Source organism: Yersinia rohdei ATCC 43380, assembly GCF_000173775.1.
Taxonomy (GTDB): domain Bacteria; phylum Pseudomonadota; class Gammaproteobacteria; order Enterobacterales; family Enterobacteriaceae; genus Yersinia; species Yersinia rohdei.
Genome location: NZ_ACCD01000004.1, coordinates 1 through 57,671, shown reverse-complemented (window position 1 = coordinate 57,671; position 57,671 = coordinate 1). Strand labels below are relative to the sequence as shown.

The following is a 57,671-nucleotide window of genomic DNA, read 5'->3' as shown; positions in this document are numbered from 1 at the left end:
CGCCAGCCACTACCGGCACAGGTTTTATCCCCCAGCGGTTGGCAATATCAGCCCTGACGTGGCCGGTAATTTGGCTGCCTTCGAACAAGGCGGGCATATGCTGGCGATTAAGACCGCAGGCCGCCAACAGCTCATCACTCCAGTCGCGCTGGCCAACATCAAGCCACAGGGTTCCGGCAGCATCAGACATATCACTGGCAAAGTCGCCACTGATAAGAAAACGAAGATAATCTTTGGGTAACAGCACCTTATCAATGCGGTTGAAAATATCTGGCTCATGTTCTGCCAACCACTTTAGCTTTGGCGCGGTAAAGCCCGGCATCATCAGGTTGCCGGTAATCTGACGCGATGCTGGCACCGCCTTTTCCAGTGTCTGGCACTGGGAAAAACTGCGGCCATCATTCCATAAAATAGCAGGGCGCAGTACCTGATGCTGCTTATCCAGTAAGGTCGCACCGTGCATTTGCCCGGTCAGTCCTAAGGCTTTTACCTGCTGTAAATCATGTTCTGCGGCTAAGGCCTGCATGGCCTGATCCGTGGCCTGCCACCAATCTGCAGGATTTTGTTCTGACCATAAAGGATGGGGACGCGAGACAGATAACGCTGCACTTTGGCTGGCGAGCACTTGCCCGTTTTCTGCCAATAGAATGACTTTTACACCGGAAGTGCCCAGATCGATGCCAATGTACATGTGTTGTCCTTAATATAGACGACCTTGCGTACATGAAATTGCAGGGGGTTAGCGGTGTTCCTGCGCCGAATCACTTACTCAAGTAAGTTCATCAGGAGTGATTCACTTGCTACCTACCTGCAACTCCAATAACTTTGGTACTAATAATCAATTAATTAATCAAATGACCATCAGCCGAAAATATAGCGGTTAACCAGATTTTCCAACAGTTCCTGATGCCCACTCTGGTGCTGCGGGTGCAGATTATGTTGACCGGCATAGCGCGCTAAATCTTCCAGTGACAGCTTACCTTTCAGAATTTGTTGGCCCAATTCGGTATTCCAACCCGCATAACGTTTGGCGACTTGCTGGTCTAATTGGCCATCTTCAATCATTTTGGCAGCAATTTTAAGTGCTAACGCCATCGTGTCCATTGCCCCAATGTGGCCATAGAACAGGTCATATTTATCCGTGCTTTGACGGCGAACTTTGGCGTCAAAATTCAGGCCGCCGGTAGTAAAACCACCTGCTTTAAGAATTTCAAACATCACCAGCGCATTCTCTTCCACACTGTTTGGGAATTGATCTGTATCCCAACCCAATTGTGGGTCACCTCGGTTGGCATCCACGGAGCCAAAAATACCTAAGGCAATGGCACTGGCAATCTCATGATGGAAAGAGTGGCCAGCCAAAGTGGCATGGTTAGCTTCGATATTAACTTTAATCTCTTTTTCTAGACCAAACTGCTTAAGGAAGCCATAAACAGTAGCAACATCATAATCATATTGATGCTTGGTGGGCTCCTGTGGTTTAGGTTCGATAAGCAATGTGCCCTGGAAACCGGTCTTGTGTTTATGCTCGACAACCATCTGCATAAAGCGGCCAAGTTGTTCACGTTCTTGGCGTAAGTCTGTGTTTAGCAGGGTTTCGTAGCCTTCACGGCCGCCCCATAATACATAGTTTTCACCACCGAGTTTTTGGGTAGCATTCATGGCGGTGAAGACTTGAGTGGCCGCCCAGCTAAAGACTTCTGGGTCTGGATTGGTGGCAGCACCTGCGCCATAGCGCGGGTGAGTAAAGCAATTGGCGGTGCCCCACAGTAATTTCACGCCGCTACTTGCTTGTTTCTCGGCCAAAACGTCGGTCATGATGGCAAAATTATTCAGATATTCTTTAAGCGAAGCGCCCTCTGGTGAAACATCCACATCATGGAAGCAGTAGTAAGGCACATTCAGTTTGTGAAAGAATTCAAAAGCGATATCGGCTTTACATTTGGCCAGTGCCAATGCATCACCTGGCTGTTGCCACGGGCGCTCAAAAGCATTGCTGCCGAACATATCCGCACCACCCCAGCAGAAAGTGTGCCAGTAACAAGCGGCAAAACGCAGATGGTCGGCCATTCGCTTACCAAGGATAATTTCATCCGGATTGTAGTGATGAAATGCCAGCGGATTAGCGCTCTGGCTGCCTTCGTAACGCACTTGTTCTAATTCATCAAAATAAGATTGCATGCAATACTCCTTGGAAGCTGGCCCGCATCGCCGGGCTGGTGAGCTTTTATCTTCGGAGTTGTTGGCCATTCTCTCAATTACGTTATTTCACACTTAAATTCAGAGAATTATTAATTGTGGTGTAGATCTCATAAATAACGGCTTAATTATAAAAAAGCCTTAATATTCCTCGTGCTGGTAACATCTTTGACTGGAATTATGTATTTTGTAGGAAAGAAAACATGATCGTTATCATAAAATTAACATTAAACCAAAAAACATAATTGGCGGATGAAAATCTGTAATTGCCGCTGGGCAAATTAGCGACAACAATCCCTATTGCAGTTGATGTTTACCGTTTCTCTTACCCTGCTTGCACAATAAGAAAGGTACCGAAAGATGAAATTTAAGAACATTTTACTCTCCGCTTGCGCCGCACTGGTAATGATTAGCCAGCCCGGATTCAGTAAAGAAATTAAAATCGGTATGGCGATAGATGACCTTCGTCTTGAACGCTGGCAGAAAGACCGCGATATTTTTGTTAATAAAGCTGAATCACTCGGCGCGAAAGTATTTGTTCAATCAGCAAATGGCAATGAAGAAACTCAAATGTCGCAGATTGAAAATATGATTAACCGTGGTGTTGATGTTCTGGTTATTATTCCTTACAACGGTCAGGTATTAAGTAATGTTATTGCCGAAGCTAAACGCGAAGGAATAAAAGTTTTAGCTTATGACCGCATGATAAATAATGCTGATATTGATTTTTATATCTCCTTCGATAATGAAAAAGTGGGCGAATTACAAGCCAAAAGTTTGGTTGAACGGGTACCTCAAGGTAACTATTTCTTGATGGGGGGATCTCCGGTCGATAATAACGCCAAACTGTTCCGTCAAGGGCAAATGACAGTGCTTAATCCTTTGATAAAAGACGGGAAAATAAAAATTGTTGGCGACCAGTGGGTTGATGCCTGGCTACCAGAAAATGCATTGAAAATCATGGAAAATGCATTAACGGCTAACAATAATAAGATTGATGCTGTTGTGGCGTCTAATGATGCCACTGCTGGTGGCGCTATTCAGGCTTTAGCTGCACAAGGGTTGGCGGGCAAAGTGGCTATTTCTGGGCAAGATGCGGATTTAGCAGCAGTAAAACGTATTATTGCTGGCACTCAAACCATGACTGTATATAAGCCAATCAGTAAATTAGCCAATGATGCTGCCGAAATTGCTGTGAGTTTGGGTAAAGGCGAACAACCAAAAGAAAACAGTAAATTAAATAATGGCATAAAAGATGTCCCGTCTTATTTATTAACGCCGATTCAAGTGGATAAAAATAATATCGACAGTACAATAATTGCCGATGGATTCCATAAAAAAGCAGATATTTATTAATTTACTGTTGGGTTTTTTACTCAGCTTATTAAATTAGCTGTTATTTCATATAGACTAAAGTCATTGAGTTTGCAGGAAGGGAGCATAGCTAACCCCTGCAATCTCAAGCACACAGTATATATGGGGGAATTATGCCCTACCTGCTAGAAATGAAAGAGATAACTAAACAATTCGGCGTTGTTAAAGCCGTCGATAATATCAGCCTGACACTCGAAGCTGGGCAGGTATTATCTTTATGCGGGGAAAACGGCTCTGGAAAATCCACATTAATGAAAGTGTTATGTGGTATTTACCCGACAGGGAGTTATCAAGGGGAAATAATTTTTTCAGGTGAAACACTTCAGGCCAAAAATATTCGTGAAACAGAGCAAAAAGGCATTGCAATTATTCATCAGGAATTAGCTTTGGTGAAGCAAATGACAGTGCTGGAAAACATGTTTCTCGGCTCTGAATGGGGGCGCTTTGGCATTATGGATTTTGATGCCATGTATTTGCGCTGCCAACGGATGCTGGCACAGGTAAAACTGGCGGTAGACCCTAATACCCCAGTGGGTGAATTAGGGTTAGGGCAGCAACAGTTGGTGGAAATTGCCAAGGCATTGAATAAACAAGTGCGATTGCTGGTGCTGGATGAACCGACCGCCTCTCTGACCGAAAGTGAAACCGCCATTTTGTTGGATATTATTCGTGACCTGCGTAATCACGGTATTGCCTGCATCTATATTTCGCACAAATTAAATGAAGTAAAAGCTATATCAGACCAAATTTGCGTGATTCGCGATGGTCGCCATATTGGTACACGCCCGGCGGCGTCCATGAGTGAAGATGACATTATTGCCATGATGGTGGGCCGCGAACTGAAAGAGCTCTACCCGCATGAAGCCCATCATATTGGTGAAGAAATTTTGCGAGTGGAAAATCTTTGCGCCTGGCATCCGGTCAATCGCCATATTCGCCGAGTGGATAATGCCTCTTTCTCTTTGAAACGCGGGGAAATTTTGGGTGTCGCCGGGTTGGTTGGCTCAGGCCGGACAGAAACGGTGCAATGTTTATTTGGTGTTTATCCTGGCCGCTGGCAAGGGGATATTTTTATCGACGGCAAGGCCGTGACCATCAGCAATTGCCAGCAGGCGATGAAACTGGGCATTGCTATGGTGCCGGAAGATCGCAAAAAAGATGGCATCGTGCCGGTTATGGGAGTAGGCGCCAATATCACACTGGCTGCTCTGGACGACTTTACCGGCGCTTTCAGCATGCTGGATGATGCGAAAGAGCAATCCATTATTGCGCAATCTCTGGCTCGGTTAAAGGTTAAAACATCGTCTTCGGCGCTGGCCATTGCCCGCCTCAGTGGGGGGAATCAGCAGAAAGCTATTCTCGCCAAATGTTTGTTACTCAACCCACGAATTTTGATTCTTGATGAGCCAACGCGCGGCATCGATATTGGTGCCAAGTATGAAATTTATAAACTTATCAATCAATTAGTTCAGCAGGGGATAGCGGTCATTGTGATTTCCTCTGAACTGCCAGAGGTCTTGGGATTAAGTGATCGGGTGTTGGTGATGCATGAAGGGCGCATCAAAGCCGATCTCATTAACAATAATCTGACTCAAGAAAAGGTCATGGAAGCCGCACTCAGGAGTGAAACCCATGTCGCAAGCTAATCAAACAGATGTTAACACACCAGAAAATGGCGATAAAAAGCCGCTATTTCGGCTAAAATCGATTAACTTTCAAGTTTTTGTCATGTTAGCGGCTATCGCCGTTATTATGCTTTTTTTCACTTTTACCACCGAAGGGGCATATCTCAGCGCCAGGAATATCTCGAATTTACTGCGGCAAACGGCGATCACTGGCATTTTGGCCGTGGGGATGGTTTTTGTCATTATTTCGGCAGAAATCGACTTGTCTGTTGGCTCGATGATGGGGTTATTAGGCGGGGCTGCGGCTATTTTTGATGTTTGGCTTGGCTGGCCGTTACCTCTGACAATTGTGGTTACCTTGGGATTGGGGTTGGTGCTCGGCGCATGGAATGGGTGGTGGGTTGCTTATCGCAAAGTCCCTTCATTCATTGTCACTTTGGCCGGGATGCTGGCTTTCCGAGGCATTTTAATTGGTATCACCAATGGGACAACCGTCTCACCTACCAGTAACGCAATGTCACAGATTGGTCAAAGTTACCTGCCCAATGGACTTGGGTTTGGTATTGGTGCCATTGGTCTGATGCTGTTTGTGGCCTGGCAATGGCGTCGGCGCAGTCACCGTATCCGGCTGGGCCTGCCTGTAGCTGCACCACAAGGTGATGTTACCCGCCAATCTATTACTGCAATAATTGTTCTTGGTGCCATATATTTGTTGAATGATTATCGCGGCGTTCCTACTCCGGTATTGATTCTGACCGCATTGATGCTGGCAGGGATTTTTATGGCCACGCGCACCGCTTTTGGCCGCCGAATCTATGCCATTGGCGGCAATATCGATGCAGCTCGTCTATCTGGGATTAATGTCGAGCGCACCAAACTGGCAGTATTTGCTATCAATGGGTTGATGGTTGCCATCGCCGGCTTGATCCTAAGTTCACGGCTGGGTGCTGGCTCCCCTTCGGCAGGTAATATTGCCGAGCTGGATGCCATTGCAGCTTGTGTTATCGGCGGCACCAGTCTTGCAGGTGGGATTGGTAGTGTTGCGGGCGCAGTTATGGGGGCATTTATCATGGCTTCTCTCGATAATGGGATGAGCATGCTGGATGTGCCGACGTTCTGGCAGTACATTGTCAAAGGCGCAATTTTGCTGCTGGCTGTCTGGATGGATTCTGCCACCAAACGCCGAGTGTAGTAATCACCCACCACAAAGAGATCAATGCTATTGCTTTGATCTCTTTGTGCATTCAGTTTTGCTATTCCACCCCCTGCAGGAGCTATTCCATGTTTGAGAAACGCTACCGAATAACCTTGCTATTTAATGCTAACAAAGTGTACGACCGGCAAGTGGTGGAAGGGGTTGGCGAGTATTTACAAGCTTCACAATGCGACTGGGATATTTTTATTGAAGAAGATTTCCGCTGCCGTATCGATAACATCAGGGATTGGTTGGGGGATGGTGTTATTGCAGATTTTGATGATCGGCAGATAGAGCAATTACTGGCAAATGTTGATGTCCCGATTATTGGCGTGGGGGGGTCTTATCATCAAGCAGAAGATTATCCGCCAGTAGATTATATCGCCACCGACAATGCGGCTTTGGTCGAAGCCGCTTTTATGCATTTGAAAGAAAAGGGTTTAAATCGTTTTGCTTTCTACGGGCTACCTGCCAGTAGTGACAAGCGCTGGGCGCAGGAGCGGGAATATGCGTTTCGACAATTAGTTGCAGCGGAACAATATCAGGGCGTTGTTTATCAGGGAATGGCCACCGCCCCGGATAACTGGCAATACACCCAAAATCGGCTGGCAGATTGGGTACAAACTCTACCGCACCAGACAGGAATTATCGCCGTGACCGATGCTCGAGCGCGCCATTTATTGCAGGTCTGCGAGCATTTGGATATTGCAGTGCCCGAGAAATTGAGTGTGATTGGCATTGATAATGAAGAATTAACCCGCTATTTATCCCGAGTGGCGCTTTCGTCGGTCGTGCAGGGCACCAGGCAGATGGGTTATCGGGCTGCCAAGTTACTGCATCAGCGCCTTAATCAGCGCCAGAAACAACAAGAATCCCCGCCATTGCAGCGCATTTTGGTGCCACCGGTCAAAGTGATGGCCAGGCGCTCCACGGATTTCCGCTCATTACGTGATCCTGCGGTGATTCAGGCCATGCACTATATTCGCCATCATGCTTGTAAGGGAATTAAAGTCGAACAGGTATTGGATGCAGTGGGCATGTCGCGCTCAAATTTGGAAAAACGCTTTAAAGATGACATTGGGCAGACAATTCATGGGGTTATTCATGAAGAAAAACTCGATCGGGCGCGCAATTTATTGTCTGCAACGTCATTGCCTATCAATGAAATCTCGCAAATGTGTGGCTATCCCTCATTACAATATTTCTATTCAGTATTCAAAAAAGGCTATTCCATCACCCCGAAAGAACACCGTGATAAATATGGAGAAGTCAGCTATTAGCGGTTTTAGCGCTGCGGATGACTACTTTACAGGTCAGTCTTACTAGGTGATTTATTCGCCACGCCTATTGAACCTATGGTGTCATATAATAAACACGCTATAATCAGCCCCTCAAAACTCTCTTCCCCATGGAAGATCATCGTCCCCGGTGGGGCGGCTGGACTTCAAATCCAGATGGGGCCGCCAGCGGCCCTTGGCAGGTTCAACTCCTGTGATCTTCCGCCAAAGTTCTGCTCTCATCTGCTCTCTGTGAAAATAAATTAATTTAAAATTAGATGATTGCGTGGGTTTCAGTAAGGCTGATGAAGATGCACCTCCCTTATTTAGCAACGTGTGGAAAACGCCCTAAAACCGACTAAAAACTCAACTTGGTCTTTAAAGTCACTCGGCTACAGAGGCCCGGATTTCATCAGGCTATATTTTTTTACTTCTTCATACACATCTTGACACTTGTTGCTCTATTCTCGAGTTATTTACTCTATTCTATTGGTGAAGTTTATGAATAACTTGATGCAACAATTACAGTCAATGCTTGGGCAAGGCACAAAAAAGAGCAGTGAAGGCAGTTCTGGCCTGAGTAATATGTTAGTGCCTGGCGCATTGGGCGGCCTTGCCGGTTTACTGGTTGGCAGTAAATCATCACGTAAACTGTTGAGTAAATATGGTAGCAGCGCGCTATTAGCCGGTGGCGGCGCGGTATTAGGCACCCTGTTATGGAGTAAATATAAAGATAGGGTCCGCCAGAATCATCAGGATGAACCACAGTATGGTCAGCAAATGGCACCGGTAGACCAACGTGTGCAGCGATTGGTTATGGCACTGGTATTTGCGGCTAAAAGTGATGGGCATATTGATGCGAAAGAGCGCCGTATCATTGAAGAGAATATGCGGGAAGTGGGAATTGGTGAGCAGGGTGAGCGTTTGGTGCAGCAAGCTCTTGAACTGCCGCTGGATCCTCAATTGCTGGCACGTGAAATCCAAAATGAAGAAGAAGCCTTGGAACTGTACTTCCTCAGTTGTGCCGTAATTGATATCGACCATTTTATGGAGCGTAGCTATCTTGCCGCGTTGGGCGATGCGCTGAAAATTCCACAAGATGTGCGCGATGGAATAGAACAAGATATTCAGCAGCAAAAACAAAATATTGCCGGTTGATTTCTTATCTGATGGCCTGCTGATTTATTATTTGTGGGCCATTATTATTCACTCCCTCTGTTAATATATCCTACATTAATAAAATATTTGTTATAAATCATGCTGATGCGTTAGTTGCGGTGGCTGTGTTATTGGGCTTGCGGGCAGGTTACCCTTTGGGTGTTCAGGGCCAATAATTGCGTATCTCAAAATACTGTAGCCGAACTCTGCGGCAGATAATCTTTTCTGCTCTGAAAGTGCAGGTTGGTGTTCCGCATTCACTTACTCACCCGAAATTTGATATTTTATTATATATGAATAAAACCACTGGCTTGAGTCTTTGATTGTTGGGGTATTTATGCTGATCTAAATCAATAAAAACCCATCATCTTTCCAATACTACTGATAATAAAGACATGTGCTTAAAAACAGTATTGACATCTCATATAGAACACGTAAATTGGAATTCAACACCGGTGCAATTAGTAGCGAAAATGTATTTAGCCGGTGTCCATGTAGCAGATTTAAAATAATGCGATAAAGGTCACGAAGTACTTTTTTTATGTGAGATTCGCTGTGGGTTTTAATATGATTAACTCATGCGATGATGCGTTAAAGCCATGTGACAAATCTTCATAATCGCATTTTGTGGACGATACGCGATGTGTTAAGGCTTTGTTGTTAATAGTAATGTTCGCGATTTGTGTACGTCAGTATGTAATCGAGGATATCGCGACGAAAGTAAAGCCACGTAATAAAGAGTATATATCGCGAGGGTGATGTACTAATTTAGTTAGCCTTATCAAAGGCATGGCTAAATTAAATTAAGCTAGGAATGTTACCATTCAGTTAATATATTGGAGGGCAAAGTTAGTAACAAACGAAAATATTCCTGTAAAACATGTACATCTTTATAAACAGTACCAAGATAAGTGTCACGTTATTAAGTTGATTAATGTTTAATTTTAATTTGGTAGTACCTTAAAAGCCCTGACTAAATGTAGTCGGGGCTTTTATTATTTTGGGGCCAGCCGTTATAGTGTCTTAAGTTATACATGAATAAAAACAGAGAGATACATGGTAGCTAGATTAATGTTATCGGATGAGGCAGAAAAACTATAGCGAATAAGGAGTAAAGGCATAAGACATAACAACTCTGATATGTTCTTCAATACTAATGAATCTGCATTTTATGAAAAGACTAATTTTATACTAAACGACCCTTTCTCCTTTGATCCCCTCACCGCCTACCTCTAGAGAGAGTTACAGCATCCCCAAACTATCGCGCGAGTAATCCCGCATTTTGGATGTCGCAATGTAAAATTCGTGTGAAATATATGTGACTCCGTGCGCAAAAACAAACCAATTTTATGCTGGATTCATCGATAAAACCGCATCAAAAATCTGCCTTAGTTGTTTTCATAAAGTGATAAATAAACAATAACTATTTAATTTTAAACACTATTATTTTGAGTGAATTTTTGTTTTGTAGCGGTCTATTGTCATTTTTTCGGTGCTTGATTGTACTTGTCTATACGAGTATATGTTAATAAATACTCAAGCAAGTAATGTCGTCGATACGTGAAAAACTGATTGAAGGAAATTGCCGTGACTGCCCAAAACAGATTCCGTGATAATGAGATTCGAGCCTCGCGTGGCACAAAACTGACTGCCAAAAGTTGGCTGACCGAAGCCCCATTGCGTATGTTGATGAATAATCTTGACCCTGAAGTGGCTGAAAATCCAAAAGAATTAGTGGTTTACGGTGGTATTGGCCGTGCAGCTCGCAATTGGGAATGCTACGACAAAATTGTGGAAAGCCTGACTCATCTGAATGATGACGAAACCCTACTGATTCAGTCTGGCAAACCTGTTGGTGTTTTCAAAACTCACAGCAATGCACCCAGGGTATTGATTGCTAACTCTAATCTGGTACCTCATTGGGCTAATTGGGAACACTTCAATGAACTGGATGCTAAAGGGCTGGCTATGTATGGCCAGATGACCGCAGGCAGTTGGATCTATATTGGGAGCCAAGGCATTGTGCAGGGCACCTATGAGACGTTCGTTGAGGCAGGTCGGCAACATTTTGACGGTAGCCTGAAAGGGCGCTGGGTATTGACCGCAGGATTGGGTGGCATGGGGGGCGCGCAGCCGCTGGCAGCAACATTGGCGGGGGCATGTTCCCTGAATATTGAGTGTCAACAGAGCCGTATCGATTTTCGTCTTAAAACCCGTTATGTCGATGAACAAGCCACTGATCTGGATGATGCGTTAGCGCGGATTGCAAAATACACGGCTGCCGGTGAAGCTGTTTCTATCGCATTGTGCGGTAATGCCGCCGAGATTTTACCTGAGCTGGTACGTCGTGGGGTTCGCCCCGATATGGTGACCGACCAAACCAGTGCTCATGACCCATTGAATGGCTACTTACCAAAAGGTTGGAGTTGGGAAGAATATCGCCAACGCGCCCAAAGTGAGCCGGTGCTAGTCGTTAATGCTGCCAAACAATCAATGGCCGAACATGTTGAAGCGATGCTGGCTTTTCACAAGATGGGCATCCCGACGTTTGATTACGGCAATAATATTCGCCAGATGGCGCAGGATATGGGGGTGACTCAGGCGTTTGATTTCCCTGGTTTTGTTCCTGCTTATATTCGCCCGCTTTTCTGTCGTGGTATTGGCCCATTCCGTTGGGCAGCGCTCTCCGGCGATGCTAACGATATTTATAAAACGGATGCTAAGGTAAAAGAGCTTATTCCTGATGATGAGCATCTACATCACTGGTTGAACATGGCCCGTGAACGCATTAGTTTCCAAGGGTTACCGGCCCGTATTTGCTGGGTGGGGTTAGGCCAGCGCGCCAAATTAGGCCTGGCTTTTAACGAGATGGTACGCACGGGCGAATTGTCTGCTCCGATTGTCATTGGCCGCGACCATCTGGATTCTGGCTCTGTTGCCAGCCCCAACCGTGAAACTGAAGCCATGCAGGACGGCTCTGATGCAGTATCTGACTGGCCATTGCTTAACGCCCTGCTAAATACTGCCAGCGGCGCTACCTGGGTATCATTGCATCATGGCGGCGGTGTGGGGATGGGCTTCTCACAGCATTCCGGCATGGTAGTGGTCTGTGATGGCAGTGACGATGCGGCTGAACGTATCGCCCGAGTATTACATAACGATCCGGCCACCGGTGTCATGCGTCATGCTGATGCGGGTTATGACATCGCCATTAATTGTGCACAAGAGCAGGGACTGAATCTGCCAATGATTGCCGCGACTCAAGGGAAGAAATAATGAAAACAACCGTAAAAACAATGACTCTGCGCCCTGGTCTAATGACTTTGGCAGATTTGCGGCAGATTTATCACCATCCGGTTCACATCACTCTGGATGACAGCGCTCACTCCGCTATTAAGCAAAGTGTTGACTGCGTGCAAACCATATTGGCAGAGAAGCGCACTGCTTATGGCATCAATACTGGTTTTGGCCTGTTGGCATCGACCCGCATTGCTACCGAAGATTTGGAGAACCTGCAACGTTCTATTGTCCTTTCCCATGCAGCAGGTGTCGGTGAACCTAACGATGATGCCATAGTGCGCCTGATTATGGTGCTGAAAATCAATAGTTTATCGCGTGGTTTCTCAGGTATTCGTTTAGAAGTGATTCAGGCACTGATCACCTTAGTTAATGCAGAAGTTTATCCACATATTCCACTAAAAGGTTCTGTGGGCGCATCGGGCGATTTAGCTCCGCTGGCACACATGAGTTTGTTGTTATTAGGTGAAGGTAAAGCCCGCTATCAGGGCGAATGGCTGGATGCGTGCACAGCATTGGCTAAAGCAGGCCTACAGCCTCTCACGTTAGCGGCAAAAGAAGGGCTAGCTCTCCTTAATGGTACGCAGGTTTCTACTGCTTATGCGCTGCGTGGCTTATTTGAGGCTGAAGACTTGTATGCTGCGGCCTCTGTCTTTGGCAGCTTGACCGTGGAAGCAGCATTAGGCTCTCGCAGTCCATTTGATGCACGTATTCATGCCGTAAGAGGGCAACGTGGGCAAATAGATGCGGCTAATACTTACCGCCACTTACTCGGTGAGCGTAGCGAAGTCTCTGAATCTCATCGCAATTGTGACAAAGTACAAGACCCTTACTCCCTGCGTTGTCAGCCACAGGTGATGGGGGCTTGCCTGACCCAAATGCGGCAGGCGGCAGAAGTTCTGGCTATTGAGTCTAATGCTGTCTCTGACAACCCATTGGTCTTTGCTGAACAGGGCGATGTGTTATCTGGCGGTAATTTCCATGCCGAACCGGTCGCGATGGCGGCAGATAATCTGGCTCTAGCCTTGGCAGAAATTGGCTCATTATCAGAGCGGCGTATTTCGCTTTTGATGGATAAACATATGTCGCAGTTGCCGCCATTCCTGGTAGAGAACGGCGGCGTAAACTCAGGCTTTATGATTGCTCAGGTCACAGCGGCGGCGCTAACCAGCGAGAATAAAGGGCTGGCATTCCCATCCAGTGTTGACAGCATTCCAACCTCTGCCAATCAGGAAGATCATGTTTCTATGGCTCCCCGTGCAGGTAAGCGTTTGTGGGAGATGGCTGAGAATGTGCGCGGCATTCTGGCTGTTGAGTGGCTGGCAGCATGCCAGGGATTAGATTTACGCAAAGGATTGAAAACATCTAATACGCTAGAACCCGCACGCCAGCTGTTGCGCCAGCATGTAGGTTATTATGAGAAAGATCGTTTCTTTGCCCCCGATATTGAAGCTGCAAGCCAGCTCATTGCTCAGCGTCATATGAATGAACTGATGCCGCCACATCTGCTACCTAGTCTTTAATAACGAAAATAAGCAGTCATTGCATCAGCCTATAGGTGATCCCGGTTTAGGGATCACCTTCTCTGAACCCCTGCCTGAAAGGGCACAAATCTTGCGAGAATGTACCATGAAGAATGATTCATCCACGCTTAAACGCGGCCTCAGTGCCCGGCATATCCGGTTCATGGCGTTAGGTTCCGCCATTGGTACGGGTTTATTTTATGGTTCTGCTGAGGCAATCCGCCTGGCGGGGCCTGCGGTGTTACTCGCCTATCTGGTGGGAGGGGCAGCGGTATTTATGGTGATGCGCGCCCTGGGTGAGATGGCCGTGCATGATCCGGTTGCTGGCTCTTTCGGTCACTATGCCAGCCGTTATCTGGGGCCATTGGCGGGTTTTTTGACCGGTTGGACATATACCTTTGAGATGATTATCGTGGCGCTGGCCGATGTTACGGCATTCGGTATTTATATGGGATTGTGGTTCCCTGATGCACCACAATGGGTTTGGGTACTGAGTATTATTTTCTTTATTGGTGCGCTAAACCTATGTTCAGTAAAAGTTTTTGGTGAAATGGAGTTTTGGTTATCTCTGTTAAAAGTGACCGCGATTATTGCCATGATTGCAGCCGGCCTAGGCATTATGATGTTTGGCTTTGGTGCGGGTCATGAGAGCACCGGGGTGAGTAATTTATGGTCTCATCAAGGGTTCATGCCCAATGGTATTACGGGGGTGATTGCTTCATTTGCTGTCGTGATGTTTGCTTTTGGTGGTATCGAAATCATTGGGGTTACAGCCAGCGAGGCGAAGAACCCAGAGAAAGTCTTACCGCGTGCTATCAATACTGTCCCTGTGCGTATTTTGTTGTTTTATGTTTTAACTTTATTTGTCCTGATGGCTATCTATCCTTGGAACAGTATTGGACAAAATGGCAGCCCTTTTGTAGAGATTTTTAGCAGTTTAGGCATCAGTTCAGCCGCTAATATTTTGAATTTGGTGGTTATTACAGCGGCTATTTCGGCAATTAATAGTGACATTTATGGCGCTGGTCGCATGATGTATGGCATGGCACAGGAAGGGTTGGCACCCAAGTGCTTTAGCCGACTGACCCGTAATGGTGTGCCATGGATGACTATTTTAGTGATGGCGATTGCGCTGTTATGTGGTGTGGTGCTGAACTATCTGATCCCCAAAAATGTGTTCCTGATTATTGCCTCGATTGCGACTTTTGCGACGGTTTGGGTCTGGCTGATGATTCTGATATCACAAGTGGCAATGCGCCGTTCGATGAGTAAAGAAAATGTCGCCCGTTTGGCCTTCCCGGTGCCGTTTTGGCCAGTGGCACCTATTCTGACCATTATCTTTATGGCATTTATTATTGCGGTTTTGGGGTATTTCCCTGATACCAGAATAGCTATGTATGTCGGGCTGGGTTGGGTTGCCTTAATGACTCTTGCCTGGTGGGTTTGGTTGCGTAAGGCCGCACCGCGGGTTATCCAAGAACCGATAGAAAGTCACGAAGCATAGCCTGGGTCACCTATTAACAGGCCGCTGACTACAGACTCAGTGGCCTATTTATTCTTGTCAGGTTGTTCGGTAGTTCCCACCGATAAAGCTTTAATTAAGGTGCTATTCAAACGCCATAATTTAACGAGCTATTTAATTTCATAGAAAAACCTCAAAGATTCTAGCTTATTAAACTACTTGTGGATGTTTATTTGCTAGAAATAACTGCATGTTAACTTTATTAACCCGGCACTATATACCAAGGTTATATTTTGCGTTTAAAGTAGCGGCGTAGACAGATGGTGATAAACTGACCTCACTCGTGAAAAATTATAAACATACGGAGTAACGCTCCATGCCAGTAATAGCCATTAAGCGGTGGACTAAACGGATTGTGGTGGTTTTGGTGGTAATATCCGTTACCATATTAGCGATACGAATTTATGATACACAACGCGGCCCACAGCTCGAGCTTTGGCATACGTTTGTACCTCATGACATGCGGGCTGCCGAAATTGATAAATCCAATTGGGCAGAGTATATAAAAGCTGAAAATAAAATATTCGATGAAGTTCGGATTAATGTTACCGATAAACTAGAGCCGCGCACTCAGGTTCCACTAAATCGTTATTATTCTGGCAGCTCGATTTATCCACCTCATTTCGCAAATGATTGGAACCGATCTTATATTATGAAGCCCGAGGGGAAACCTAAAGGTGCTGTTGTATTACTGCATGGTTTAACTGATACCCCATATAGTCTGCGTCATATTGCTGAAAATTATCGTCAGCGTGGATATGTTGCTGTGGGCATTCGTTTGCCAGCTCATGGTACTGTACCCGGTGGCCTGACTGATGTTGAATGGCAAGATTGGTTAGCAGCAACACGCCTTGCAGTCCGAGAAGCGAAAGTACTGAGTGGCCCAGATTTACCCCTGCATATTGTGGGTTTCTCTAATGGTGGCGCGCTGGCAATGAAGTACACGTTGGACTCAATGGATGATCCAGCACTGGCAAAACCAGCACAGGTTATATTGATATCCCCAATGATTGGCGTAACAAGCTTTGCCCGTTTTGCTGGCATTGCCGGTTGGCCTGCTATTTTCCCGGCCTTTGCTAAAGCGGCTTGGTTAGGGATAGTGCCTGAGTTTAACCCTTTCAAATATAACTCATTCCCAGTTAATGCTGCCCGTCAGTCTTATTTACTGACATCCGTGTTGCAGCAGCAAATTGCGCGTGATTCCAGAAATAATAAGATGGAAGAACTGCCGCCAATTCTGACCTTCCAGTCCTTAATGGACTCAACCGTCAGTACTCGCGCCGTGGTTACTGCTCTTTATAACCATTTACCGAAAAATGGCAGTGAAGTGGTGCTGTTTGACTTGAACCGTGCCGCCAGTTTCGGCCCATTATTGAGAACATCTTCTTATACTGCGTTGGCGCGTTTATTACCTCCACCACCGCGTAATTACAGTACAACTGTGATTACCAATATTTCGCCACAAAGTAATGAAACCGAGGCGATTACCACCCTGGCAGGGGAAACCAATGAGACGGCGGTACCAACCGGATTGATTTATCCGGCAGATATCTTCTCGTTATCTCACGTGGCATTGCCATTCCCAATGAGTGATTCGCTGTATGGCCGCGAGCCAGAGTCACGTGACCAATATGGTATCAGCCTGGGGACATTCGCAGCCCGTGGTGAGCGCTCTGTACTGGTGGTTGGATTAGATTCATTGATGCGTATTTCATCGAATCCATTCTATCCGTATATGTTGCAGCGCATAGATGACAAAATAGAGACACCGGCAAAATAACATGGCTTCTTAAGCCCCCAATTGGGGGCTTTTTCATAATAAATACCCGCCATAAAATCTAGCTTGCTATTATATAGCGCGCTATATATATTATTAGAATCAACCCAACATACTGAGAATAAAAGGTGAAAAATCCATTACTACTGGATAAGCAGCTGTGCTTTGCACTGTACTCCGCCAATTTGGCCCTGCATAAAGTTTACCGTAAGCTGCTGAACCCACTGGGTTTAACCTATCCTCAATACTTAGTCATGTTAGTGTTATGGGAGGGGGATGAATTAACTGTTTCTGATATTGGGCAGCGGTTGTTTCTGGACTCCGCCACATTAACACCTTTGTTAAAGCGCATGGAAAGTGCCGGTTTATTGATGCGTTCACGCGCCAGAAATGATGAGCGCCAGGTGATAATCCGCTTGACGAGTCAAGGCCAAGATTTGCGTGAAGCAGCGCAAAAGATCCCTACCGCCGTTATCGGTGCAACAGAATGTGATCTTGAAAAAATATCTGATATAAAACAGCAGCTTGAATTGTTGCGGAATAATCTGTCGCAACACGTTTGAAGATTATAGATGGGGTGCTTTTGCCCCGTCGTGCTCAACCGATTTGCATACCCTGACTTAGCCGAATAAGTGGGGTATATGTTCTACACTTACTAATAGATAACTAATTAAGTAGCGCACGATTTAATCGTGAGTTATCTAACTGGTTGTATCGCAAGTCTATATCCGACTATGGCGGGTATATTCATATTTACTAACCCTGAAAGGAAAGCACTATGTCTATTGAAAAAGTCGTATACCGTGCCAAAGCAAAAGCCACGGGTGGACGTGATGGCCGGGCAACATCCTCTGATGGTGTACTGGATGTGAAATTGGGCGTACCTAAAGAGATGGGTGGTGCCGGTGGCGCGGTCACTAATCCGGAACAACTGTTTGCTGCGGGTTACTCAGCTTGCTTCCTTGGTGCTTTGAAGTTTGTGGCATCAAAAGAAAAGGTGAAAGTGCCAGATGATGCCAGTATCGAAGGCACTGTGGGCATTGGTGCTATCCCAACAGGTTTTGGCATTGAAGTTCAGCTAGATATTAGCCTGCCAGGTATTGAGCGCAGCGTAGCAGAAGATTTGGTGAAAAAAGCCCATGTTGTCTGCCCCTACTCCAATGCAACACGTGGCAATATTGATGTCACTTTAAACATTAAATAAACCAATTACTCGCCACCCAAGCCCATAAGAATTACCTTGTGGGCTTTTGCGTGTTAAAGACTCTCCCCGTACTTTCTATGTTCTATTTTCAAGCCAATAAAGGGTTATATCCTGCATAGACTCTGTGGCTATCTGCGGATTTTCTCATTAAGAATTGTTAAGATGATTCTGTAAATGAAATCAATAGCGTGCTTATCAGTTTTACACTGAACCTGAGGGGGAGTTCACTGTCTGATTGATTCAAGCCGCAAATAGTGTCTTTGGAGACCTTGCGTTATATGGATAGAGTTAAATCTTTATCACAGCAAAGCATATCTTTGTTGTTAGCTGTTTATATTGGTATTTTCCTGAATATCTCTGTCTTTTATCGTCGTTTCGACACCTTCAGCCAAGGTATCCAGGGCATAAAAGTGGTGTCAGCTATCATCGAAGTGATGGCCATTATTCTTTTCACCTTTTTTGTGATGCGGGTCATTTCGCTCGGTGGGCGCTGGTTTTACCGAGTGGCCGCCACCTTATTGGTGCTAATTTCTGTTGCTGCCAGTTATTACATGACTTTTTTCAATGTCGTGATTGGTTATGGCATCGTTATTTCAGTCTTGACCACCGACACTGACCTTTCTAAAGAAGTCATTGGGCTGCATTTTGTTATCTGGATGGTACTGGTCAGCGCATTACCCCTGCTGCTTATCTGGAAAAATACCCTACGTTTGACCTTGCTGGAGCAATTTCGCACACCGGGTCAGCGTGTTAAACCTATCTTATTGATGGCGGTCGCTGTCGCGCTAGTTTGGCTACCTATTCGCTACCTGGATAAAGTGCAGCGCGCCGATGAGCAACTGAATACCGTGGACTTACCCAGTTATGGGGGAGTGGTTGCTCACTCATATTTGCCCTCTAACTGGTTGGCTGCGTTGGGTTTATATGCTTATACCCAATATGATGAAAGATATGATGCGGCGACATTGTATAACCCCGCGGAACATTTCACTTATGTTGCACCAGCGGGTATTGATGATACTTATGTTGTATTTATCATCGGTGAAACAACACGTTGGGATCATATGGGGCTTCTGGGCTATTCACGTGATACCACTCCGCGCCTAAGCAAAGAAAAGAACTTAGTCGCTTTCCGTGGCACTTCTTGCGATACCTCCACTAAGCTTGCGCTGCGCTGTATGTTTGTGCGCGAAGGTGGCACGGAAGATAATCCACAGCGCACCCTGAAAGAGCAAAATGTGTTTGCCGTGTTGAAATCCTTGGGATTCACTTCTGAATTGTTTGCGATGCAGAGTGAAATGTGGTTTTACAACAATGCGAATACCGATAATTATTCATTCCGAGAGCTGATTGCTTCAGAAAAACGCAATGATGCTAAACCAGTGGATGACATGTTGCTGGTTGATGAATTGAAAGAATCGCTGGCGCATTATCCGGTTGGTAAGCACCTGGTGGTGCTCCATACCAAAGGCTCACATTATCTTTATTCCCAACGTTATACTCGGGACTATGCTCGCTATCAGCCTGAATGCATGGGTGTGGATGATTTTTGCAGTAAGCAGCAATTGGTAAATGCTTTTGATAACAGCGTGTTGTATACAGATTCATTTATCGCAAATGTCATTGACCAAATGCGTGATAAGAAAGCCATCGTATTCTATGCTGCGGATCATGGGGAATCTATTGATGATAACTCTCACTTCCACGGCACCCCACGGGAAATGGCTCCGGCTGAACAATTCCGCGTGCCATTGATGGTCTGGACATCAGATAAATTTCTGGCACAACCTGAAAATCGCACGGCTTTTGAGCAACTACAGGCAGAGCAGCGGGTTGGTAAAACTCACCGGCAGGTCGAGCTGTTTGACTCAATCTTGGGATGCTTAGGCTATACCTCGCCAGATGGCGGTATTAATGCAGAAAATAATTGGTGTCAGGCCCCTGCGCGGCATGTTCAGCCGGCTCTGTAGCTAATTATTTTTAACCGTGATTTGATTCTTGATACCAATCCACCTAGTAATTATAAGGTTGCGGTATACTCCAGCCTCGAACTATCCCGGCTGGAGCTCTTCATGACTTACCGTGTTGCTTTTATTGATGATCACGACATTGTGCGCTCAGGTTTTGCCCAGTTGCTTGCTCTGGAAGATGACATTCAGGTGGTGGGGGAGTTTAGTTCAGCAAAACAGGCGCGTGCAGGTTTACCGGGCATACAGGCCAATATCTGTATTTGTGATATTTCTATGCCTGATGAAAGTGGATTGGATTTATTGAAAGACCTCCCATCGGGGATGGGCGTCATTATGTTGTCAATGCATGATAGCCCGGCTTTAGTGGAGATGGCATTAGAGCGCGGTGCGCGAGGCTTTCTCAGCAAACGTTGTAAACCGGAAGATTTGGTTTCTGCCGTCCGAACTGTTGGCAGTGGTGGCGTCTATTTGATGCCAGATATTGCCCAACAACTTGCCCGTATTGCGGTCGATCCTTTGACCCGCCGTGAACGCGAAGTCGCCGTATTATTGGCACAAGGCAAGGAAGTGCGCGATATCGCCGAATTACTCGGCTTGTCGCCCAAAACCGTGCATGTCCACCGCGCTAACTTATTTGCCAAACTCTGTGTCAGTAATAATGTTGAATTGGCGAAGCAGGTGCTGAACCTATGATTCAGCGCTTTATCATGTTGTTAGCATTATTCTTTATTTATACCACCGCGGCTTTTTGTTTATGGTCAGTCGGCACCCAACTTGTTGACCATCCGCTACATGCGATGCTGCTGTTCCCTTTCGGCTTGCGCATGGGAATTTTATTACAAAGCCCACGCCAGTATTGGCCAGGAATTCTACTGGGTGACACCTTGTTATGGTGGCTGCTGACTGACCAGTTTGGCGATGTTTCTCTGCTGTGGTTTGCTATTCCGCTACTGTTGGCCACCACCTTATTGGCTGCGTTGGCATCCCCCTGGTTACTGCGTCATCAAAAAAATGACAGCGAATGGCAATGGCCATTAATGCAGGGCGCGGTGATTTTTGGTGCGGCATTGATACAAGCATTGGGATGGCAACTCGCCAGTAATCAAGGTGCTATGGCACTCTTGTTGGGGCTGGTGGGCGGTTTTACTATCGCCCCGACGTGCCTATTATTGTGGCATTATTTGGCGCGACAGATTTGGCTTCCTTTGGAGCCAGGTCTGATTCATAAGCCCATTAATCTGCGTCTGCATCATATTTTGTGGTATCTGCTGCTCTTTGGTTTGAGTATCTGGCTGCAAAATCACGTCACTGAGTCAGATTTATATCTCTTCGCCCCATTCTGTTTGGCAATCCCTATTGTATTTATGTCTTACCGCTATGGTTGGCAAGGGGCTTCTGTCGCCACATTACTTAATGGGGTGGTGTTACTGATTAATGCCTCTGGGCAATTAACATCTCACCGCGACCTGCTGCTGTCACTGCTAGCGCAAAGTTTGACGGGGTTATTACTGGGGGCGGGGATTCAACGCCAGCGGGAGCTAAACCAGCAGTTACAACTCCGCTTGAATGAAAATCGTGAGTTGGCGAAAGCCTTGGTGGTGGCAGAGGAACATACCCGCCGCGATGTGGCGCGCGAGCTGCATGATGAAGTGGGGCAGACTGTCACGGTTATTCGCACCCAAGCCAGTGTTATCAAGCGCTTAACCGCGCAACCGCCGGTTTTAGCTTGCGCGGAGATGATTGAAACACAGGCATTGCGGGTCTATGACGGTGTCCATGATGTGCTCGCCAAACTATGGCCTGCGGCATTAAATAATTTGCCTTTGTCGGCGGCTATTGCCGCATTAATGCGCGAACTTATCCCGCAAGATCAATCTGTTGTTGGCGTATTATATTGGCAAATTGATGATGCCCAGATAGATGAGACACTCAAAATTACGCTATATCGTCTTTGCCAGGAAGGGGTAACCAATGCCTACCGCCATGGTGGGGCCAGCCGGATTGAAATTAATGCCAGGCAAGATAATCAGAAAATATACCTGATGATCCGCGATAACGGCAAAGGTGTCGATTTGGCCAGTATCACGCCAAGCTATGGATTACGCGGTATGCAATCGCGCGTGAGTGCCTTAGGGGGCAGTTTTAGTTTTAATGTGGATGACGGGACTTGCTTGAATGTGATCCTGCCCACAATTTCTTTGCCTGCGGATGGAAACTAAGAAATATTCTCGTATACGGCGAGAGTTTCTCTGATTAGTTTTGTGTGCGTACGGATCATGATGATTTTACTTGTAAAATATCCTGGGGTTTAACATGTGGTCCTTCCTCAAAAGCCGCGATACTGTGGCACCGGTAACGAATCAAGAGCAAATTGACTCATCTTATAAATACTGGCGAATTCAATTAATGTGGACGATGTATATCGGCTACGCTGCTTTTTATTTCACTCGTAAAAGTTTTAACTTCATTATGCCCGCGATGTTGAGTGACTTGGGCCTGACGATGTCTGATGTCGGAATTTTAGGGACATTATTTTATATCACTTACGGCTGCTCTAAATTTATTTCAGGGATGATTAGCGACCGCTCAAATCCGCGTTACTTTATGGGCATTGGTCTGGTCATGACCGGGATTATCAATATCCTGTTTGGGATGAGTTCTTCGCTGTTAGTCTTTGGTTCTTTGTGGATTATTAATGCATTCTTCCAAGGATGGGGCTGGCCGCCATGCTCTAAAATACTGACCAGCTGGTATTCCCGCTCCGAGCGCGGCAGTTGGTGGGCCATCTGGAATACGTCACATAACTTTGGTGGCGCATTAATTCCCTTATTAGTTGGCTTTATTTCTCTGCACTTTAGCTGGCGTTACGGCATGATTGTCCCCGGTATTATTGGCGTGGTGATAGGCTTGCTGATGTGTTGGCGTTTGCGGGATAAACCCAGCACTATGGGGCTGCCTAGTGTGGGTAAATGGCGTAATGATGCTATGGAGCTGGTGCAAGAATCTGAAGGTCAGGGATTATCCAATAAAGAGATTATTAAGCGCTATGTGCTGACCAACAAATATATTTGGCTGCTGGCGGTATCCTATGTATTGGTTTACATCGTCCGCACTGCAATTAATGACTGGGGTAATCTTTATTTAACACAAGAGAAAGGCTATTCATTAATGACGGCTAACTCGGCAATTTCATTATTCGAAGTTGGCGGATTTATTGGCTCGCTGGTTGCTGGCTGGGGGTCTGATAAGTGGTTCCGTGGTAATCGGGGGCCAATGAACCTGATTTTTGCCATTGGGATTTTCCTGTCTGTTGCATCATTGTGGGTAATGCCCGGAGTCAGTTATGTATTGCAGGCGGGTTGCTTCTTTGCCATTGGTTTCTTTATCTTTGGCCCTCAGATGCTAATTGGTATGGCGGCCGCGGAATGCTCGCATAAGGATGCTGCCGGCGCTGCAACGGGCTTTGTGGGGTTATTTGCTTACTTAGGTGCGGCCTTATCTGGCTACCCGATTGCACGAGTGATGGAAGTCTGGCACTGGAATGGTTTCTTTGTGGTGATTTCGGTGGCGGCCTGTTTATCTGCTTTCTTCTTGCTGCCATTCCTGAGGGCGCAATCACCGCAATTGAAGACGGCCGAAGCGCAGATCTAGCGAAAATGATTCACTTTTAGCCACGGATGATGATTTTAGCAACAGTCGCCAGTGGGTTGTTAAAAAGTGATTGACGGCCCAGACGCGTAGCAGTAAGATGCGCCCCGATTCGGCGAGTAGCGCAGCTTGGTAGCGCAACTGGTTTGGGACCAGTGGGTCGGAGGTTCGAATCCTCTCTCGCCGACCAAATTTAAGAACCCTGACGGAAACGTCAGGGTTTTTTTGTGTGTGTTTTTCTCAGTATGGCCAGAATGTCATCTCAGTCTCTCTCAAACCCATCATTATAATTTCTCTTTATATTCTCAATAATCTCCTTTTATCTTATTTATATTGCTGCTGTTTAGAACTATATATTTATTATTCGTCTAACACATTATATTTTCTTCGTTATATTGACTTCTCTCTAGTTAAAAACCCTAATGGATATAGCCTCAGCTGGGAAATACAAGCAATATTATAGTTAAACTAATTATATAAGAGGGGATTTATGACTTTAAATAGTGGTAATAAAAGACGTGTTTTATCAGTGCTATCTTTCTCAATAATACTTTCATTTTATGGTGTGTCTGCTACTCATGCCGCAAGTATTATCGCTGATAAATCAGCACCTAATCATCAACAGGCCGATATAAAAATAAAACCGCCTGGGTTACCTGTACCCTGTCGGATTATTGGCGGTTGTGGCGAAATGACAACTATAAATATTCAAGCACCCGATAAAAATGGATTGTCACACAATAAATATACTCAATTTGACACGCCACATTTCCATGATGTTGTTACTCTAAATAATGCATTATCACGTGAGGTTAATGGTAATCCACATCTGCAAGGAATGGCGGCAAAGATTATTTTAAATGAAGTCAATGCTGATAAAGCCAGTATCCTTAATGGGAAGGTAATGCTTGCTGGGCAAGATGCCCATGTTATTATTGCGAACCCCTCTGGCATTGAATGTAATGGCTGTTCATTTACTAATGTATCTCATCTGACATTAACCTCCGGGACACCACATTTCAGTAATAATAAGCTACAAAAATTTAGAGTAATAGAAGGGAATATAAATGTTAATGAGGGGAGAATAACTTCAGGACTAACACATCAAGGCCGTGCTGATACACCTGCCTATCTCGATCTATTCGCTAATAAAATCAATGTTAATGGTAAATTGAATGCAGACGATGTTTTCCTCGTCGCAGGAAAAAATGACATAGCATTATCATCTCCGGGACAAAAAATAAATATATCATCATTAGTGGCTCGTGCTGACATGCCGACATTATCCGATAATATTGATATTAGTGAGATGGGGGGGATGTATGCAAATAAAATACGTATTGTCGCTGAAGGGAATATAAATAACTCAGGTAGAATTAATTCAAAAGGCTTGCTGCTGATGGTTGCTGGCGGCGATATTTATAATACAGACACCTATATACATGGTAAGAATGTACGGCTGGTGAGTGCGGGTACAACTCATAATATAGTGTCAGCAATTTATGGAACAGAAAGAGTGAGGATAGAGGCGAAAGAACTTATTAATAATGATGGTTTTATAGTTTCTGATAAGCGAATTAACATCCGTTCTGATAACCCCGTTGGAAGCATTAATGGAGGTGAGATCCGGTTGATGGGGAAACAAAATAAAGAACAGCAAAGTGGTGGAATAGGACGTTCTGCGTAAACACTCTTCCAAAAATATAAATATTATTATTAATCAATTAGCCACCTTTGTGGCTAATTGCGCAGATAGCTTTTCATTAAATTATTTTACTGAAATGGAGTTTATGTGATGAGGTTAAATTTAATAAGTGAGGGGATTAAAAATAGAAACAATAAAAAATTCATAACGGCGAGATTATTTTTTCTTTGGGCGTTAATTTTTATCTTTCCTGTGGTTGCTTATGCCGATATTAATCAAAACCAAGTTGTTATTTTAGAGCAGCAACAACGGGATTTAAAAAATAGCCTCATGCTGCCATTGTCTCATGCCAAGATGAACAGTGAACCTGTGCAACCAGAAGGCACTCTCTTTTCAGATGAAATATCCTGTCTGGTCATTGACCGTGTAGAACTGGTTAATGTAGCTGCTTTTCCCAACGCCGCGCGTTTAATAGCCTGGGCAAAGCAAGTTCAGGGACAATGTTTGGGTGAGAAAGGGTTATCCGCATTGCGGAATAAACTTCAGTGGCAAATGGTGGATGACGGTTACATCACTTCACAAGTTACTTTTACGACAGACAGTTATACTGACGGGGTATTATCAATCGCCTTGATTCCTGGCAGGGTGAAAGGGATTGAACATCATCAAGACAGCGACAATTATGCCCAGCTGAATACATTGTTCCCTAACCGGGCAGGTGATTTGGTGAATTTGCGCAATATTGAACAAGGGCTAGAGAATTTACAACGCTTACCTTCGGTGAGTGCCACCATGGATATTCAATTAAATCGTGACGATTTAACTAGCCAGATTGTGGTAAAGCGGCAGCAATCTCGTTTCTGGCGTATCAATACTTTTCTTGATGATGCCGGCCATTATGCCGTTGGTCGCTATCGTGCGGGCGCAACGTTATTTCTCGATAATCCGTTATCGTTAAGTGACCTGGCTTATATTTCCATCAGCCGTGATTTGGATAATCATGATGATAAAGGGAACAATAACGTAGCCCTGCATTATTCAGTTCCCTTGGGTAATTGGCTGTGGAGTCTCACCGGCTCTCGGGGCACTTACTATCAATCTTTGTTATTGGCCAATACCGCGTTTAAATATCATACCCACTGGCGTTCATTAGATATACAAATTCAACGTCTTTTAATGCGAGGTTATAACTACAAAACAGTGGGTTATACTGGCACAATAATTCGTCAATCCAAGGGGTATTTTGCTGATGTAAAACTGGATGTTCAACAGCAGGATACGGTTGATTGGCAACTCGGATTACAACATTTGCATTATACCCGCTGGGCGACCATGACCGGTGGGATTAATTATCAGCAAGGAACACAATGGTTTGGTGCGCGCCCATCACCCAAGGCGCAGCTAATTAATGTCACAGCTTCCCTGGATATTCCTTTTGCACTGGATGAACAGCGCTTTTATTTTCAACCTTCCTTTAGTCAGCAATATTCACGCAATAAACTATTGAGTAATAATAAATTTTCTGTTGGTGGGCGCAGTTCAGTACGTGGTTTCCCAACGGGCAGTGCATTGATAGGATCTCAAGGATGGTTTTTAAAAAATAATATTGCCTGGATAAATCGACGCGTTGGCAATCAGCTCTATCTAGGTGTGGATTATGGTGCAGTTAGCGAAAGTGGTGGGTTATTCTTGCATAAAGACCGTTTGGTGGGGGCAACTGTAGGGGTTCGGGGCAATTATCGTCGGTTTGGTTATGATTTGAATGTTGGGATTCCACTTGATAAACCAGCTAATTTTAACACTGACCCGGTAGTTTTAGGTTTTACATTAACTTGGCAATACTAGTTAATTATCTTTGTGTCATTAGGCTTAGTATCATAATAAATATATCTATTTTGCATATTTAAGGTTGTGGCCATTAAATTATCAGATGAATATATACCTGTTATTATTTTATGAAAATAATTGGGGGTAAAATGAGCAGGTTAACTATATATTTCTCGGAAGTGCATAAGGAATTTTTCAATAAATTAAATTTCATTTGTGTGTTTTTGATTTTATTGTTTTTTAGCCATTCTTTATTTGCCAGCATTGTTAGTGACACTACAGCACCAAAATATCAACAACCTGATATTCATCACTATATTGAGGAAAGAAAAACATGTAAAGCTCAAAATGTTCACTGTCAGGGAGCGAAGTTCACCACGATAAATATTACCACGCCAAATGAAAAAGGATTATCACATAATAAATATGATGAATTTACGCTAAAACTAGGTCGTGGGCATAATAAAGTGTTTTTTAATAACCTTATGATTGATAGCCCTGGATTTATTGGTAATCCAAATTTAGTCGACAAAGCAGCAATGGTTATTTTAAATGAAGTGACATCAAATAAGAAAAGTGAATTACATGGGCACTTGGCTGTAATTGGTCATAAAGCTGATGTCATTATTGCTAATCCATCCGGAATTTATTGTAATGGTTGCCAATTTAGTAATACAGATCACGTCATACTGACAACAGGAATCCCAACCTTTAGGTCTGGAGATCTAGGCGGTTATTATGTCACTCAAGGAAAGATAATCATTAGCAGTAATGGCTTAAAACATAATGATAATTCTAATGTTTTTCTAGATTTATTCTCCGCATCACTCATCATAAATGGCGAGGTAAGAAGTGGAGATATTCTGACCGCAACAGGTAATAATGATATTGGTATCATGCCAATAAAAGGTAGCGTAGACCTAAAGCCCATCGGTGATTTATCTAATAGCAATAAAATTGATGTCGTCGTCGATGTGACTAAACTTGGCGGTATGTATGCTAATAAAATATTCATTTATTCTAAGGATGGTGGCATTCATAATAAAGGCATTATTGAAGCCGAAACAATGGCTGATTTAGTCTCTGCTTCATTTATAAAAAATAATTTCGGAAAAATAGATTCGCCTAAAATCAGAATCAGAAGTTCGGGTGATATTGATAATATTGGAGGAAGAATAAAAAGTCGACGGCAAGGACTAAGTTATAACGCCAATGATAAGTTTGGGATTAGAATTTTTGGTCGTAATGTTAACAATAGCACGGGTAGCATTTATATTAACAGTGGACATATTTCTGTTGGGGCAGTGGACTCAATTACTAATAGGGATGGAATTATTAAATCAATAGCAGTAACTGGAGGGGCGGATATAAAAATAAAGGCGAAAAAAGTCAATAATGATAATGGTTATGTCATTACGACTCAAAATATAGAGATTGATGCGACTGATTTAGCTAATAATCGAGGAAAAATCGTTAGCGCGTTTAGTCATGTGGATCTGCATTACAAAACCTTAAGCACCGAGGATGGCATAATACATGGGGGGATTGAGGTCAAAAGCGAGGTTAAACCTTGAGCAATATACCTTGTTATCCTCTGCTCAGAAACTGATGCACTGAAATGGGGCGCCATAATTGTGCATCTGGCCGGAGAGTTATGCTGGCTCTTGGTTGTACTATGTTGGCCAGCAATGATTTTGCTTTTTTAATGACACGCAAGATGTGCGCGATCTCGGTTGTATGTGACAACATTCACGTCACTTATCTGCTGTCTCAGTAGCATTTCCATCTGTTTTCTGTCGAATTTACAAAAATATCTGAACAGATATACATCAATTAGCAACAAAGTTTTTTTGTTTGTTAATGGATGTTACAACTGCTTTATTTAATTCAGCCAGTTCATCTCTCTAGTTAATGGCTAATAGCATAAATTTTAATGCTGATAATGTTAACAAGAAGTTTTTTTTATGTTTGCATGCTGTTTCTCATTGTCTTGATAAATCCTTTCAAACCATATTGACGTTGCCATCAACTGTTGCCAAATTGGTACCCTCAGGGGCAGTAATCGAGAGCAGTTTGGGTGATTTCACTCATTCAAAATTGTCGTCGCGATAAGATTTATCCGGCATCTCAATCCCGCATCCCTGCGGTTAGTAGGCCAAAACGGTACAGCCCGTGGACTAAAAAATTATAGGGCCTGACCGTACACACAACACACATCACCATAATGGAGCACAAGCGATGACGATTTCCTTGGGAAAAACAGGGATACTGAAATTCGGTATTGGGCTGATTGCACTGACCGTAGCGGCCAGTGTTCAGGCGAAAACATTGGTTTATTGTTCAGAAGGTTCTCCGGAAGGTTTTAACCCACAACTTTTCACCTCTGGCACGACTTATGATGCAAGCTCAGTACCTATTTACAACCGTCTGGTTGAATTCAAACTCGGCACGACGGAAATTGAACCAGGCCTGGCTGAGAAGTGGGAAATCAGCGAAGACGGCAAAACCTATACTTTCCATCTGCGTAAAGGTGTGAAGTGGCAAGATAATAAAGACTTCAAACCGACTCGTGATTTAAATGCTGATGATGTGATTTATTCTTTCATGCGTCAGAAGGATGATAAACATCCGTACCATAAAGTATCTGGCGGCAGCTATGAATACTTCCAGGGTATGGGTATGGGTGATTTGATCACCAATGTGGTTAAGGTTGACGATAATACCGTTCGCTTTGAACTGGCGCGCCCGGAGTCTCCATTCCTGGCAGACCTGGCAATGGACTTCGCATCAATTCTGTCAGCTGAGTATGCGGACAATATGTTGAAAGCGGGCACCCCAGAAAAAGTCGATTTGAACCCAATCGGCACCGGCCCATTCCAGTTGCAGCAATATCAAAAAGACTCTCGTATTCTTTATAAAGCATTCCCTGGCTACTGGGGCACCAAACCACAAATTGATCGTCTGGTCTTCTCTATTACACCTGATGCATCAGTTCGTTACGCTAAATTGCAGAAAAATGAATGTCAGGTTATGCCATACCCTAACCCGGCTGACATTGCTCGCATGAAAGAAGATAAAACCATCAACTTGATGGAGCAACCGGGCCTGAACGTCGGGTATCTCTCTTTCAACGTTGAGAAAAAACCACTGGATAACCTGAAGGTTCGCCAGGCATTGACTATGGCTGTCAATAAAGGAGCCATTATTGATGCGGTTTATCAGGGCGCGGGCCAACCGGCTAAGAACCTGATCCCACCAACTATGTGGGGCTATAACGATGAAGTGAAAGATTACGCCTACGACCCGGCTAAGGCGAAAGAGCTGCTGAAAGAAGCCGGTCTGCCAGATGGCTTTGAAATCGACCTGTGGGCAATGCCAGTTCAGCGCCCTTACAACCCAAATGCCCGCCGTATGGCTGAAATGATCCAGTCCGACTGGGCGAAAGTGGGTGTGAAAGCCAAGATTGTGACCTACGAGTGGGGCGAATACCTCAAACGTGCCAAAGATGGCGAGCATGAAACTGTGATGATGGGTTGGACTGGGGACAATGGGGATCCGGATAACTTCTTCGCCACCCTGTTTAGCTGTGATGCGGCCAAGCAAGGTTCCAACTATTCAAGATGGTGTTATAAGCCGTTTGAAGACGTGATCCAGCCTGCGCGAGCTGAGTCTGACCACGACAAACGTGTTGCTCTTTACAAACAAGCTCAAGTTGTGATGCACGATCAAGCACCTGCGCTGATTATTGCTCACTCAACTGTGTTCGAGCCAGTACGTAAAGAAGTGAAAGGCTATGTTGTTGATCCGTTAGGTAAACACCATTTCGAGAACGTGTCCCTGGATTAATTTTAACCTTGATTTATGTATGACCGGTGAGCAGATTAGCTGCTCACCGGTTTCTTCATTTAGGTTAAAACAGATACAGATGTGAGCCACATAACTTCTCTCAATAAGTGTCATTGTCGCAGTAATTTTGAGTATGGACAGCAGCCCGCACCGAAACACGCAATACGTGACGGTGATGAGCACCGCCCTGCTGAAAATGGCAAATAAAATAGCTTATTGGGGAGGTTTAATAAGCCTGGTTGCCCACGAGCAGCCCGGCATTCTACACAGAGAGTTCGGGATATGTTGCAGTTCATACTCCGACGTTTGGGGTTAGTTATCCCAACGTTTATCGGCATTACTTTGCTGACCTTTGCTTTTGTCCATATGATCCCCGGTGACCCGGTGACCATCATGGCTGGGGAACGCGGAATCTCCGCTGAGCGCCATGCTCAAATCATGGCTGAAATGGGGCTAGACAAGCCTCTCTATCAACAATATTTCCATTATGTGAATGGCGTATTACATGGCGACCTCGGCATTTCGCTGAAAAGTCGCATTGCTGTCTGGGAAGAATTTGTTCCTCGCTTTAAAGCGACACTGGAGCTTGGGATCTGCGCGATGCTGTTTGCAATGGCGGTGGGTATCCCTGTCGGAGTGTTGGCGGCAGTCAAACGCGGTTCCGTATTTGATCACACCGCTGTCGGGATATCCCTGACGGGTTATTCGATGCCTATTTTCTGGTGGGGCATCATGCTGATTATGCTGGTTTCGGTGCAATGGAACCTCACCCCGGTGTCGGGGCGTGTCAGCGATACAGTCTTCCTTGATGATAGCCTTCCTTTGACCGGTTTTATGCTGATTGACACCTTTGTTTGGGGTGAACCAGGCGACTTTAAAGACGCCGTGATGCATATGATTTTACCCGCCATTGTGTTGGGCACCATTCCCCTCGCCGTTATCGTGCGCATGACCCGTTCCTCTATGCTGGAAGTCTTGGGCGAAGATTATATTCGTACCGCGCGCGCGAAAGGCCTGAGCCGGATGCGAGTCATTGTGGTTCATGCTCTGCGCAATGCTTTACTGCCGGTTGTGACGGTCATTGGCTTGCAGGTTGGCACCATGCTGGCAGGGGCAATTTTGACGGAAACCATCTTCTCCTGGCCGGGGTTAGGGCGCTGGTTGATGGACGCATTGCAACGCCGAGATTACCCGGTGGTACAGGGTGGGGTGTTGCTGGTCGCTATCATGATTATTTTAGTTAACTTGCTGGTAGATGTGCTCTATGGCGTAGTTAACCCGCGTATTCGTCACAAGAAATAAGGGGCGCAAAATGTCTCAACTTACTGAGTCTACAGTAAAAAGTGCGCCGAAGCCGATGACTCCATTGCAAGAGTTTTGGCACTATTTCAAGCGCAATAAAGGGGCTGTTATCGGCCTGTTTTACATCATTATTATGCTGGTGATCGCCGCAGGGGCGACCTGGCTTGCCCCCCACGGCCCGGCAGAGCAATTTCGCGATGCATTACTGAAGCCACCGGTCTGGGAAGCAGGCGGTAGCTGGAAGTTTATTCTTGGTACTGATGATGTGGGGCGCGATGTCTTGTCCCGCCTGATGTATGGTGCTCGCCTCTCACTGTTGGTCGGCTGCCTGGTGGTGGTGCTGTCATTGGTGATGGGGGTCGTTTTCGGTTTGCTGGCAGGTTATTTTGGCGGCGTTGTCGATGCCATCATTATGCGAATTGTCGATATCATGCTGGCACTGCCAAGTTTGTTGCTGGCGTTGGTTTTGGTGGCGGTGTTCGGGCCTTCGATTGTGAATGCCTCTCTGGCGCTAACCTTTGTTGCCTTACCGCATTATGTGCGGTTGACGCGGGCCGCAGTGTTGGTCGAGGTCAATCGCGACTACGTGACCGCCTCAAGAGTGGCTGGCGCGGGTGCGATGCGCCAGATGTTTATCAATATTTTGCCAAACTGCCTTGCGCCGCTGATCGTGCAGGCTTCTCTCGGCTTCTCTAACGCCATTCTGGATATGGCGGCTCTCGGCTTTCTCGGCATGGGTGCGCAACCGCCAACACCAGAATGGGGCACCATGCTCTCTGATGTGTTGCAGTTCGCCCAAAGCGCCTGGTGGGTCGTGACCTTCCCCGGTGTGGCGATTCTGCTGACGGTTCTGGCGTTTAACCTGATGGGGGACGGCCTGCGTGATGCTCTCGACCCCAAACTCAAGCAGTAACAGAGGTAGCGAGAGATGGCACTTTTAAATGTAGATAAATTATCGGTGCACTTCGGTGACGAAGGCGCGCCGTTCAAAGCAGTAGACCGCATCAGTTACAGCATTGAGCAAGGTCAGGTGGTCGGGATTGTCGGCGAATCTGGCTCCGGAAAATCGGTCAGTTCACTGGCAATCATGGGGCTGATTGATTACCCCGGTAAAGTGATGGCCGACAAACTGGAGTTTAATGGCCGCGACTTGACGAAAATATCTGAAAAAGAGCGGCGTCAGTTGGTGGGATCGGAAATCGCGATGATCTTCCAAGACCCAATGACCAGCCTTAACCCGTGCTATACCGTCGGTTTCCAAATTATGGAAGCACTGAAGGTACATCAGGGGGGCAACCGCAAAACCCGTCATCAGCGGGCAGTGGATTTACTGACCTTAGTGGGGATACCTGATCCGGCCTCACGGTTGGATGTTTATCCACACCAACTTTCTGGCGGGATGAGCCAGCGCGTAATGATTGCAATGGCGATTGCTTGCCGGCCTAAATTGTTAATTGCTGATGAGCCGACAACAGCACTGGACGTCACTATCCAGGCGCAGATTATTGAATTGCTGTTGGAATTACAGCAGCGCGAAAATATGGCGCTGTTGTTGATTACTCATGACCTGGCATTAGTTTCTGAGGCTGCTCATCATATTATTGTGATGTATGCCGGTCAGGTGGTTGAAACCGGCAAATCGTCAGAAATTTTCCGCACACCACGGCATCCCTATACCCAGGCATTATTGCGGGCGCTACCGGAGTTTGCACAGGATAAAGCACGGTTAGCCTCTTTGCCGGGTGTGGTTCCGGGTAAATATGACCGGCCTGAAGGCTGCTTGCTTAACCCACGTTGCCCGTATGCTAACGATCGTTGCCGCAGTGAAGAGCCAGAGTTATTGGGGCCGGCGGGGCGTCAGGTTAAATGCCATACACCGCTTGATGATGCGGGGAGGCCGACCTTATGAGTCAACCGATTGAAATGAAAAATGAATCACAAGCAACCAAACCACTGTTGCAAGCTATTGATTTAAAGAAATACTATCCGGTTAAAAAAGGGTTATTTGCCCCAGAGCGTTTGGTTAAAGCGCTTGATGGTGTGTCTTTCACATTGGAGCGGGGTAAAACTTTAGCGGTGGTTGGGGAGTCCGGCTGCGGTAAATCCACACTGGGCCGTTTACTGACGATGATAGAAATCCCTACCGGTGGTGAGCTTTACTACCAAGGTCAGGATTTGCTCAAACCGGATGAAAGTGCTGAAAAACTGCGCCGCCAGAAAATCCAGATTGTGTTCCAGAACCCTTATGGTTCACTGAATCCACGCAAGAAAGTGGGGCAGATTCTGGAAGAGCCGTTGCAAATCAATACCAAGCTTAGCAGCAAAGAACGTCGTGAAAAAACCTTGGCGATGATGGCAAAAGTCGGTTTAAAAACCGAACATTATGACCGCTATCCACATATGTTTTCCGGCGGTCAGCGCCAGCGCATCGCCATCGCGCGCGGGTTAATGTTGAATCCAGATGTGGTGATTGCCGATGAACCTGTTTCTGCGCTGGATGTGTCAGTGCGGGCGCAAGTATTGAACCTGATGATGGATTTGCAACAGGAGCTGGGGCTGTCGTATGTCTTTATCTCCCATGATCTGTCAGTGGTTGAGCATATTGCCGATGAAGTCATGGTGATGTATCTGGGGCGTTGTGTTGAAAAAGGCAGTAAAGAGGCCATTTTTAACAACCCACGCCACCCCTATACTCAAGCATTGTTATCGGCGACACCACGGCTCAACCCGGATATGCGCCGTGAGCGTATTAAGCTGACAGGTGAGTTACCAAGCCCAATGAGCCCACCGCCTGGCTGTGCATTTAATGCGCGTTGCCGTCGGGCATTCGGCACCTGTACTCAACTGCAACCGCAACTGAAGAAATACGGTGACCAAATGGTGGCCTGTTTTGCTGTTGATCAAGATGAAGCAGATAAAGCCAGTTAAGAATTTCTGGCTAAATATGCTATTCATTAAATATAAAAACGCCGATTATTCGGCGTTTTTTTTATAAACAGCACGCCACACCGAAATTAAATCACCTGCTGGACGCCCTGACTCTCATGAAAAATGAACATTTAAGGGTGAAGTAGCGCATTGATGTTGTTATCTCGATAGGAAAAGACTGAAACCCACGGTATTCTTCCCTCCGGTTAGTCATCACAGATAAAATGTGGAGGCGATCGAGTATACTCAGACAGAGTCGACGAGCAGCCATTAAATTGTGGCAACTATTTTATTTTATTCAGTCGGAATTGGCGGAGAACGAGTTTGCGGGTAAGGCGTTCGTTAACGATTAAACAAATGGCAGCAGTGGCAGTGGTCGCACTGGTGACTATCTGTATTTTTATCATCCTTCAGTTGTTCCACTTTGTGCAGCAGCGCAAAGATGATTACGCCAAGCAGTTGGAGAGCGCCGCTTATTCAATTCGCCAACCCCTATCTGAAGCTATTTTGAATGTTGATATTCCGCAAGCCAAACAAGTCCTCAATAGCTTGCTGCCCATTGGCGTTATTAGCCGTGCCGAAGTCATATTGCCAAACCAAATCCAGGTCTTAAACGCTAATTTCCCCACGGAACGGCCTGTTCCCCGCTGGGCGAAACGTGTTTTTTCTTTGCCAGTAGAGATAACTGTTCCGCTATATTCACTGGAACGGGTGTCTGCGAACCCGCAGCCATTGGCGCATTTGGTGTTGCGTGCCGATTCCTTTCGCATGTATCAGTTCATTCTCAGTGCGCTATCGGCAATGTTGTCTACTTATTTACTGCTAGCATTGGTGCTATCGGTTTCTATTGCCTGGTGTATTAATCGCTTAATTATTCACCCACTCCGGGCCATGGCCAAAGAGTTAGATAAAATCGGTCATCAAGGTGTGTTAAATCACCAACTTACTATGCCTGCTTATCATCAGGATGATGAACTGGGGGTGCTGGTGCATAATTATAATCGTAACCAGCAACTGTTAGCGGAGGCTTATACGGACATGAACCGTATTTATAGCCGCTTTCCTGTTACCCAATTGCCCAACCGCTCACTGTTTATGCACCTGCTCGAAGAAGATATTGCCAGTGGTATGCAGTGTGAGAAATTTCATCTGTTAGTCATTGGTATTGAAACCTTACAAGAGGTTTCCGGTGTAATGACTGAAGAGCAGCATCAGCAACTCTCGCTGACAATGGCGCAACGATTGGAACAGTGTCTTGATGAAAAAAGCTTATTGGCACAACTGAGCAAAACCGAATTTGCTGTGCTGGCCAGGGGCATCAGCCGCCCATTCCCAGCCATGCAACTGGCGCGGCGGATTATGACCCAAATCACCCAGCCATTAATATTTAGCAATATGCAACTGCGGCCCAGTGCCAGTATCGGAATAACAGATTATCAATCTCAAAATGAAACTGCCGAATGCTTGATGCGCAATGCCAGTACCGCCATGATGGCCGCCCACCATCAGGGGAGAAACCAAATTGTAGTCTTCGAACCGCGTTTGACGGAAAAAACGCAAAAACGGCTGACACAAGAAAATGACATTTTGCAGGCGATTGATAATCAAGATTTTGTTCTATTTTTGCAGCCGCAATGGGATATGCAACAGCCGCGGGTTATCGGCGCGGAAGCATTACTGCGTTGGCGTCAGGCTGATGGCAGCTATCAATCACCTTCTGAATTTGTCCCTGGGGCAGAAGAAGGCGGGGTGATGGTTCCACTAGGAAATTGGGTTCTGGAAGAGGCGTGCCGCATTCTGGCTGATTGGAAGGCGCAGGGCATTACTTTGTCTCTGGCTGTCAATATTTCAGGGTTGCAGGTGAAAAGTGATCAATTTCTACCCCATTTAAAAACCATAATCAGTCACTATCAAATAAACCCGCGCCAGCTTATCTTAGAGATAACCGAGACCGCCCGCCTTCAGGATCTGGATGAAGCCCTGATGTTATTGCGTGAATTACAAGGCCTGGGTTTATCTATCGCACTGGATGATTTTGGTATGGGATACTCAAGCCTACAGTATCTCAACCACCTGAAAGATTTGCCAATTAGCGCAATTAAGCTGGATAAAATCTTTGTCAAACACTTGCCAGAAGATGATGTCATGGCGCGTATTATCAGCACTATTTCCGAGGTGCTAAAACTAAGAGTGATTGCCGAAGGGATAGAAACCGATGAACAGCGCCAATGGCTATTAGCGCACGGCATTCATTACGGGCAGGGTTTTTTATTTTCAAAGGCGTTACCACGCGAGGAGTTTGAGACCCGCTATACACTGCGCCCTTGAGGTGCTAGCTGTGTTGGTTACTTGGTTACTTGGTTACTTGGTTACTCGGCCGCCCTTGGGCTCATAAGGGCCGCGCCTTTACCTTCCCCGGTTGTTTCTATAGCAGATATCTTTTCGTCAAATTCAACAATTATCCTTTCTCATATTAAGTCTTAATTACTATAAATAGAAACCTAGGCAAGACTTACTGGCGTGCATATTTATTGCTTTTTTTTACAGGGATTTCAAAAGTATTCTCAATTATATTAACTTAATTAAAATCAATAATAATAACCAAATGAAAATATTGCCCTTGATATTATTGATTTTATTTTTTTCTGCATACAATATTTTATCATAATTAGTCAAGACTATTTATTACGCAGAAAACCTCACAGAAAATAGCATCAATCCCTTACTACGCCTAGGATGTGACCGAATTCTGTCGGCATAAGTGCATTAAGTAAAGTTAATTACTTTGAACTTTGTCACATAAATGAACATTTGTTTAATTAATTTATAACTATTAGCCTTCGATCTCGGAACTTTATATCAAAATAAATAAAATAGCGTTTCATAAGTTAACTTTGTATTTATCATAATAATTATTTTTATTTATTAAAATAAGGTAGCTGTAATGAAATTTAAATTATTATCTCTGGCAATTGCATCACTTATCAGCACCAGCGCAATGGCAGTAACTATTGACTATCGTCATGAAACACAAGACCAAAGTGGTAATAATCATAAAGACCGTTTATTAATGTCTCACCGCTTTGCTAATGGCTTTGGGTTGTCTCTGGAAGGTAAATGGAAAAGTGCTTCTGACAAAGATAAACCCTTCCATGAAGGCGTGAGTAATGGCACAGAAGTGGTTGCCAGCTATGTGTATAAAATTGATAAAACATTCTCTCTCGAGCCCGGCTTCTCATTAGATTCAAGTTCTACCGCTAACAGCTATCGCCCTTATCTGCGTGGTAAGGCAAATATCATTGATGACCTCTCTGTTTCATTGCGTTATCGCCCTTATTACAAACGCACCAGCGCCAATATTAATACACCAAAAGATACTTCAGAACATGGCTATAATCTGACGAGTGTTCTCAGCTATAAAATTAGCAAAAATTATCAATTAGACTATGAGCTAGACTACAAGCAAGCCAATAAAGCCGGTGTGGTACTGTCTAATAATGAGAATTATGATTGGAGCCATGATTTCAAATTAACTTATAAGTGGGATAAAAGCTGGTCTCCTTATATGGCTATTGGTAATGTCTCCGGCAGTAAAAAAACAGATGAACGCCAAACTCGTTATCGTGTAGGGGTCAAATATAGTTTCTGATGATCTGAAATAATTAAATTATATTAATGACAAAGCGACATATTCAGTTCCGACTCCGTCGGAGCGACGGCAGCTATGGGCGCTCCGCCGGCTTACGCGGTTTATCTCCAATCAACTTTGTCTGCAGTTTAATTAAATTCTGACCTTTAGGGTCACACCTCGCTGTAACGACTTTGACAGGTAATAAAATAATGAAAAAAAGTGCGTTATTTTTGAGTATGGCAGCCTTGGCAATGATGTATATACCCGCCGGACAGGCAGCACAGACTGATCGCCTCTCGGTAGTAAAACAGTACGTCGATAATGTGTTACATAAGGCATCGGATACTTATCATGGTGATACGCCCAGCCCGCTGTTGGCGGACGGTGTTGACCCCCGCACTGGGCAGCAATTGGAATGGATATTCCCCGATGGCCGTCGGGCGGTGTTATCAAACTTCTCCGCACAGCAAAATCTAATGCGTGTGATGAGTGGCTTGAGTCAGTTGAGTGGCGACCCTCGTTATCAGAAACGTGCGGAAGATATTGTTCGCTATCATTTCCAGAACTATCAAGACCCAAGTGGCTTGCTGTATTGGGGCGGTCACCGGTTTGTTGATCTGAAAACCCTGCAACCAGAAGGGCCAAGTGAAAAAGAAATGGTGCATGAGCTGAAAAATGCTTATCCCTATTATGACCTGATGTTTAGTGTCGACAGTGATGCCACCACCCGCTTTATTCGCGGTTTTTGGAATGCCCATGTCTATGATTGGCGTATTCTCGAAACCAGCCGTCATGGCGAGTATGGCAAGCCAATGGGGGCGTTGTGGGAAAGTAAATTCGAGCAACAACCGCCTTTCTTTGCCACTAAAGGTCTGAGTTTTCTCAATGCTGGCAATGACCTGATTTATTCAGCATCTTTGCTCTATAAACATCAGCAAGATCAAGGCGCATTAGTTTGGGCCAAGCGGCTGGCAGATCAATATGTGTTACCGCGTGATGCCAAAACGGGTCTTGGCGTTTATCAGTTTACGCAAGCGCTAAAGCGCGAGGAACCCACTGACGACGCCGACACCCATTCTAAATTTGGTGATCGTGCTCAGCGCCAGTTTGGCCCAGAATTTGGCCCAACAGCATTGGAAGGCAACATGATGCTCAAAGGGCGCACCAGCACTCTGTATTCTGAAAATGCCTTAATGCAGTTGCAGTTGGGTAAAGATTTGGGGCCTCAGGGACAAGATTTACTGCAATGGACTGTGGATGGCCTGAAAGCTTTCGCTCAATATGCTTATAATGCTGAAGATAATACTTTCCGCCCGATGATGGCCAATGGGCAAGATTTATCAAATTACGCTCTCCCGCGAGATGGCTATTATGGCAAAAAAGGCACAGTGCTCAAGCCGTACAAAGCAGGCAATGAATTCTTGGTTTCCTACGCGCGTGCCTATGCTATTGATAATGACCCATTACTGTGGAAAGTGGCTCGCGGTATTGCCCATGACCAAGGGCTGGGTGAGTTAGGTTCAGCGCCTGGCAAAGAGGTGAAGGTCAAGTTGGATACCACCAACAGTGACCCCTACGCCTTATTTGCATTACTGGATCTCTATCATGCCAGCCAAGTAGAAGACTATCGGTTATTAGCTGAGAAAATCGGCGATAACATGATTAAAACCCGCTATATTGACGGCTTCTTTATGGATTCTCCCGATCGCCAATATGCAAATGTAGATGCCATAGAGCCTTATGCATTACTGGCGCTGGAGGCTTCATTGCGCAATAAGCCTCAGGCGGTTGCACCTTTCCTTAATGGTGCGGGTTTTACTGAGGGCGCTTACCGGATGGACGATGGGTCAGCCCGTGTCTCAACCCGTGATAATGAGCTATTCTTACTCAACGTTGGGGAGACATTGCAACCGAACGGGCGTAAATAAACAGTCCCGACAGCGGCCCGTGCTGGGGCCGTTGTTGGTAAAAGTGTCGAGTGGCGGCTTCCCAGGGTTTGTTACCCGACACTTTTACCCACGGGTACGATTTTGTGATAACCGATTCTGTTACCACCGAGTCTTCGTAATAACTGAGTTTTCATCATCACTGGGGTCATTACTGGCAAGATATCCCCCCCAAATCTTCTGTTCTCCACCTATCCGGCCCGCTTATTTCCCACTTTTCCTGTTACCCATCATTTTGGGTTAATTGTCTGGTTGATCTGACTGTATTTCCATTATTGCTTTCGCTTGAAGCGTTTCAGTTCTTAGTTTCGCATCAAGGGTGCAATCCAGTGCAACTAATAATTTCCATATTGTTATGAGGGTGTTATTTTCCGCGCAAGCACGGATAAAAAAGAAGTGTCATTCAATTATCACTGAGAGCAAAGCGACGAGCTGCCGTGTATTTCTCCAAAAGGACATAGTTATGAAAGCTTCAATATTTAAAAGTCTTTATTTTCAGGTGTTAACGGCGATTACATTGGGCGTTTTGTTAGGCCATTTTTACCCAGAACTCGGCGCTCAAATGAAACCTTTGGGTGATGGATTTGTTAAACTAATTAAAATGATTATCGCACCCGTGATTTTCTGTACCGTCGTAACCGGTATTGCGGGCATGGAAAGTATGAAAGCCGTTGGCCGTACAGGTGCCATTGCGCTGCTCTATTTTGAGATTGTCAGTACAATTGCGCTACTGATTGGCTTGGTGATTGTTAACGTGGTGCAACCCGGCGCTGGGATGAATATCGACCCGGCGACACTCGATGCCAAAGCGGTTGCACTTTATGCTGAGCAAGCCTCGCAGCAAGGGATTATACCTTTCCTACTGGACATCATTCCCGGTAGCGTCGTCGGTGCTTTTGCCAGCGGTAATATTCTGCAAGTATTGATGTTTGCTGTTCTGTTCGGTTTCGCCCTGCATCGTTTGGGTGAAAAAGGCCAGCTTATCTTCAATGTTATCGAGAGTTTCTCCCGCGTTATCTTCGGCATCATCAATATGATTATGCGCCTGGCCCCTATTGGTGCTTTTGGTGCGATGGCCTTTACTATCGGTAAATACGGGGTGGGCAGCTTGGTGCAACTGGGCCAGCTGATTATCTGCTTCTATGCTACCTGTATTCTGTTTGTGGTTGTGGTGCTGGGTTCTATCGCGAAATTTAATGGTTTCAACATCTTCAAATTTATCCGCTATATAAAAGAAGAGTTGCTTATCGTGCTGGGGACATCATCCTCGGAGTCTGTGCTGCCGCGCATGCTAGATAAGATGGAAAAAGCCGGCTGTAAGAAATCTGTAGTGGGGCTGGTTATTCCGACCGGTTACTCTTTTAACCTGGACGGCACCTCTATTTACCTGACTATGGCGGCGGTATTTATCGCGCAGGCGACCAATACCCATATGGATGTTATTCATCAGGTCACCCTGCTTGTGGTGCTGTTGCTTTCTTCAAAGGGTGCCGCAGGGGTTACGGGCAGTGGCTTTATTGTGTTGGCGGCCACCATCTCCGCCGTTGGGCATTTACCTTTGGCGGGATTGGCACTGATTCTGGGTATCGACCGTTTCATGTCAGAAGCGCGTGCGCTAACGAATCTGGTTGGGAATGGCGTGGCAACCATCGTCGTGGCCAAATGGTGTAAACAGTTGGATAACGACCAGTTGCAAGCGGTGTTATCAAATAAAGCGGTACCTAATGGTGAGATAAAAACCGGTGCTTCTTCCTGATAAAACCCAAACAAAGAAATAAGCAATTTATCCTGTCAAATCACTGCCGGTGACACCGCGTTACCGGCAGTACTTCTTCGCAATATCTCAGCTTTATCCCTCTTTTTCTGATACTAATTACCATTTAGATACTATTTTTTACTCTGATGAGTGACATCGGCAAAAGCATGCGGTCTAACAGAATGGTACACTCCCACCTCCTGTTTTTATGGTGGCGATAACCGTTGATTTTTCAGTCAATAATGACGCTATAGTGATGAATTGTTACAGGCTTGATGGCGCTATTGTGACCATAGATAAGGTGCTGGCATACTCACCACTGGCAGTTCGCGTGAAAACACGAGCGATTTACGTAAAATTGTATTGTTTTAAAATTGGATAGTTTATTAAGTAGGGGTTCACATGCAGGGCACCAGAATTCGTCTTATAGTTGGTGGGTTATTGTTGGCCGCCGCCAGCAGTAATGTGCAGGCTGAAGCACTACAACCCGATCCTGCCTGGCAGCAGGGGAAGTTAGAAAACGGGTTTTCATGGCAGTTGCTGGCGACACCGCAGCGCCCTAGCGATAGGGTCGAGTTACGTCTGGTGGTGAATGCGGGCTCATTATCTGAAGGCAGCCAACAAGTTGGTTTTGCCCATCTGTTGCCACGTTTGGCATTAATGAGCAGCGCGAGTTTTACTCCTGCCCAACTTCAGTCGCTGTGGCAGCAAGGGGTTGATAATGAGCGCCCATTGCCACCGGCGATTACATCTTATGATTTCACCTTATACAGCCTTAGCTTGCCCAATAATCGCCCTGATCTGCTGAAAGAAGCATTGGCGTGGTTATCTGATACCAGTGGCAAGCTGGCAATCAGCGAACAAACAGTCAATGCGGCGTTGAATAGTGCGACCGATCCTATCGCGACTTTCCCGCAAAATATTCAAGAACCTTGGTGGCGCTATCGTCTTAAAGGTTCTTCTTTGATTGGTCATGATCCGGGTCAACCGGTCGCAAAACCCGTTGATATAGAGAAGCTGAAACAGTTTTATCAGCAATGGTATACCCCAGATGCCATGACGTTATATGTGGTCGGGAATGTTGACAGCCGCAGTATTGCTGCTCAAATCAGCAAAGCGTTCTCTGAATTGAAAGGGAAACGCACTACGCCAGCGCCTATGGCCATGTTAGCGGCATTGCCACCAGAGCCTGTGAGCCTGATGAGCGAGCAGGCGGCGCAAGATACGTTGTCGCTGATGTGGGATACCCCGTGGCATCCCATTCAGGATTCTCAAGCATTAAGTCGTTATTGGCGCAGTGATTTGGCGCGAGAAGCCTTGTTCTGGCATATCCAGCAGGTGTTGGATAAAAGTGATCAAAAGAACCTGAAATTAGGTTTTGATTGTCGGGTGCAATATCAGCGAGCGCAATGTGCTATTCACTTGAATACTTCTGCTGATAATCTGACGCCGGGAATGAGTTTTGTCGCCCGCGAGCTGACTAATTTACGCAAAAATGGCCTGAGTCAGACAGAGTTTGATGCCTTAATGGTGCAGAAAAAAGATCAACTCAGTAAATTGTTCACTACCTATGCCCGCACCGATACCGACATTCTGATGAGCCAGCGTTTGCGTTCACAGCAAAGTGGTGTGGTGGATATTGCACCAGAACAATATCAGAAGCTGCGACAGGCATTTTTATCAGATTTGACGTTGGCCGAGCTGAATCAGGAGTTGAAACAGCAATTATCGCAAGAAACGACGTTGATTCTGACCCAGCCCAAAGGCGAACCGGAAGTGAATGTAAAAGCATTGCAGGATGCGTATAACGCGATTATGACGCCACACACTGTGGTGCCAGAAGGCGGCGCGCCCGCAATCAGTGCTGCGGAGGTTGTGCCGCCAACACCGGCTACTGCGCAATAACCCGAATTTCCGCAATGAAAAAGCCCAACATAGAAATCCTGGGCTTTTTTTTTCGGGGTTCACATTCCTTGGGGCCGTCCGACAATTTATGTCGTTACGCCCTCAGGGGCTGCTTCGCCTTTATTTTGGCTTGCTGAGATATCCTCTGCTGGTGGGGTGCCCGCCAACAGAGGGTAATTCAATCAGACTGCGGGCATTGCCGCCAGTGGAATGATAGCGCCACGATATTGAATCACTGTGCTGGCAGTCAAATGGCCGCGTATTGCCGCATCATGGGCGCTGCCACCGGTTAGGCGAACCGCCAGGTAACCGGCACTGAAGGAATCCCCAGCCGCCGTTGTATCTACCACTTTCTCTTTCGGTAGTTTCACGGCAGGTACATCGTATTGGTGTGCTTCAAAACCCTCTTTCACCCAAACAATGCAAGAATCTGCACCGCGTTTGACAATAATTTCACTGACACCCAAAGCTTGAGTCCGGTCAATCACTTGCTCCAGTGGCTTCTCGCCCCACAGCATATCTTCATCATCCAGAGTCAGGAACGCGATATCAGTGCAAGCTAACATGTCGCGGTAGGCTTCCTGAGTCTCTTCCTTGCTTTGCCACAGACGTGGGCGGTAATTGTTATCAAAGATAACTTTGCCACCATTGGCGCGACAGGCGCGGAGCAATTTCAGTAACCGCTGGCGTGAAGCGCTGTCGAGGATTGCCAGGCTAATACCACTGAGGTACAGGTAATCAAATTTTTCCAGCTGTTGGCAGATTTCATCCGCCGCTGGGCTGCTGAGCCAGAAACGTGCCGCGGCATCATTGCGCCAGTAATAGAACGTCCGCTCACCCGTGCTGTCGGTTTCGATGAAGTACAGCCCTGGCAGTTTATTATCCATACGCTGAATAAGGTCAGTGTGGATGTTTTCCTGCTGCCAGGCTTCCAGCATTTCATTACTGAAGCTGTCAGTGCCTAATGCTGTCACGTAATGCACATTCAGGGCCTGCTGTGACACCTGACGGGCAACATACACTGCGGTATTTAGCGTATCACCGCCAAAGCCCCGGCTAAGGTCGGTACCTTTTTGTGACAGTTCAATCATGCATTCGCCGATAACGGCAATCTTTTTGCTGGTCATGGGAAACAGGCCTATTTCTGAAGGAGGAATCAGTGACGAAATAAGGTTAGTCTCACTGCTGGCTTAGTCAGAGTCAATAGTATTAAAACATCGTTTTAAATTTTTTATGATATAGGTCGGGAAACAGCTAAGTTTCCCGCAGTTCAGAGCCCAATTAGGATGTTTTTCGCAGGTCGGTAACGCTGTGTCCGCCAATACCCCAGTTATCTGTATCCACTTCATCAATCACGACGACGGTGGTTGCAGGGTTTTTCCCCAGTGTATCGACTAATAATTGGGTGACTCCGGCGATCAGTTGCTTTTTCTGTTCCGCAGTCGCCCCTTCGCGTGTGATTTTAATATTTACGTAGGGCATATTTATCTCCATTAATGCTAATGGCATTATTGAGTTAACTAATGTATACACTTATAACTTGAAATTGTAGGGCTGCTAGCGGCAGTTACATCCTCGAGTCACTGATTTAGGTTAGTTCACCGGGATTTACTCGTTTGCGGCCTGCCCACAATCCCAATCATTTTGGGTACAGAAGGCTTTAATGTGTCGTGCTCGCATACATTTTGAAATCTATTGGGTACATATAAAGTTCTGGTCACCTGAGTCGATAATATCTCTGGAAGAAAAATTATCCCCCACTGGGTGTCAGCAGATTTGCTGCAATACAGATTACAGCAACTGTCAGGTGCCCTGAAACATGGCGACTAAACTGATGACCAATAAAATATCAGGTTTACTTGCGCCATCCTTTGCCGCTATTGATCGAAATAAAGGACAGAGCTTCTGGCGGCAATGTCAGCGTCGGTATACTTTTCAACCTATCTATCGCACCACAGGTGCGCTGCTGGCGATCGAGTTGCTAACGGCTGTTTTTCATCCTTCCTCACCGGATACTCGCTTGAATCCGGAAGATTATTTTAATTCTATCAGTATCCGCGCACGTCTGGATGTAGTGCTGGAACAGCTGACCATGCTTAAGCAGTGGCATGCGATATTTATGCATCATGAGGTGCTGGTTTCTATCAATATTGATGGGCAAGCGCTAATGGAGATGCAAGATGACCGCCAGGCAAAATTGTTGATTGATGCCATGCCCTATATTCGCTTTGAATTGCTTGAACATGTCGATACCTCCCTTGATACCCCCTTTGCACACATTGCTGAAGCAGACCGGCTCTGGCTGGATGATTTTGGTAGCGGGCTGGCAAATTTCACTTCATTTATCAGTTGGCGTTATGAATACATCAAAGTTGCCAGAGACCTGTTTATCGTGTTGCGGGAAAGTGATGCTGGCAACCAACTGTTTTTCACACTGATAACCTTAATGGGTAGATACAGTAAAGGGGTGATTGTGGAAGGGGTAGAAACCTCGGAGGAGTGGGCAATGGTACAGCGCTCTGATGCGACGGCGGCACAGGGTTATTATCTTTCCCGACCAACCACATTTGATAGATTACAAACGCTTCCTATGTTGTTTTGCGGTTAATGACAGCTGCGAAAAGGCTTTTTCTTTAAGAAACAGTGATATCTATTCCTCGTGTTATTTCGCCCTCTCCCCCGGATTCAGTTGCCCAAACCTTGGGCACTCTCATCAACCAAGGTTAAATCTACTATAGTTAAAGGCATCTTCTGAATCTGCACTCTCATCAGTTAATGATATTTCGATTCAAATACCGTGAATTGGCTCTTGTTTGAGCCGCTCTTCGGTGTGGATTTGGTTTTATACATCATGAGTACTGGCATGGAGCAGTTATGACCAAGACCGGAAAAGTGTTGGCGGGCGTTAGCGCAGTTATTCTGCTGTTATTGGCCGCTGTCATCGTGTTTGTTTTAACTTTCGACTGGAACCGCCTCAAACCGACGATTAACGAAAAAGTGTCTGTTGAGCTGCAACGTCCTTTTGCTATTCGCGGCAACCTCGGAGTGGATTGGTCACGGAAAGATTCTCAACCGGGGTGGCGTGGTTGGGTGCCCTGGCCGCATATCCATGCGGAAGATTTGGTGCTGGGTAACCCGGCGAATCTCGTCAGTGAGCAGGGGGCAGACAAAACGCAATCCACCTCATTCCCCGCTGGAGAAATGGTCACCTTAAAACGGGTTGATGCCAGCATTGCACCCTTGGCTCTGCTGGCCAAGAAAGTGGTGATACCGCGTATTTGGCTGACACAACCGGATGCCAATTTGCGCCGGCTGGCTAACGGCAAGAACAATTGGACATTTAATCTGGCGAATAGCCCGACCCAGGGCGATAGCTCGCCTTCATCCTGGTCGGTAAATATCCACGACATTGTTTTTGATCGCGGCGAGATAAACCTGCAGGACGCCATATTGAAAGCTGACCTTCAGGTCGTGATTGACCCTCTGGGTAAGCCGTTGCCGTTTGCCGAGGTCATTGGCGTGCGTAATCAGAAAACAGGGAATCAGCTGGCGGATAAGGTGAAAAGTAACACGGCCGATTATATTTTTGGTTGGAAAGTTGAAGGTAAGTATCAGGGCCAGCCATTAACCGGCAGTGGGAAAATGGGCGGCATGCTGTCGATGAGTGATGCAAATGTGCCATTTCCGCTACAAGCTGATGTGCGCTCTGGCACCACAAGAGCGACGGTGGTGGGTACTTTAACGGACCCCGGTAATTTGGCTGGGTTGGATCTGCAATTAACGTTCTCTGGTACCAGCCTGGATAATCTCTATCCACTGATTGGGGTGTTACTGCCCGCCACGCCGCCCTACAACACGGATGGCCGCTTAATTACTAGCCTCAAGCAATCCGATGGCACGGTTTATCGTTATGAAAACTTTAACGGCAAAATTGGTGAAAGCGATATTCACGGCAATCTGACCTATACCGCCCGCCAGCCCCGCCCATCACTCGCTGGCAATTTGTCATCGGAAAAATTACGTTTTACTGATTTGGCACCTTTAATTGGTGCTGATTCTAATCAGGAAAAAGCCCGACGTGGTGAACGAAACCGACAACCGGCCAATAAAGTGTTGCCGACCGAGAAGTTTGATACCAAAAGCTGGGATGTCATGGATGCAGATATTACCTATACAGCCAAGCATATAGACCGGGATAAATCATTACCATTAACTGATTTATCGACTCATCTGCTGCTGAATAATGGCGAGTTACTGCTCGACCCGCTGCGGTTCGGTATCGCGGGAGGTAATCTCAATGCCACTATGCGCCTTAACGGCAACAAAAACCCCATGTATGGCAAGGTTGATTTGCATGCTCGTCACCTGCAACTGAAAGAGCTGGTACCGCAGGTAAAGGCGATGCGAAATAGCCTTGGGCAATTAAATGGTGATGCGTCATTCACTGCTACCGGTAATTCAGTTGCTGCTTTGTTGGCAACCAGCAATGGTCACCTGCGTTTGTTACTGAATCAGGGACTAATCAGCCGCAGCCTGATGGAATTGCTGGGTTTGAATGTGGGGAATTATCTGGTGGAGAAGTTGTTTGGCGATAAGGAGGAGAAAATTAACTGTGCGGTAGCAGATATTCAGCTGCGCAATGGTTTGGCGACACCGCGCCTGTTTATCATCGACACCGAGAATGCGGTTATTAACATTACAGGGAATCTCAACTTTGCCACCGAGCGGCTGGATTTATCTATTAATCCAGAAAGCAAAGGGCTGCGAATTCTGACTTTACGTTCTCCGCTGTATGTTAAAGGCACCTTTAAGCGGCCAGAGACCGGTGTAAAAACACAGGCATTGATTGCGCGTGGAACCATTGCCGCCGTGTTGGGTGTGGCGTTAACACCGGCGGCGGCATTATTGGCGCTGATTTCTCCCAGCGAAGCCGAAAAAAATCAGTGCGCGCCGTTCTTGCGCCAAATGAAGCAAAAGAAATAACTTATCAAATGGCGGGGGGCTGGGGGAGCAGCTTGCAACTGTGATCTTGCAGCTCCTCTACCGAAGCAAGATGCAATTTCAATGGGCTTATTTTGCTGGCCAGCAGTAAAAACTCCCCATTTGGCAATGCGGTCATGGCTAAACCATAGTCGCCCATGTGGTCTTTTGCACCCGCCACTTCATCTGCTAACAGAAGAAATGCACCCGATTGCAGTAATTCCGCCGCCGTTGTGCGCCGAGCCAGATAATCATGCCCCAGTAAGCCGCCGGGCAGTGGTTGCCATTGTTGACGGAAATCAGCTTCCTGTGCCGCCAGTGCGGTTTTTACCTGTGGTTTTAGACAAGAAATATGGATATGTAGCTGATCCTGACTACGCCCATATTTGGAATTTATGGCGAGTGAGATATTGGAGTCATCAATTGGAGCGCCATATTTAGCCGCCATATAATGGCGAGCTTGCCAGGCATCAAAGAAATAGTTTGGGCTGCTGGTGGTCAATAATTGCGGGCTTTCAATACCGCTGACTTTAGCGGTCGGCATCAATAAATACTGTAATGGCCCATGAATATCTTTGTAGACCACAAAACCATCTTGGGTATCGACTTCAATACAAGGCTGTGGGTTATGCTCGGTGGCCATATTGGGCACACATTGCTGGCTGACAATTTTCCATAGTGCATCGGCATTACTGAAGCGCAATTTATACCCTGCGGCGAGTAATATCACGGCGAGTAATATCAGTAAAAACCAAGGTTTCTTGATATAGCGTGGCATAGGTGTTCCTTCACTTTCCATGACGAGCCATCAGTGTAGTAACAAATCTACGGGGTAAGCATCCCCCATAATACTTATATCTCATTAATGGGGGCGGTTTTTATCCGGCGGGATTTACTGTGAAACGTTGCTGGTATGTTCGGGTTCTTGCTCTGCCTTATTGCTCGTTTCTTGGGGTAAGGTGCCATCCTCGGCGTAACGGGCAGTGGCAATCCAGGCGGCACAGAATAAGGTTAGTCGGGCGAAAAAGTAGAAAAACGCCATTAAGCCGATCACTGAGCCAAAAGCAGCCCCAGATGGGGAGCTGGCAAGGCGCGGTAACATCATGGTCATAATAAATTTGATTATTTCAAAGCCGATAGCGGCAATTAATGTGCCGCGCAGCAGTGCTTTTTTCTTGGGTTTATGGCGCGGAAGAATCCAGAATATCCATAAAAATAACAGATAGTTAGCTGCTATGGAGATGGATAGCGCGATTAATGTCATCACCGGTCGCAACCATTCAATTCCCCCCAGCCCTAATGCATTAACAATCGCTGACTGCGCCGCCCCAGCAACAGAGGTGAGTGACAGCGTAATAATCAGGGCGATAACCAACCCGATGAGTGAGACAAAATCGCGGGCATAGCGGTAATAGAATTTCTCTTGATCCTGCGGATTACGTTCCCATACATCTCGGGACTGAGCACGAATGGCTTCGCGCAGATTTCCCATCCAACTGATGCCGGAATAAAGCGCAATAGCTAACCCCGTCAGCCCGACGGTGGTGCGTTGTTGAATGGCGGTATTGACGGTGTTTTTCAGTGTGGCAGCTAAACTTGGGTCACTGATGGTATTCACAATTTTATTAATTAATTCAGCTAATAAGTCAGGATTAGATGCCAGGACAAAACCGACCGCAGCAAAAGAAACCATTAAAATAGGGATCAGCGACAAAAATGAAAAATAAGTAATGGCCGCACCGAACTGACTGCCCAGCCGGTCATTAAAACGATCTGTTGCACGAATAATATGGGCAATAGCAGGGTAAGCTTTAACCCGGTCGCTTATTCGCTCCACTGCGGAAATCGCTTTTTTACCGGTGTTAATTCCCGTGGCCAGTGGTGTTAAGTTGTCGCGCGGTGCGTTCGGCATAATTCCCCTTAATGACGTTAATCCATGCCTTATGCAGATGATTATTCAACAAAATATAACATAAAACGGCGGCTAATCTGTTGATAATAGCAGAGTCGATGCCTATCACAACCGCAGAGGTCAATTTCCGTGGCGTGCAGTGTTGCCGTTATTATCAATACTATTTTGTATTCAAAAATTCTATTAATCGCTATTTTGCTAAAAGCTATCGTGATAATTATTTTAATAACTTGGCGATAAATAGAGTGGTTTAAATAAGAAATAAAAAAGGCCATAAACCCTGCGGTTTATAGCCTTTCATGCTCTTTTTGTTCGGCCTTAGCGCATAGTTACAAATTCTTCAGCAGCTGTTGGGTGGATAGCAACAGTGTTGTCGAAATCTTTCTTCGTCGCGCCCATCTTCACTGCTACGGCGAATCCTTGCAGGATTTCATCCATACCAAAGCCGATGCCGTGGATACCGACAATTTTCTCTTCCGCCCCGACACAGACTAACTTCATCCGGCATGGCTGGCGGTGCTGAGTCACGGCACTGTACATCGCGGTAAATGAAGATTTGTAGACTTTCACCTGATCGTCGCCAAATTTCTCGCGCGCTTGTGGCTCCGTCAAACCTATGGTGCCAATAGGCGGATGGCTGAACACCACGGTTGGGATATTACTGTAATCCAGATGCTCGTCCGGCTTGTTGTTGAACAGGCGCTCAGACAAACGGCGACCCGCTGCCACAGCTACAGGAGTCAGTTCAACGGCACCGGTATTATCGCCGACGGCATAGACACCTTTAACGTTAGTATTCTGGAACTTATCAACCTCGATATAGCCTTTGTCATTGGTTTTAACACCACTGGCTGACAGATTCAGGTTATCCGTTGCGGGTTCACGGCCAATCGCCCAAATCAGGTGGTCGACAGTAACTTCTGTGCCATTTTCCAGTTGCAGCGTTAGGCTGCCATCGGCATTTTTGATGACCACTTTTGGCACTGATTCAGTGTGCAGTTTCGGCCCTTCGGTATTCATGACTTCCAGCAGGGTTTCAACAATCAACGGATCAAAAGTACGCAGTGGCGCATGCTTGCGTACAAACAGGTGTGTTTCTGTGCCTAAGCCATTGAGAACACCCGCGATTTCTACCGCGATATAACCAGCACCCACCACGGCAACCCGTTTTGGCATTTCGTCTAACTCGAAGAAACCATCGGAGTCGATACCGAATTGCGCACCAGGAATATCTGGCCGGCTTGGGCGGCCACCAGTGGCTATCAAAATGTGGTCAGCGGTTATTTTCTCGCCATTAACTTCCACAGTATGGGCATCAATGAAACGAGCAAATCCATGAATAACATCAACTTTATTGTTGCCTAAACCACGTTCATAAGACTGATGGATACGATCGATATAAGCAGTACGATTGGCAATCAGCTTTTTCCAATCGAAATGGTTCACTGTGGTATCGAAGCCGTAATCCGGGCCATATAAATGAATCGCTTCCGCGATTTGCGCGGCATGCCACATCACTTTTTTCGGCACACAACCGACATTCACACAGGTGCCGCCGAGTTGTTTTGCTTCGATCAGCGCACATTTTTTGCCGTACATGGCAGCCCGGTTGATCGACGCAATCCCGCCACTGCCACCGCCAATTGCTAGATAATCGTAATGTTTGGTCATCAGGGTCGTTTCCAAGTCGTTTAAAAAATTGCCTAAGAGTTTAACGTTTGCCAGCACTTTGTCGCAAAGGTTGCATCAATTACTCTAATAGGTAGCTTATTCCAAGACTAAGTTTTGTTCAGGCACTCATGTTGTTCAGGACTCGATTTTATTCAGGTGCTAGGTTTATTCAGGGACTACCCACTTGACCAGTGTATGCCCGTGGCCTGATGGAACCAGTGCCTTATGCAGCCAAGGCAACAGAGTGTTCATTTGCTGTTCCAGTTTCCACGGCGGGTTGATAACAATCATGCCAGAGGCGGTCATGCCATGCTGGTCACTGTCTGGGCGTACGGCCAATTCAATTTGCAAAATACGGCGGATGCCAGTGGCTTCCAGATCACGTAATAAACGTTTGATTTGCTGACGTAGAACCACTGGATACCATAAGGCATAGGTACCCGTTGCAAAACGCTTATAACCTTCCTGAATACCTTTTACCACATCCTGATAATCAGTTTTCATTTCATACGGCGGGTCAATCAGAATAAAACCACGGCGTGACGCTGGCGGCAATTGTGACTTAAGCTGTTGATAACCATCAGCTCGAACCACTTTGGCGCGCTCATCTTTGGCAAATTCATTGCGCAGCAGTGGATAATCACTTGGATGCAGTTCTGTTAGATGAATTTTGTCGTATTCGCGCAATAAATGACGTGCAATCAAAGGTGAACCTGGGTAATAGCGCAACTTCTCGGCCCGGTTAAAATAGTTGATGGCACTCATGTATGGGGCTAGATCTTCAGGTAAATCATCGCGTTGCCATAGTTTCCCGATACCTTCAAGGTATTCGCCGGTACGTTCGGCATGCTCGCCACTCAGCTGGTAGCGCCCAGCTCCGGCGTGGGTGTCCAGATAGAGGAAAGGTTTTTCTTTTTCTTTCAAAGACTCAATAATCAGGCTTTGAACCGTGTGTTTAAGGACGTCGGCATGGTTGCCGGCGTGAAAGCTATGGCGGTAACTTAACATTTTATTTTAACCAATTGATATTCTAATATAAATCAGTGATTTAGTGAGAATATATGCTGTAGATTGTGACAGCGCTTGTTATCTGTGGATGCAATAAGCACCCTGGTCAGAGACCGCAGTCAGCACATTATGGCAACTAGTATAAACTGTCTGGTGGATAAAAAGTGAAAAGCATTAATTTGCGGTGAATACATCATCTCGCTGCGATGGATATCAAAACGAATGGATAAAATAATGAATAAAAAGATTCTGGCCGAACGATACCCTGACGCCCTGCACTGGGCGTTTGGCGATAGCCCTGAAATGGCTGATGAACTGGCACAACTGGTGATCAGTGGGGTTAAAACGGCCTCATGTGGTTCGTATCATGCTTATAAGTCAGAGGTTTCTCCGGCTATAGGTGATTACAACGTCATTCTCGATGGCCGAAATGAGCCGGTTTGCGTAATAAGGACAATCAGCTTAACACTGGTTCGTTATTGCGATGTCACCGCAGAGATGGCCGCCCAAGAAGGTGAGGGCGATAAAAGCCTGACGTACTGGCAGCAAGAGCATCAGGAATTTTTTGAACGCGCAGGGAGTTTTTCTCCTGATATGCTGCTGGTCTTTGAGCAATTTAAGCGGGTCGAGGTTCTTGATTAACCCGCCGGCCATTGATTTTCATGCTGGCAGACCTCATGTTAATTATTCATCCGTAATTTATTCTCTGCTGCTGGGCATATTCTGGCGCGGAAATTCAAAAAATAATCAGGACACCCTATGACAAATCCGCTGTTGACTCCGTTCTCCCTGCCGCCATTTTCTGCTATTCGCCCTGAAGATATCGTGCCGGCGGTGAAATCCGCTCTGGATGAATGCCGTCAAGCGGTGGAGCGGGTAGTTGCCCAGCCGGGGCCTTTCACATGGGATAATTTGTGCCAGCCGCTGGCTGAATCTGACGATCGTTTATCACGGATTTGGTCGCCAGTGGGGCACTTGAACTCGGTGAAAAATAGCCCTGAATTGCGCACGGCTTATGAGCAAAGTTTGCCATTGTTGTCTGAGTACGGCACTTGGGTCGGCCAACATAAAGGTTTGTATCAGGCCTATGTCAGCTTGAAAGAAGGGCCTGGGTTTGAAGCCCTGACGGCCCCGCAACGCAAAGCAGTGGAAAACGCACTACGTGATTTCCAGTTATCGGGTATTGGCCTGGAGCCGGAACAACAAAAACGTTATGGCGAAATCGTCGCTCGCCTGTCTGAGCTGGGCTCGACCTACAGCAATAACGTGCTCGATGCCACTATGGGCTGGAGCAAGCTGATTACCAATGTGAATCAACTGCAAGGGTTGCCGGAAAGCGCATTGGCCGCCGCCAAAGCCATGGCCGAAGCCAAAGAGCAAGATGGCTGGTTACTGACATTAGACATGCCGAGTTACCTGCCGGTGCTGACTTATGCCGATAATGCCCATTTGCGCGAAGAAATGTACCGCGCTTTTGCCACCCGCGCCTCTGATCAAGGGCCAAATGCAGGCAAATGGGATAACAGCGAAATCATGGCAGAAATTCTGACGTTGCGTCATGAATTGGCTCAACTGCTTGGTTTTAATAGCTATGCGGATAAATCACTGGCGACCAAGATGGCCGAAAGCCCACATCAAGTACTGGGCTTCTTAAATGATTTGGCGAAACGTGCTCGCCCTCAAGCTGAAAAAGAACTGGCTCAATTACAGGCTTTTGCTAAAGAACATTATGGTGTCAGTGAGCTGGCGGCTTGGGATATCACTTATTATTCCGAGAAACAAAAACAGCATTTGTTCTCCATCAGTGATGAACAATTGCGGCCCTATTTCCCAGAACAGCGAGTAGTGGAAGGGCTGTTCGAGGTGGTGAAACGCATTTATGGCATTACCGCCAAAGAGCGCCACGATGTTGATACCTGGCATCCGGATGTGCGTTTCTTCGAGCTATATGATGCTAGCGGCGAACTGCGCGGCAGCTTCTATCTGGATTTATACGCCCGTGAAAATAAACGCGGCGGGGCCTGGATGGATGATTGTGTTGGCAGTTTGCGTTTGGCAAATGGCCAATTACAAAAACCGGTAGCTTACCTGACCTGCAATTTCAATGGGCCTGTTGGGGGCAAACCGGCGCTGTTCACTCATAATGAAGTGACCACGTTGTTCCATGAATTTGGTCATGGTTTGCATCATATGTTGACCAAAATTGATACTGCGGGTGTCTCTGGTATTAATGGTGTGCCGTGGGATGCGGTCGAATTGCCAAGCCAATTTATGGAAAACTGGTGCTGGGAGCCGGAAGCACTGGCCTTTATTTCTGGCCATTATCAAACCAACGAGCCACTACCGCAAGAAATGCTGGATAAACTGCTGGCGGCGAAAAATTATCAGGCAGCGCTGTTTATTCTGCGCCAGCTGGAGTTTGGCCTGTTCGATTTCCGCATGCATTATGAGTTTAATCCACTGACGGGCGCACAAATCTTGCCTGTCTTGTATGAAGTGAAAAAACAGGTCGCAGTGGTGCCATCGCCAACATGGGGCCGCTTCCCACATGCTTTCAGCCATATTTTTGCCGGTGGTTATGCTGCGGGTTATTACAGCTATCTATGGGCAGAAGTGCTCTCTGCCGATGCTTTCTCGCGCTTTGAGGAAGAAGGCATTTTCAATGCGGCAACCGGGCAGTCATTCCTTGACAGCATTTTATCTCGCGGAGGTTCAGAGGAGCCAATGACCCTGTTCAAGCGCTTCCGTGGCCGTGAACCGCAGTTGGATGCTATGCTGCGCCATTACGGTATTAAGGGCTAGAATGTGTCACAGGTAAGTATTTGTTTATTGTCTGAAGAAGGTGCCGATCCCGGCACCTTGTCTATTCTGGCCGAGCGCTGGGGATTGGTGTCTGACGAGCAGGCGATTATGGCGCTGGTATTAACACCAGAGCGCCTGGAACTGCGTAAAAGAGATGAGCCAAAACTCGGTGGCATCTATGTTGATTTTGTCTCCGGCACTCAGGCCCATCGCCGCAAGTTTGGTGGCGGGCGCGGAGAGGCTGTCGCCAAAGCGGTGGGTGTCAAAAAAGGCTATTTGCCACGAGTGGTTGATGCTACCGCAGGGCTGGGGCGGGATGCTTTTGTGCTGGCAGCGCTAGGTTGCCATGTCCAAATGCTGGAACGTAATCCCGTGGTCGCCGCATTGCTGGATGATGGTTTGCGTCGCGGTTATCAGGATGCCGAGATTGGCCCCTGGTTACGCGAGCGCCTAACATTGTTGCATGCGTCCAGCTTAACCGCGCTGGCAGACATTGAGCCACGGCCCGAAGTCGTTTACCTCGACCCAATGTATCCACACCGGCAAAAAAGCGCACTAGTTAAAAAGGAAATGCGGGTATTCCAATCATTAGTGGGCGCAGATGAAGACGCGGATGGCTTACTGGCACCAGCGCGGGCATTGGCAACCAAGCGCGTAGTGGTGAAGCGCCCAGATTATGCTGAACCCTTGGCGGGGGTTGCGGCGCAGGGCGCAGTGACAACCAAGAGCCACCGTTTTGACTT

41 protein-coding genes and 2 tRNA genes (1 of these 43 running past the window's edge) are annotated in these 57,671 nt (G+C 46.2%); 35 read left to right on the top strand and 8 right to left on the bottom strand.

Going from position 1 to position 57,671, the window contains the following annotated elements; genetic code table 11:
* Positions 1-691, bottom strand: the 5' end (the start) of a protein-coding gene (gene xylB / locus YROHD0001_RS12885) for a xylulokinase (protein ID WP_004713834.1). Its footprint begins 764 nt before the window's first position; 691 of the gene's 1,455 nt are visible here — the first part of the coding sequence; the start codon lies at positions 689-691; the stop codon falls past the left edge of the window.
* Positions 692-861: 170 nt separating this feature from the next.
* Complete coding sequence (xylA, locus tag YROHD0001_RS12890) at positions 862-2,181, bottom strand: xylose isomerase (protein WP_004713833.1); 1,320 nt, start codon at positions 2,179-2,181, stop codon at positions 862-864.
* 378 nt (positions 2,182-2,559) lie between these two features.
* On the opposite strand from xylA, the gene xylF reads away from it, so the two are divergent.
* The 30 genes from xylF to YROHD0001_RS13030 all read left to right on the top strand — a co-directional run bounded on the left by xylF (position 2,560) and on the right by YROHD0001_RS13030 (position 44,555).
* Positions 2,560-3,555, top strand: coding sequence for a D-xylose ABC transporter substrate-binding protein (gene xylF / locus YROHD0001_RS12895; protein ID WP_004713832.1), 996 nt, complete (start codon positions 2,560-2,562; stop codon positions 3,553-3,555).
* A 131-nt stretch (positions 3,556-3,686) separates the two neighbouring features.
* Positions 3,687-5,219: a xylose ABC transporter ATP-binding protein gene (locus YROHD0001_RS12900; RefSeq protein ID WP_004713830.1), complete on the top strand. Its 1,533-nt coding sequence runs from the start codon at positions 3,687-3,689 to the stop codon at positions 5,217-5,219.
* Entirely contained in the window at positions 5,206-6,390 is a 1,185-nt protein-coding gene (gene xylH, locus YROHD0001_RS12905) for a xylose ABC transporter permease XylH (RefSeq protein ID WP_032816328.1), read from the top strand. Before YROHD0001_RS12900 ends, xylH begins: the two co-directional genes overlap by 14 nt.
* 89 nt (positions 6,391-6,479) lie before the next feature.
* Positions 6,480-7,673 carry a D-xylose utilization transcriptional activator XylR gene (gene xylR, locus YROHD0001_RS12910; protein ID WP_004713828.1) on the top strand — a complete coding sequence of 398 codons (1,194 nt, stop codon included), beginning with the start codon at positions 6,480-6,482 and terminating at the stop codon, positions 7,671-7,673.
* 130 nt (positions 7,674-7,803) lie between these two features.
* Positions 7,804-7,898 (top strand) — tRNA-Sec (locus YROHD0001_RS0117455).
* A gap of 273 nt (positions 7,899-8,171) precedes the next feature.
* Positions 8,172-8,828, top strand: a complete 657-nt coding sequence (locus YROHD0001_RS12915) for a tellurite resistance TerB family protein (protein ID WP_032816326.1) — start codon at positions 8,172-8,174, stop codon at positions 8,826-8,828.
* A gap of 1,587 nt (positions 8,829-10,415) precedes the next feature.
* A complete protein-coding gene (hutU, locus tag YROHD0001_RS12920) occupies positions 10,416-12,104 on the top strand; it encodes a urocanate hydratase (RefSeq protein ID WP_032816324.1) in 1,689 nt (562 codons plus the stop codon).
* The gene (gene hutH, locus YROHD0001_RS12925) at positions 12,104-13,648 is read left to right on the top strand and encodes a histidine ammonia-lyase (RefSeq protein ID WP_032816323.1); all 1,545 of its coding nucleotides are present in this window, start codon (positions 12,104-12,106) and stop codon (positions 13,646-13,648) included. Before hutU ends, hutH begins: the two co-directional genes overlap by 1 nt.
* Positions 13,649-13,754: 106 nt before the next feature.
* Entirely contained in the window at positions 13,755-15,152 is a 1,398-nt protein-coding gene (locus tag YROHD0001_RS12930) for an amino acid permease (protein ID WP_032816321.1), read from the top strand.
* A gap of 334 nt (positions 15,153-15,486) precedes the next feature.
* The gene (locus tag YROHD0001_RS12935) at positions 15,487-16,950 is read left to right on the top strand and encodes an alpha/beta hydrolase (RefSeq protein WP_032816320.1); all 1,464 of its coding nucleotides are present in this window, start codon (positions 15,487-15,489) and stop codon (positions 16,948-16,950) included.
* A 125-nt stretch (positions 16,951-17,075) separates the two neighbouring features.
* Complete coding sequence (locus tag YROHD0001_RS12940) at positions 17,076-17,510, top strand: MarR family winged helix-turn-helix transcriptional regulator (RefSeq protein WP_004713821.1); 435 nt, start codon at positions 17,076-17,078, stop codon at positions 17,508-17,510.
* Between the two features lie 215 nt (positions 17,511-17,725).
* Entirely contained in the window at positions 17,726-18,151 is a 426-nt protein-coding gene (locus YROHD0001_RS12945; protein WP_004713820.1) for an organic hydroperoxide resistance protein, read from the top strand.
* A gap of 278 nt (positions 18,152-18,429) precedes the next feature.
* Positions 18,430-20,121, top strand: a complete 1,692-nt coding sequence (gene eptB, locus YROHD0001_RS12950; RefSeq protein WP_004713818.1) for a kdo(2)-lipid A phosphoethanolamine 7''-transferase — start codon at positions 18,430-18,432, stop codon at positions 20,119-20,121.
* A 102-nt stretch (positions 20,122-20,223) separates the two neighbouring features.
* Positions 20,224-20,814 carry a response regulator transcription factor UhpA gene (uhpA, locus tag YROHD0001_RS12955; RefSeq protein WP_004713817.1) on the top strand — a complete coding sequence of 197 codons (591 nt, stop codon included), beginning with the start codon at positions 20,224-20,226 and terminating at the stop codon, positions 20,812-20,814.
* Positions 20,811-22,340, top strand: coding sequence for a signal transduction histidine-protein kinase/phosphatase UhpB (uhpB, locus tag YROHD0001_RS12960; RefSeq protein WP_032816318.1), 1,530 nt, complete (start codon positions 20,811-20,813; stop codon positions 22,338-22,340). The genes uhpA and uhpB overlap by 4 nt, the downstream gene beginning before the upstream one ends.
* Positions 22,341-22,434: 94 nt before the next feature.
* Positions 22,435-23,772, top strand: a complete 1,338-nt coding sequence (uhpC, locus tag YROHD0001_RS12965; RefSeq protein WP_032816317.1) for an MFS transporter — start codon at positions 22,435-22,437, stop codon at positions 23,770-23,772.
* 110 nt (positions 23,773-23,882) lie between these two features.
* Positions 23,883-23,959 (top strand) — tRNA-Pro (locus YROHD0001_RS0117450).
* Between the two features lie 300 nt (positions 23,960-24,259).
* Positions 24,260-25,456 (top strand): two-partner secretion domain-containing protein, encoded by a 1,197-nt coding sequence (locus tag YROHD0001_RS12970; protein ID WP_004713813.1) that lies wholly within the window; start codon positions 24,260-24,262, stop codon positions 25,454-25,456.
* Between the two features lie 108 nt (positions 25,457-25,564).
* On the top strand, positions 25,565-27,259 hold the full coding sequence (locus YROHD0001_RS12975) for a ShlB/FhaC/HecB family hemolysin secretion/activation protein (protein ID WP_032816315.1): 1,695 nt from the start codon (positions 25,565-25,567) through the stop codon (positions 27,257-27,259).
* A 131-nt stretch (positions 27,260-27,390) separates the two neighbouring features.
* Entirely contained in the window at positions 27,391-28,815 is a 1,425-nt protein-coding gene (locus YROHD0001_RS12980) for a two-partner secretion domain-containing protein (RefSeq protein WP_081452033.1), read from the top strand.
* A 664-nt stretch (positions 28,816-29,479) separates the two neighbouring features.
* The gene (dppA, locus tag YROHD0001_RS12985) at positions 29,480-31,087 is read left to right on the top strand and encodes a dipeptide ABC transporter periplasmic-binding protein DppA (RefSeq protein WP_004713810.1); all 1,608 of its coding nucleotides are present in this window, start codon (positions 29,480-29,482) and stop codon (positions 31,085-31,087) included.
* Between the two features lie 282 nt (positions 31,088-31,369).
* Positions 31,370-32,389, top strand: a complete 1,020-nt coding sequence (gene dppB, locus YROHD0001_RS12990) for a dipeptide ABC transporter permease DppB (RefSeq protein WP_032816314.1) — start codon at positions 31,370-31,372, stop codon at positions 32,387-32,389.
* 10 nt (positions 32,390-32,399) lie between these two features.
* Entirely contained in the window at positions 32,400-33,302 is a 903-nt protein-coding gene (gene dppC, locus YROHD0001_RS12995; protein WP_032816313.1) for a dipeptide ABC transporter permease DppC, read from the top strand.
* Positions 33,303-33,317: 15 nt separating this feature from the next.
* Entirely contained in the window at positions 33,318-34,298 is a 981-nt protein-coding gene (gene dppD / locus YROHD0001_RS13000; RefSeq protein WP_004713807.1) for a dipeptide ABC transporter ATP-binding protein, read from the top strand.
* Between the two features lie 14 nt (positions 34,299-34,312).
* Complete coding sequence (dppF, locus tag YROHD0001_RS13005; RefSeq protein ID WP_004713806.1) at positions 34,313-35,317, top strand: dipeptide ABC transporter ATP-binding subunit DppF; 1,005 nt, start codon at positions 34,313-34,315, stop codon at positions 35,315-35,317.
* A gap of 324 nt (positions 35,318-35,641) precedes the next feature.
* Positions 35,642-37,645: a biofilm formation regulator HmsP gene (gene hmsP / locus YROHD0001_RS13010; protein ID WP_211206078.1), complete on the top strand. Its 2,004-nt coding sequence runs from the start codon at positions 35,642-35,644 to the stop codon at positions 37,643-37,645.
* A 616-nt stretch (positions 37,646-38,261) separates the two neighbouring features.
* Positions 38,262-38,966, top strand: coding sequence for an oligogalacturonate-specific porin KdgM family protein (locus tag YROHD0001_RS13015; protein WP_004713803.1), 705 nt, complete (start codon positions 38,262-38,264; stop codon positions 38,964-38,966).
* A 191-nt stretch (positions 38,967-39,157) separates the two neighbouring features.
* Complete coding sequence (locus YROHD0001_RS13020; protein WP_032816311.1) at positions 39,158-40,876, top strand: pectate lyase; 1,719 nt, start codon at positions 39,158-39,160, stop codon at positions 40,874-40,876.
* A gap of 481 nt (positions 40,877-41,357) precedes the next feature.
* Entirely contained in the window at positions 41,358-42,650 is a 1,293-nt protein-coding gene (locus YROHD0001_RS13025; protein ID WP_004713799.1) for a dicarboxylate/amino acid:cation symporter, read from the top strand.
* 402 nt (positions 42,651-43,052) lie between these two features.
* Positions 43,053-44,555, top strand: a complete 1,503-nt coding sequence (locus YROHD0001_RS13030) for a M16 family metallopeptidase (protein ID WP_004713798.1) — start codon at positions 43,053-43,055, stop codon at positions 44,553-44,555.
* A 182-nt stretch (positions 44,556-44,737) separates the two neighbouring features.
* Here the strand turns inward: YROHD0001_RS13030 and kdgK are convergent, their stop codons facing one another.
* Positions 44,738-45,682 (bottom strand): 2-dehydro-3-deoxygluconokinase, encoded by a 945-nt coding sequence (gene kdgK, locus YROHD0001_RS13035; protein WP_004713795.1) that lies wholly within the window; start codon positions 45,680-45,682, stop codon positions 44,738-44,740.
* A 154-nt stretch (positions 45,683-45,836) separates the two neighbouring features.
* Positions 45,837-46,037, bottom strand: a complete 201-nt coding sequence (locus tag YROHD0001_RS13040; RefSeq protein WP_032816310.1) for a 2-hydroxymuconate tautomerase family protein — start codon at positions 46,035-46,037, stop codon at positions 45,837-45,839.
* 337 nt (positions 46,038-46,374) lie between these two features.
* Between YROHD0001_RS13040 and pdeH the strand changes: the two genes are divergently transcribed.
* Together pdeH and YROHD0001_RS13050 are read left to right on the top strand one after the other, a co-directional pair.
* Positions 46,375-47,163, top strand: a complete 789-nt coding sequence (gene pdeH / locus YROHD0001_RS13045; RefSeq protein WP_004713793.1) for a cyclic-guanylate-specific phosphodiesterase — start codon at positions 46,375-46,377, stop codon at positions 47,161-47,163.
* Between the two features lie 266 nt (positions 47,164-47,429).
* The gene (locus tag YROHD0001_RS13050; RefSeq protein WP_004713792.1) at positions 47,430-49,538 is read left to right on the top strand and encodes an AsmA family protein; all 2,109 of its coding nucleotides are present in this window, start codon (positions 47,430-47,432) and stop codon (positions 49,536-49,538) included.
* Positions 49,539-49,542: 4 nt separating this feature from the next.
* Here the strand turns inward: YROHD0001_RS13050 and YROHD0001_RS13055 are convergent, their stop codons facing one another.
* The 4 genes from YROHD0001_RS13055 to YROHD0001_RS13070 all read right to left on the bottom strand — a co-directional run bounded on the left by YROHD0001_RS13055 (position 49,543) and on the right by YROHD0001_RS13070 (position 54,126).
* On the bottom strand, positions 49,543-50,313 hold the full coding sequence (locus YROHD0001_RS13055) for a CDP-diacylglycerol diphosphatase (RefSeq protein WP_032816308.1): 771 nt from the start codon (positions 50,311-50,313) through the stop codon (positions 49,543-49,545).
* Positions 50,314-50,427: 114 nt separating this feature from the next.
* A complete protein-coding gene (yhjD, locus tag YROHD0001_RS13060) occupies positions 50,428-51,447 on the bottom strand; it encodes an inner membrane protein YhjD (RefSeq protein WP_004713790.1) in 1,020 nt (339 codons plus the stop codon).
* Between the two features lie 318 nt (positions 51,448-51,765).
* Positions 51,766-53,118 (bottom strand): glutathione-disulfide reductase, encoded by a 1,353-nt coding sequence (gene gorA / locus YROHD0001_RS13065; protein WP_004713788.1) that lies wholly within the window; start codon positions 53,116-53,118, stop codon positions 51,766-51,768.
* 165 nt (positions 53,119-53,283) lie between these two features.
* Positions 53,284-54,126, bottom strand: a complete 843-nt coding sequence (locus YROHD0001_RS13070) for a 23S rRNA (adenine(2030)-N(6))-methyltransferase RlmJ (RefSeq protein ID WP_004713787.1) — start codon at positions 54,124-54,126, stop codon at positions 53,284-53,286.
* Between the two features lie 234 nt (positions 54,127-54,360).
* Here YROHD0001_RS13070 and YROHD0001_RS13075 point away from each other — a divergent pair, with 234 nt between their 5' ends.
* The 3 genes from YROHD0001_RS13075 to rsmJ all read left to right on the top strand — a co-directional run.
* Positions 54,361-54,768: an ASCH domain-containing protein gene (locus YROHD0001_RS13075; protein WP_032816307.1), complete on the top strand. Its 408-nt coding sequence runs from the start codon at positions 54,361-54,363 to the stop codon at positions 54,766-54,768.
* A 117-nt stretch (positions 54,769-54,885) separates the two neighbouring features.
* Entirely contained in the window at positions 54,886-56,928 is a 2,043-nt protein-coding gene (gene prlC / locus YROHD0001_RS13080) for an oligopeptidase A (RefSeq protein WP_004713785.1), read from the top strand.
* Between the two features lie 3 nt (positions 56,929-56,931).
* A partial coding sequence (rsmJ, locus tag YROHD0001_RS13085) for a 16S rRNA (guanine(1516)-N(2))-methyltransferase RsmJ (protein WP_004713784.1) occupies positions 56,932-57,671 on the top strand: 740 nt, incomplete at its 3' end.

What these genes read in the sequence shown, in the direction of transcription:
- YROHD0001_RS12980 (WP_081452033.1), top strand. Translation starts at nt 27,391, where the DNA reads ATGAGCAGGTTAACTATATATTTCTCGGAAGTGCATAAGGAATTTTTC.
- YROHD0001_RS12915 (WP_032816326.1), top strand. Translation starts at nt 8,172, where the DNA reads ATGAATAACTTGATGCAACAATTACAGTCAATGCTTGGGCAAGGCACA.
- prlC (WP_004713785.1), top strand. Translation starts at nt 54,886, where the DNA reads ATGACAAATCCGCTGTTGACTCCGTTCTCCCTGCCGCCATTTTCTGCT.
- YROHD0001_RS12970 (WP_004713813.1), top strand. Translation starts at nt 24,260, where the DNA reads ATGACTTTAAATAGTGGTAATAAAAGACGTGTTTTATCAGTGCTATCT.
- xylA (WP_004713833.1), bottom strand. Translation starts at nt 2,181, where the DNA reads ATGCAATCTTATTTTGATGAATTAGAACAAGTGCGTTACGAAGGCAGC.
- dppA (WP_004713810.1), top strand. Translation starts at nt 29,480, where the DNA reads ATGACGATTTCCTTGGGAAAAACAGGGATACTGAAATTCGGTATTGGG.
- YROHD0001_RS13030 (WP_004713798.1), top strand. Translation starts at nt 43,053, where the DNA reads ATGCAGGGCACCAGAATTCGTCTTATAGTTGGTGGGTTATTGTTGGCC.
- YROHD0001_RS13075 (WP_032816307.1), top strand. Translation starts at nt 54,361, where the DNA reads ATGAATAAAAAGATTCTGGCCGAACGATACCCTGACGCCCTGCACTGG.
- xylR (WP_004713828.1), top strand. Translation starts at nt 6,480, where the DNA reads ATGTTTGAGAAACGCTACCGAATAACCTTGCTATTTAATGCTAACAAA.
- YROHD0001_RS12930 (WP_032816321.1), top strand. Translation starts at nt 13,755, where the DNA reads ATGAAGAATGATTCATCCACGCTTAAACGCGGCCTCAGTGCCCGGCAT.
- uhpB (WP_032816318.1), top strand. Translation starts at nt 20,811, where the DNA reads ATGATTCAGCGCTTTATCATGTTGTTAGCATTATTCTTTATTTATACC.
- dppB (WP_032816314.1), top strand. Translation starts at nt 31,370, where the DNA reads ATGTTGCAGTTCATACTCCGACGTTTGGGGTTAGTTATCCCAACGTTT.
- yhjD (WP_004713790.1), bottom strand. Translation starts at nt 51,447, where the DNA reads ATGCCGAACGCACCGCGCGACAACTTAACACCACTGGCCACGGGAATT.
- YROHD0001_RS12935 (WP_032816320.1), top strand. Translation starts at nt 15,487, where the DNA reads ATGCCAGTAATAGCCATTAAGCGGTGGACTAAACGGATTGTGGTGGTT.
- YROHD0001_RS13040 (WP_032816310.1), bottom strand. Translation starts at nt 46,037, where the DNA reads ATGCCCTACGTAAATATTAAAATCACACGCGAAGGGGCGACTGCGGAA.
- gorA (WP_004713788.1), bottom strand. Translation starts at nt 53,118, where the DNA reads ATGACCAAACATTACGATTATCTAGCAATTGGCGGTGGCAGTGGCGGG.
- dppC (WP_032816313.1), top strand. Translation starts at nt 32,400, where the DNA reads ATGTCTCAACTTACTGAGTCTACAGTAAAAAGTGCGCCGAAGCCGATG.
- uhpC (WP_032816317.1), top strand. Translation starts at nt 22,435, where the DNA reads ATGTGGTCCTTCCTCAAAAGCCGCGATACTGTGGCACCGGTAACGAAT.
- dppF (WP_004713806.1), top strand. Translation starts at nt 34,313, where the DNA reads ATGAAAAATGAATCACAAGCAACCAAACCACTGTTGCAAGCTATTGAT.
- xylH (WP_032816328.1), top strand. Translation starts at nt 5,206, where the DNA reads ATGTCGCAAGCTAATCAAACAGATGTTAACACACCAGAAAATGGCGAT.
- YROHD0001_RS13025 (WP_004713799.1), top strand. Translation starts at nt 41,358, where the DNA reads ATGAAAGCTTCAATATTTAAAAGTCTTTATTTTCAGGTGTTAACGGCG.
- YROHD0001_RS12975 (WP_032816315.1), top strand. Translation starts at nt 25,565, where the DNA reads ATGAGGTTAAATTTAATAAGTGAGGGGATTAAAAATAGAAACAATAAA.
- YROHD0001_RS13015 (WP_004713803.1), top strand. Translation starts at nt 38,262, where the DNA reads ATGAAATTTAAATTATTATCTCTGGCAATTGCATCACTTATCAGCACC.
- xylF (WP_004713832.1), top strand. Translation starts at nt 2,560, where the DNA reads ATGAAATTTAAGAACATTTTACTCTCCGCTTGCGCCGCACTGGTAATG.
- dppD (WP_004713807.1), top strand. Translation starts at nt 33,318, where the DNA reads ATGGCACTTTTAAATGTAGATAAATTATCGGTGCACTTCGGTGACGAA.
- uhpA (WP_004713817.1), top strand. Translation starts at nt 20,224, where the DNA reads ATGACTTACCGTGTTGCTTTTATTGATGATCACGACATTGTGCGCTCA.
- YROHD0001_RS12945 (WP_004713820.1), top strand. Translation starts at nt 17,726, where the DNA reads ATGTCTATTGAAAAAGTCGTATACCGTGCCAAAGCAAAAGCCACGGGT.
- eptB (WP_004713818.1), top strand. Translation starts at nt 18,430, where the DNA reads ATGGATAGAGTTAAATCTTTATCACAGCAAAGCATATCTTTGTTGTTA.
- YROHD0001_RS13020 (WP_032816311.1), top strand. Translation starts at nt 39,158, where the DNA reads ATGAAAAAAAGTGCGTTATTTTTGAGTATGGCAGCCTTGGCAATGATG.
- YROHD0001_RS13050 (WP_004713792.1), top strand. Translation starts at nt 47,430, where the DNA reads ATGACCAAGACCGGAAAAGTGTTGGCGGGCGTTAGCGCAGTTATTCTG.
- pdeH (WP_004713793.1), top strand. Translation starts at nt 46,375, where the DNA reads ATGGCGACTAAACTGATGACCAATAAAATATCAGGTTTACTTGCGCCA.
- YROHD0001_RS12900 (WP_004713830.1), top strand. Translation starts at nt 3,687, where the DNA reads ATGCCCTACCTGCTAGAAATGAAAGAGATAACTAAACAATTCGGCGTT.
- hutH (WP_032816323.1), top strand. Translation starts at nt 12,104, where the DNA reads ATGAAAACAACCGTAAAAACAATGACTCTGCGCCCTGGTCTAATGACT.
- kdgK (WP_004713795.1), bottom strand. Translation starts at nt 45,682, where the DNA reads ATGACCAGCAAAAAGATTGCCGTTATCGGCGAATGCATGATTGAACTG.
- YROHD0001_RS13055 (WP_032816308.1), bottom strand. Translation starts at nt 50,313, where the DNA reads ATGCCACGCTATATCAAGAAACCTTGGTTTTTACTGATATTACTCGCC.
- YROHD0001_RS13070 (WP_004713787.1), bottom strand. Translation starts at nt 54,126, where the DNA reads ATGTTAAGTTACCGCCATAGCTTTCACGCCGGCAACCATGCCGACGTC.